The sequence below is a fragment of the Dokdonella immobilis genome, assembly GCF_900115085.1.
Lineage (GTDB): Bacteria > Pseudomonadota > Gammaproteobacteria > Xanthomonadales > Rhodanobacteraceae > Dokdonella > Dokdonella immobilis.
On the sequence record NZ_FOVF01000004.1, the window covers coordinates 1 to 57671 of the forward strand.

At 63.0% G+C, this 57671-nt stretch carries 45 protein-coding genes (1 of these 45 running past the window's edge); 16 read left to right on the forward strand and 29 right to left on the reverse strand.

All coding sequences use genetic code 11. The annotated features are described in order from the left end of the window. Positions 1-257: 257 nt before the first annotated feature. Positions 258-404, reverse strand: a complete 147-nt coding sequence (locus tag BM125_RS20135) for a hypothetical protein (protein ID WP_175497903.1) — start codon at positions 402-404, stop codon at positions 258-260. Between the two features lie 190 nt (positions 405-594). Further along, on the reverse strand, positions 595-780 hold the full coding sequence (locus tag BM125_RS04135) for a rubredoxin (protein WP_092405206.1): 186 nt from the start codon (positions 778-780) through the stop codon (positions 595-597). A 98-nt stretch (positions 781-878) separates the two neighbouring features. Here BM125_RS04135 and thiE point away from each other — a divergent pair, with 98 nt between their 5' ends. From thiE to BM125_RS04150, 3 genes are read left to right on the forward strand one after another with little or no spacing between them, the layout of a single operon-like run. Next, positions 879-1508 carry a thiamine phosphate synthase gene (thiE, locus tag BM125_RS04140; protein ID WP_092405208.1) on the forward strand — a complete coding sequence of 210 codons (630 nt, stop codon included), beginning with the start codon at positions 879-881 and terminating at the stop codon, positions 1506-1508. Beyond that, complete coding sequence (hemL, locus tag BM125_RS04145) at positions 1505-2794, forward strand: glutamate-1-semialdehyde 2,1-aminomutase (RefSeq protein ID WP_092405210.1); 1290 nt, start codon at positions 1505-1507, stop codon at positions 2792-2794. The genes thiE and hemL overlap by 4 nt, the downstream gene beginning before the upstream one ends. A 50-nt stretch (positions 2795-2844) precedes the next feature. Continuing rightward, positions 2845-3963, forward strand: a complete 1119-nt coding sequence (locus BM125_RS04150; protein WP_092405212.1) for a trans-sulfuration enzyme family protein — start codon at positions 2845-2847, stop codon at positions 3961-3963. 17 nt (positions 3964-3980) lie between these two features. Here BM125_RS04150 and BM125_RS04155 read toward each other — a convergent pair whose 3' ends face one another. The 8 genes from BM125_RS04155 to BM125_RS04190 all read right to left on the reverse strand — a co-directional run bounded on the left by BM125_RS04155 (position 3981) and on the right by BM125_RS04190 (position 11791). Further along, complete coding sequence (locus BM125_RS04155) at positions 3981-5216, reverse strand: aspartate aminotransferase family protein (protein ID WP_092405214.1); 1236 nt, start codon at positions 5214-5216, stop codon at positions 3981-3983. A gap of 63 nt (positions 5217-5279) precedes the next feature. Next, positions 5280-6854 carry a long-chain-fatty-acid--CoA ligase gene (locus BM125_RS04160; RefSeq protein WP_092405216.1) on the reverse strand — a complete coding sequence of 525 codons (1575 nt, stop codon included), beginning with the start codon at positions 6852-6854 and terminating at the stop codon, positions 5280-5282. Positions 6855-6888: 34 nt separating this feature from the next. Continuing rightward, a complete protein-coding gene (locus BM125_RS04165; RefSeq protein WP_092405218.1) occupies positions 6889-7551 on the reverse strand; it encodes a hypothetical protein in 663 nt (220 codons plus the stop codon). 116 nt (positions 7552-7667) lie between these two features. Further along, positions 7668-8486 (reverse strand): SDR family oxidoreductase, encoded by an 819-nt coding sequence (locus BM125_RS04170; protein ID WP_092405220.1) that lies wholly within the window; start codon positions 8484-8486, stop codon positions 7668-7670. A gap of 10 nt (positions 8487-8496) precedes the next feature. Next, positions 8497-9087 (reverse strand): LON peptidase substrate-binding domain-containing protein, encoded by a 591-nt coding sequence (locus tag BM125_RS04175; protein WP_092405222.1) that lies wholly within the window; start codon positions 9085-9087, stop codon positions 8497-8499. 144 nt (positions 9088-9231) lie between these two features. Then, positions 9232-10590 carry a UDP-N-acetylmuramate:L-alanyl-gamma-D-glutamyl-meso-diaminopimelate ligase gene (gene mpl / locus BM125_RS04180; protein ID WP_092405224.1) on the reverse strand — a complete coding sequence of 453 codons (1359 nt, stop codon included), beginning with the start codon at positions 10588-10590 and terminating at the stop codon, positions 9232-9234. Between the two features lie 17 nt (positions 10591-10607). Further along, positions 10608-11156, reverse strand: coding sequence for a hypothetical protein (locus BM125_RS04185; RefSeq protein WP_092405226.1), 549 nt, complete (start codon positions 11154-11156; stop codon positions 10608-10610). Between the two features lie 71 nt (positions 11157-11227). Beyond that, positions 11228-11791 (reverse strand): adenylate kinase, encoded by a 564-nt coding sequence (locus tag BM125_RS04190; protein WP_092405228.1) that lies wholly within the window; start codon positions 11789-11791, stop codon positions 11228-11230. A gap of 171 nt (positions 11792-11962) precedes the next feature. Here BM125_RS04190 and BM125_RS04195 point away from each other — a divergent pair, with 171 nt between their 5' ends. The 3 genes from BM125_RS04195 (at position 11963) to BM125_RS04205 (ending at position 16923) form a co-directional block, all read left to right on the forward strand. After that, positions 11963-13219 (forward strand): 6-phosphofructokinase, encoded by a 1257-nt coding sequence (locus BM125_RS04195; RefSeq protein ID WP_092405230.1) that lies wholly within the window; start codon positions 11963-11965, stop codon positions 13217-13219. Then, on the forward strand, positions 13209-14642 hold the full coding sequence (locus tag BM125_RS04200) for a hypothetical protein (RefSeq protein WP_139224845.1): 1434 nt from the start codon (positions 13209-13211) through the stop codon (positions 14640-14642). Before BM125_RS04195 ends, BM125_RS04200 begins: the two co-directional genes overlap by 11 nt. 211 nt (positions 14643-14853) lie before the next feature. Then, complete coding sequence (locus tag BM125_RS04205; RefSeq protein WP_092405234.1) at positions 14854-16923, forward strand: sodium-translocating pyrophosphatase; 2070 nt, start codon at positions 14854-14856, stop codon at positions 16921-16923. 136 nt (positions 16924-17059) lie between these two features. Here the strand turns inward: BM125_RS04205 and BM125_RS04210 are convergent, their stop codons facing one another. Beyond that, a complete protein-coding gene (locus tag BM125_RS04210; protein ID WP_139224846.1) occupies positions 17060-17905 on the reverse strand; it encodes a hypothetical protein in 846 nt (281 codons plus the stop codon). A gap of 528 nt (positions 17906-18433) precedes the next feature. Between BM125_RS04210 and BM125_RS04215 the strand changes: the two genes are divergently transcribed. From BM125_RS04215 to BM125_RS19685, 4 genes are all read left to right on the forward strand, one after another. Next, the gene (locus BM125_RS04215; RefSeq protein ID WP_092405572.1) at positions 18434-20386 is read left to right on the forward strand and encodes an acetoacetate--CoA ligase; all 1953 of its coding nucleotides are present in this window, start codon (positions 18434-18436) and stop codon (positions 20384-20386) included. Between the two features lie 104 nt (positions 20387-20490). After that, positions 20491-21441: an NAD-dependent epimerase/dehydratase family protein gene (locus BM125_RS04220; RefSeq protein WP_092405238.1), complete on the forward strand. Its 951-nt coding sequence runs from the start codon at positions 20491-20493 to the stop codon at positions 21439-21441. A gap of 34 nt (positions 21442-21475) precedes the next feature. Continuing rightward, a complete protein-coding gene (locus tag BM125_RS04225) occupies positions 21476-22450 on the forward strand; it encodes a glycosyltransferase family 2 protein (protein ID WP_175497904.1) in 975 nt (324 codons plus the stop codon). Further along, positions 22447-22875 (forward strand): GtrA family protein, encoded by a 429-nt coding sequence (locus BM125_RS19685; protein ID WP_139224847.1) that lies wholly within the window; start codon positions 22447-22449, stop codon positions 22873-22875. Before BM125_RS04225 ends, BM125_RS19685 begins: the two co-directional genes overlap by 4 nt. A 494-nt stretch (positions 22876-23369) precedes the next feature. Here BM125_RS19685 and BM125_RS04235 read toward each other — a convergent pair whose 3' ends face one another. The 8 genes from BM125_RS04235 to BM125_RS04270 all read right to left on the reverse strand — a co-directional run bounded on the left by BM125_RS04235 (position 23370) and on the right by BM125_RS04270 (position 35138). After that, on the reverse strand, positions 23370-25613 hold the full coding sequence (locus BM125_RS04235; protein WP_139224848.1) for a hypothetical protein: 2244 nt from the start codon (positions 25611-25613) through the stop codon (positions 23370-23372). Positions 25614-25801: 188 nt separating this feature from the next. Continuing rightward, positions 25802-26977 (reverse strand): trans-sulfuration enzyme family protein, encoded by a 1176-nt coding sequence (locus BM125_RS04240; RefSeq protein WP_092405244.1) that lies wholly within the window; start codon positions 26975-26977, stop codon positions 25802-25804. Positions 26978-27108: 131 nt separating this feature from the next. After that, the gene (locus BM125_RS04245) at positions 27109-28701 is read right to left on the reverse strand and encodes an FG-GAP repeat domain-containing protein (RefSeq protein ID WP_175497905.1); all 1593 of its coding nucleotides are present in this window, start codon (positions 28699-28701) and stop codon (positions 27109-27111) included. 578 nt (positions 28702-29279) lie between these two features. Continuing rightward, positions 29280-30269 carry an FkbM family methyltransferase gene (locus BM125_RS04250; protein ID WP_092405248.1) on the reverse strand — a complete coding sequence of 330 codons (990 nt, stop codon included), beginning with the start codon at positions 30267-30269 and terminating at the stop codon, positions 29280-29282. Between the two features lie 604 nt (positions 30270-30873). Further along, a complete protein-coding gene (locus BM125_RS04255) occupies positions 30874-32244 on the reverse strand; it encodes a pyridoxal-phosphate dependent enzyme (RefSeq protein WP_092405250.1) in 1371 nt (456 codons plus the stop codon). A 917-nt stretch (positions 32245-33161) separates the two neighbouring features. Continuing rightward, positions 33162-33395 (reverse strand): HP1242/YdcH family protein, encoded by a 234-nt coding sequence (locus BM125_RS04260; protein WP_092405252.1) that lies wholly within the window; start codon positions 33393-33395, stop codon positions 33162-33164. 385 nt (positions 33396-33780) lie between these two features. Continuing rightward, positions 33781-34719 carry an OmpA family protein gene (locus tag BM125_RS04265; RefSeq protein ID WP_139224850.1) on the reverse strand — a complete coding sequence of 313 codons (939 nt, stop codon included), beginning with the start codon at positions 34717-34719 and terminating at the stop codon, positions 33781-33783. A 26-nt stretch (positions 34720-34745) separates the two neighbouring features. After that, positions 34746-35138 carry a DUF4398 domain-containing protein gene (locus tag BM125_RS04270; RefSeq protein ID WP_092405256.1) on the reverse strand — a complete coding sequence of 131 codons (393 nt, stop codon included), beginning with the start codon at positions 35136-35138 and terminating at the stop codon, positions 34746-34748. A 103-nt stretch (positions 35139-35241) separates the two neighbouring features. On the opposite strand from BM125_RS04270, the gene BM125_RS04275 reads away from it, so the two are divergent. After that, on the forward strand, positions 35242-36345 hold the full coding sequence (locus BM125_RS04275) for a PilT/PilU family type 4a pilus ATPase (protein WP_092405258.1): 1104 nt from the start codon (positions 35242-35244) through the stop codon (positions 36343-36345). 229 nt (positions 36346-36574) lie between these two features. Continuing rightward, positions 36575-37246, forward strand: a complete 672-nt coding sequence (locus BM125_RS04280) for a Fe2+-dependent dioxygenase (RefSeq protein WP_175497906.1) — start codon at positions 36575-36577, stop codon at positions 37244-37246. 102 nt (positions 37247-37348) lie between these two features. On the opposite strand, the gene BM125_RS04285 is transcribed toward BM125_RS04280, so the two are convergent. The 7 genes from BM125_RS04285 to hslO all read right to left on the reverse strand — a co-directional run bounded on the left by BM125_RS04285 (position 37349) and on the right by hslO (position 48878). Further along, a complete protein-coding gene (locus BM125_RS04285) occupies positions 37349-38419 on the reverse strand; it encodes a hypothetical protein (protein ID WP_092405262.1) in 1071 nt (356 codons plus the stop codon). A 28-nt stretch (positions 38420-38447) separates the two neighbouring features. Beyond that, positions 38448-39065 carry a 2OG-Fe(II) oxygenase gene (locus BM125_RS04290; RefSeq protein ID WP_092405264.1) on the reverse strand — a complete coding sequence of 206 codons (618 nt, stop codon included), beginning with the start codon at positions 39063-39065 and terminating at the stop codon, positions 38448-38450. A 13-nt stretch (positions 39066-39078) separates the two neighbouring features. Continuing rightward, positions 39079-40902 carry a tetratricopeptide repeat-containing sulfotransferase family protein gene (locus BM125_RS04295; RefSeq protein WP_092405266.1) on the reverse strand — a complete coding sequence of 608 codons (1824 nt, stop codon included), beginning with the start codon at positions 40900-40902 and terminating at the stop codon, positions 39079-39081. Between the two features lie 90 nt (positions 40903-40992). Further along, complete coding sequence (locus BM125_RS04300) at positions 40993-42822, reverse strand: tetratricopeptide repeat-containing sulfotransferase family protein (protein WP_175497907.1); 1830 nt, start codon at positions 42820-42822, stop codon at positions 40993-40995. A gap of 300 nt (positions 42823-43122) precedes the next feature. Further along, the gene (locus BM125_RS04305; protein WP_245778785.1) at positions 43123-46194 is read right to left on the reverse strand and encodes a TonB-dependent receptor plug domain-containing protein; all 3072 of its coding nucleotides are present in this window, start codon (positions 46192-46194) and stop codon (positions 43123-43125) included. A 466-nt stretch (positions 46195-46660) separates the two neighbouring features. After that, entirely contained in the window at positions 46661-47701 is a 1041-nt protein-coding gene (locus BM125_RS04310) for a hypothetical protein (protein WP_092405272.1), read from the reverse strand. Between the two features lie 286 nt (positions 47702-47987). Continuing rightward, positions 47988-48878, reverse strand: coding sequence for an Hsp33 family molecular chaperone HslO (gene hslO / locus BM125_RS04315; protein ID WP_092405576.1), 891 nt, complete (start codon positions 48876-48878; stop codon positions 47988-47990). Between the two features lie 331 nt (positions 48879-49209). Here hslO and BM125_RS04320 point away from each other — a divergent pair, with 331 nt between their 5' ends. The 4 genes from BM125_RS04320 to BM125_RS04335 all read left to right on the forward strand — a co-directional run bounded on the left by BM125_RS04320 (position 49210) and on the right by BM125_RS04335 (position 54534). Beyond that, a complete protein-coding gene (locus BM125_RS04320; RefSeq protein ID WP_092405274.1) occupies positions 49210-52764 on the forward strand; it encodes a S8 family serine peptidase in 3555 nt (1184 codons plus the stop codon). 96 nt (positions 52765-52860) lie between these two features. Continuing rightward, positions 52861-53571 (forward strand): monofunctional biosynthetic peptidoglycan transglycosylase, encoded by a 711-nt coding sequence (mtgA, locus tag BM125_RS04325; RefSeq protein WP_092405276.1) that lies wholly within the window; start codon positions 52861-52863, stop codon positions 53569-53571. A gap of 103 nt (positions 53572-53674) precedes the next feature. Continuing rightward, the gene (locus tag BM125_RS04330; protein WP_092405278.1) at positions 53675-54103 is read left to right on the forward strand and encodes a CBS domain-containing protein; all 429 of its coding nucleotides are present in this window, start codon (positions 53675-53677) and stop codon (positions 54101-54103) included. A gap of 5 nt (positions 54104-54108) precedes the next feature. Next, positions 54109-54534, forward strand: coding sequence for a VOC family protein (locus tag BM125_RS04335; protein ID WP_092405280.1), 426 nt, complete (start codon positions 54109-54111; stop codon positions 54532-54534). 103 nt (positions 54535-54637) lie between these two features. On the opposite strand, the gene maiA is transcribed toward BM125_RS04335, so the two are convergent. The 3 genes from maiA to hmgA all read right to left on the reverse strand — a co-directional run. Next, positions 54638-55309 (reverse strand): maleylacetoacetate isomerase, encoded by a 672-nt coding sequence (gene maiA, locus BM125_RS04340; RefSeq protein ID WP_092405282.1) that lies wholly within the window; start codon positions 55307-55309, stop codon positions 54638-54640. 68 nt (positions 55310-55377) lie between these two features. Beyond that, positions 55378-56367 carry a fumarylacetoacetate hydrolase family protein gene (locus BM125_RS04345; RefSeq protein WP_092405284.1) on the reverse strand — a complete coding sequence of 330 codons (990 nt, stop codon included), beginning with the start codon at positions 56365-56367 and terminating at the stop codon, positions 55378-55380. 25 nt (positions 56368-56392) lie between these two features. Continuing rightward, positions 56393-57671, reverse strand: the 3' portion of a protein-coding gene (gene hmgA, locus BM125_RS04350) for a homogentisate 1,2-dioxygenase (RefSeq protein WP_092405286.1). The gene runs 29 nt beyond the window's last position; only the last 1279 of its 1308 coding nucleotides appear in the window; the start codon falls outside the window, past its right edge — the gene reads right to left on this strand; it ends in the stop codon at positions 56393-56395.

Consider the following 57671-nt stretch of genomic DNA (forward strand, 5'->3'; position numbering starts at 1 on the left):
CATCCCGCATCGCCACCGCCAGAACCCCGCACCCCGCAGGGCCGAGCCCACGACTTCCGGTACACCGGCCTTCGCGGGGCGCGCATCCTAACCGCCGCGAGGCCTGAGGGGAAGAGGAAAAGCAATATTTCTTCGAATCAGGGTTGTCTGGTCTTCCCGCGCGTCGATGGCGGCCCGGAAGATTTCACCATCCGGACCCGGCTCGGATGGCGCAGGTCATTGATCAACCGAATTATTATGGGCCTGGAGCATCCGGCTCAGCGCTTGCCCCCGGTTTCCGGATCAATCGACTCGAGGCGCCCGACGATACGCGTCGGGCCGGCCGCGCCGAATGGCAGTTCCGGCATTTCCCGCAGGGCGTGCTCGCAGGGCAAACCGCAACGATAGGGAATCAGCAAGGCCATCGACGTATCGACTGGTGCGTCTTCAATCGGAACAAAAACTCGCATCATTGCCACCTTCGCCATGTCGGCGTCCGTTTGCTGGACACCAGTTCATCATCACCGCGGGCGCTTGCGGCGATGTGACGGGGCAAAACAGGTTGGAATTCTGACCTGGCGATGACAGGTCCGATGCAGGGCCCGCAGTGGCCTGTCAGACCTCGATCATCTCGAAGTCGGACTTGGTCACGCCGCAATCGGGACAGGTCCAGGTTTCCGGCACGTCTTCCCAGCGCGTGCCGGGCGCGATCCCGTCATCCGGCCAGCCTTCCGCTTCGTTGTAGAGGAATCCGCAGACGACGCACATGAAGGTTCGGAACGGGATTTCGGCCTGGGTCATGGTTCTTTCGGTAGCGAGTTGGGAGCACGATGAGTGCAGCGCATATCATTGTGTCAGCTTGCGCAGCGTGCGCAAAGCGCAGTGGCATCGGAAACCGGATGTATTCAATCAGTGGGCTCTACGCGATTACCGACGGACCGAGGCAGGATTTCCGTGCGGCGGTCGAAGCGGCCCTGGCCGGCGGTACGTCCGTCCTGCAGTACCGCGACAAGACCGGTGACCATGCACGCAGGCTGTCGGAAGCCCGATGGCTGTCCGAAGTGTGTGCTGCGCGCGGCGTGCCGATGATCGTCAATGACGATATCGGACTCGCTGTCGCTTGCGGGGCCGCGGGCGTGCATCTTGGCGCCGACGACCAGTCTCTGGCACTGGCCAGGGAGCGCCTCGGCGCGCAGGCCATCATTGGTATTTCCTGCTATGACTCGATCGAGCGCGCCCGCCTGGCCGTCGCCGAAGGCGCCAGCTACGTCGCCTTCGGCGCGTTCTTCAGTTCACCGACCAAGCCATCGGCCCGCAGCGCCAGCATCGGCTTGCTGCATCAGTCCGCCGACCTCGGCGTGCCAAGGGTGGCTATCGGTGGCATCACGCCCGACAATGCGCCTCTCCTGATCGAAGCCGGCGCCGATTCCGTGGCTGTGATTTCCGCCGTTTTCGGCAGTACCGATATCCGGGCCAGCGCGGAACGCTTCAGCGGCCTTTTTCCCCGTTCCAGTCGAGATACCCCATGAGCAGCAACCACGAACTCTTCCAACGCGCCCTGACCCTGATGCCGGGCGGCGTGAACTCGCCCGTGCGCGCCTTCAAGTCGGTCGGCGGCGAACCGTTTTTCACGGAGCGCGCCGATGGCCCCTACCTCTGGGACGTCGAGGGAAAGCGCTACATCGACCTGATCGGTTCGTGGGGACCGATGATCGTCGGACACAATCATCCGTCCGTGCGCGGCGCGGTGGAGAAGGCCATCGGCAAAGGGCTATCGTTCGGCACCCCGTGTCCGGCCGAAATCACCATGGCCGAGACGATCTCCAAGCTGGTGCCGTCGATCGAAGTCTCGCGCATGGTGAATTCGGGCACCGAGGCAACCATGTCGGCGATCCGGCTGGCACGCGGCTTCACCGGGCGATCCCGCATCGTCAAGTTCGAGGGTTGCTATCACGGCCATGCCGATGCGTTCCTGGTCAAGGCGGGATCCGGCGCGCTCACGTTCGGCGCACCAAACTCGCCGGGGGTGCCGACGGCGCTGGCGGACCTCACCCTGACCCTGCCCTTCAACGACTTCGATGCCGCCACGCACCTGTTCGATGAACTCGGCAGCGACATCGCCGGCCTGATCGTCGAACCGGTGCCGGGCAACATGAACTGCATACCGCCGCGCGATGGCTATCTGCAGCATTTGCGCGACCTCTGCAGCCGGCACGGGGCCCTGCTCATCTTCGATGAGGTGATGACCGGATTCCGCGTCGCCCTCGGCGGCGCCCAGGCCCACTATGGAGTCACGCCCGACCTGACCACGCTCGGCAAGATCATCGGTGGCGGCATGCCGGTAGGGGCGTACGGCGGTCGGCGCGACATCATGAACCAGATCGCACCCGCCGGGCCGATCTACCAGGCCGGTACCCTGAGCGGCAATCCGGTCGCCATGGCGGCTGGGCTGGCGATGCTCGAACTGATCCAGGCGCCCGGGTTCCATGCCGAACTGTCGCGGCGCACGCAACTGCTGACCGATGGCCTGCAGGCGCTGGCGGACGGCGCGGGCATTGCGTTCAGCACCACCCGCGTCGGCGCCATGTTCGGCCTCTTCTTCACTGCCCAGAAGGTCGAAACCTACGCCCAGGCCACGGCCAGCGATCTCGCGCGCTTCAACCGCTTTTTCACAGCCATGCTCGAGCGCGGTGTCTATCTGGCTCCATCCGCCTACGAAGCTGGTTTCCTCTCGATGGCGCATGATGAAGCGGTGATTGCCGAAATCCTGCGCGCAGCCCGCGACAGCTTCGAACTTCTCGCTTCGGCCGGTTGACCGCAGCGCAAGCCCCGCAACTCCACTCCACCGACACCTGGCAGACGTACATGCGAATCGAAACCCTGGCGGTACACGCGGGCGGCGAAAGCGATTCCGAAACCGGCGCGGTTTCACCACCGATCCATCTGGCCACGACGTTTCGTCACGGTCCCGCCGCCGAGCGCGTCGGAGGTTATGAGTACCAGCGCGAAGGCAATCCGACCAATGACCGGCTCTGTGCCGCCATTGCCGCGCTAGAGGGTGGCGCCCAGGCGCTTACGTTCGCATCGGGCATGGCCGCGATCAGCACCCTGCTCGAGTCGCTTGCGCCCGGTTCACGCATCGTCATTCCGGACGACTGCTACACCGGCCTGCGCGTGCTTTGCGCCGAGTTCCTGCCGCAACGCGGAATCGAGGTCCTCACGGTCGACATGGCCCAGCTCGAAGCCGTGCAGGCGGCCTGCGCCGACGGCATCGACCTGGTCTGGGCCGAGACGCCATCGAATCCGCGCATGAAGGTCAGTGATATCGGCGCGCTGGCGCGGATCGCTCACGCCCAGGGTGCCTTGCTGGTCTGCGACAACACCTTCGCCTCGCCGGTTTTGCAACAGCCGCTGGCACTCGGCGCCGACATCGTCATGCATTCGACCACGAAATATTTCGGCGGGCACAGCGACGTGCTCGGCGGTGCGCTGGTTTTTGCCAGGGCAGACGATGTCCACGCGCGCGTCGCCCACCGGCTGCACATTGCCGGCGCCACGCTGGCTCCATTCAGCGCCTGGCTGACCTTGCGCGGCTGTCGCTCCTTGCCCGCGCGCATGGCCATGCACTGCGCCAACGCGAAGGCGGTGGCGCACTTCCTCTCCAGCCATGCGGCCATCGAGCGGGTCAATTATCCCGGGCTGCCATCGCATCCGGGCCATGAAATCGCCAGTCGCCAGATGCGCGATTTCGGCGGAATGCTCAGCATCGAATTGCGCGGCGGCAAGACCGCGGCGCTCGAGGCGGCCGGGCGACTACGCCTGTTCACGAACGCCACCTCGCTGGGCGGCTGCGAATCGCTGGTAGAGCATCGCGCATCGGTCGAGGGCGCCAATCCGGTCTCCCCGGTCAACCTGTTGCGCTTGTCGGTAGGCCTCGAGCACGTCGACGACCTGATCGCCGATCTCAGGGCTGCACTCGCCTAGCGCGGCCAGGGCTGCGCTCAGTCGAGCTGGCGCAGTACCCGGCCGAGTCGCGCCAGGCCCTCGCTGATGTCGACCCCACCGATGGTCAGAGCCGGCACGAAACGCAAAACGCCGGATCCGGCCTGCAGCAGGAGCAGCCCCTCGTGCGCGGCAGCGTCGAGGATTTCCCCCGCGCGCCCGGAATAGGCAGGCGCCAGCACGGCACCGAGCATCAGGCCGTTGCCCCTGACCGTATCGATGACGCCGGTTTCGGCGCCAAGCTGCTCGAGTCCGCGGCGCAGCACTGCCGACTGCGTCTGCACGTTGGCCAGCAGTTCGACCGAGGAAAGCTTGCGCAAGGCGACGCGGCCGATGGCCGCTGCCAGCGGATTGCCGCCGAATGTCGTTCCATGCGAACCGAACTGCATGGCCTGCGCAGCCGCCGCACCGACCAGCATCGCGCCAATCGGAAAACCACAGCCCAGCGCCTTGGCCAGCGTCATGACGTCCGGCACGACCTGGGGCCACTGATGGGCCCAGAGTCGGCCGGTGCGGCCCATGCCGCACTGGATCTCGTCGAAGACCAGCAACGCGCCTGACGCGCTGCAGCGCTGGCGAAGTTCGCGCAGAAATGCCGGCTCGGCCGAGACCACACCGCCCTCGCCCTGGATGGGTTCGACCAGCACGCCGGCGACATCGTCGGTGAAGGCCTGGTCGAGGGCGCCGATATCGTTGAAGGCCGAGTAGCGGAAGCCGGGCGGCAGCGGTTCGAATCCTTGATGGTACTTCGGTTGTGCCGTGGCGGTGACCGTTGCCAGGGTGCGGCCATGAAACGCGCCCTCGAAACTCAGGATCACGCGCCTTTCGGGCGGCCTGCCGCCTTCCGCAGCGTGCTTGCGGATGAGCTTGATCGCCGCTTCGTTCGCCTCCGCGCCGGAGTTGCAGAAGAAGACCCGCTCGGCGAAGCCGCTGGCCGCCACGAGTTCCTCGGCCAGGCGGATCGGTGGTTCGGAATAGAAGACGTTGCTGGTGTGCCAGAGTCTTGCGGCCTGCTCGTGCAGGGCGGCAAGGATCTCCGGATCGCCGTGTCCGAGCGCAGTGACCGCTATTCCGGCGGCGAAATCGACATATTCGCGACCTTCCCGGTCCCAGACGCGTGAGCCGAGGCCGCGTTCGAGGACCATTTCGCGTTGTCTGTAGATCGGTAGCAGGGTGCGCTGCGCGGTGGCGATCAGTGGCTCGGTGGTATTCACATTCGGTCCGTCCCGGGGCATGCAAACCATGTTCGCACAGCTCGCCGGCCGGGATGCGGCGACATGGCGTTGCCGGGGTTCCGCTCAGGTCTTCGCCGCAGCCTCGTCGGCAAGGAGCTGACGCTTGAGGATCTTGCCCGATGCGGTCATCGGCAGGGACTGGCGAAACTCGATGCTGCGCGGGTACTTGTAGGCGGCGATGCGTTCGCGCGTCCAGTCGATCAGTTCACGCTCGCTGATTTCCGCACCTGCGGCGCGTATGACGAACGCCTTGATCTCCTCGCCGTATTCCCCGTTCGGGACGCCGACCACGGCGACCAGGGAAACCGCCGGGTGGGTGATCATCAATTCTTCGACTTCGCGCGGATACACGTTGAAACCGCCGCGAATGATCATGTCCTTGCTGCGATCGACGATGCGGTAGGTACCGTCCGCATCGCGACGAGCGAGATCGCCGGTACGGAACCAGCCGTCTCGCATGCATGCCGCGGTCGCCTCGGGGTTGTTGAAGTACCCCTTCATGATGTTGTGGCCGCGAATGGCGATTTCGCCGACCGAATCGGCACCTTCAGTTTCGCTCCAGTCGGGATCGATCAGTTTCACTTCGACGCCCCAGATCGGAACGCCGATGGAACCGATCTTGACCGGCATGTCAGGCCGCGAAAACGTGGCGACCGGCGAGGTCTCGGACAATCCGTAGCCCTCGAGGATCTGGACGCCGAATCGTCGTTTGAATTCGCTCTGGATCTCCGCCGGCAGCGCCGCGCCACCGGATACCGCCCGGCGCAGACGGCTGGTGATCGCGTTCACGTCGACGCTGTCGTCGAGCGCATTGAGCAGGCCCCAGTACATGGTCGGCACCCCGGCGAAGCAGGTCACCCGCTCGGTCTGCATCGCGTTCAGCGCAGCACGCGGCTCGAACCTCGGCAGGAACACCAGGGTCGCCGCCTGCAGGAAACCGAGGACCATCTGCACGGTCTGGCCGAAGGTATGGAACAGCGGCAGGACGACCAGGATGATGTCATGGCCCTGCGGATGCTCGCCAAACAGCCGCATCAGGGCAAAGGCATTGAGCAGGATGTTGGCATGCGTCAGTTCGGCGCCCTTGGGGCGCCCGGTCGTGCCGCTCGTGTACAGGATCACGGCGGTGTCGTCGGGCGAGGTCTGGCAGGTGTCGAACTGGACAGGCCGACCTGCGATTGCCGAGGCCAGGGTTTGAGCGCCAGCCATCGGTGAAGCGGCGGTCGCATCCGCGGTGATCATGAAGAAATGTTCGCAGTCGGCAGCCTTGCCGAAGGCGGTCCAGCCCTCGGCACCCATCGGCAGGTCCGCCGTGCCTTCGAAACAGAAGAATGCGCGGGCCCTGGCGTCTTCGAGGTGGTAGGCAATCTCGTCGTGCTTGAGCAGCACGTTGAGCGGAACCACGATGGCTCCGGCCTTGAGGATGCCGAAATAGACGATCGGAAACCAGGGCAGGTTCGGACAGCTCAGGGCAATGCGATCGCCGCGTTCAATGCCCCTCGCGACGAGCAGATGGGCGACCTGGTTGGCGGCCGCATCGATCGCTGCATAGCTGAGGCGCTTGGCGCCAATGACCACGGAATCACGGACCGGATAAGCGCGCGCACTGCCCTCGAGGACGGCGGCAAGATTCAGCATGCGGGTCGCCCGACGGACGGACGGCGGGTAGCGATCATGGCGCCGACAGCGGACAGACCGCGTGCTTCAGCGTATTGGCCCGCAGGCCGGGTTCGATGGCACCAGCGGCGGCCGCTTCGGCCTGGCCGATGGCCTGGGGCACGTATGCGGTGATCAGCCCGGCGAGAACGGGATTGCAGTTGTTGCTGGTCGAATAGGAGGTGATGGCCACTGCCGGGGCGAGCATGTCCAGGGTGTACACGCCATCGGTGCCATCGGTCTGCACGAGGTAGTCGAGTGTGTAACCGAGAGTGATGCCGGTCAGATTGACATTGCACGAACCGAGCACGGTCGTCGAAATCGGCACGACGATGTCGCTGGCCGTGCCCGGGCCGACGAAGTGTCCGCTCACGAAGTCACCCGAAAACACGCCGGCCTGCATGGCCACCGGACAACCCGCAACGCCGATCCCGCAACCGTTCGCGTTGCCACACACGGTGTAATCGATACCTGACTGGCTGCCGGACTGGGGGGGAATGCAGGCACTGGTTCCGTCGATGCTTGATCGTATCGATTCGAGAAACTGGGCCCTGGTCTGCGCCGTGACCCAGCAGGTTTCGAAGCCGTCGTGGATCAGGAGGTCGGCGCCCTGCACCGCCGTCGCGCCCGCCAGCAGTACCGCCCCTGCGAATATCTGCCAAATCGAACCTCTGGCCATGCTGTCCTCCCCGGTTGAACCCCGATGCTAAGCGAGACGGGCCTCGTTCGCCACGCCTGTTTGACGGCCTGGTCGGAGGCGATGCGAATCAGCAGGGTCAATCCGACGTGCGGACGTCAGTCGAGGAAAAGGTCCGGCAGCAACGATTCGCCGGGAGCAACCGCGTAGCGATCGAAGTCGGTGATGCCTTGGCCGGCCAGCACGGCCTCGTCGATCAAGAACTGCCCGGTTCGCTCGCGGCTCGGTGTGGTCAGGACCGCATGTGCGGCGTCGGCGACGATCTCGGGTTTGCGCGCATTTCGCGTGTCCACGCCGGGAATCATGTTGAGCGCGTCGGTCGCCACGACCGTGCGTGGCCACAACGCGTTCACGGCGATGCCGATCGATCGGAATTCCTCGGCCATGCCGAGCACGCACAGGCTCATGCCGTACTTTGCGATCGTGTAGGCGACGTGCGGCGCGAACCATTTCGGGTCGAGGTTCGGTGGCGGCGACAGCGTCAGGATGTGCGGATTGGCGGCCTTCTTCAGGTGTGGCAGACAGGCCTGCGAACAGAGAAAGGTACCGCGCGTATTGACCTGGTGCATCAGGTCGAATCGCTTCATCGGCGTTTCCGCGGTACCGCGCAGCCAGATCGCGCTGGCATTGTTGACGAGGATGTCGATGCCACCGAAGCGCCCGACCGCCTCAGCCACCGCGGCGAGGACGCTCTCTTCGCTGCGGATATCGACCATCAGCGGCAGCGCGTGCCCGCCTGCAGCCTCGATTTCGGCCGCCGCGGTGTAGATGGTGCCGGGCAACTTCGGATTGGCGACCGCGCTCTTCGCCGCGATGACGATGTTCGCACCGTCCCGGGCGGCCCGCTTCGCGATGGCCAGCCCGATGCCGCGTGAGGCACCGGTGATGAAAAGCGTCTTGTCTTTCAGGCTGTGCATGGTGGATTCCTCAGGCACGCTGGAAGCGTGGCAAATGGTGCATCAGTTGGCCAAGGCGCTCGATCGGGTCGTTGATCTGCAGCAGCTGCTGGCGTTCGGGAAGTTCGAGCGGAAGCACCTCGGCCAGCCGGTAACCGACCCAGCCGGCATCATCGTAGCGGGCGCGGTCGACGAGCGAGATGTCTCCGCCCAATTGCTCGTGCACACGCTCGAGGATGGTCGCCAACAGCCCGCAATCGGCTGGCACCGCAACGACTTCCTCGGCATCGAAAAACTCGACGTCTCCGAGAATGAGCCCATTGTCGCGCACGCGCGTGTTGAGGACGTGGAAGCGCTCAGCGCCGCGGGCATGGATGCCGAGCAATCCGTCGGGCAAGGTGTGGAAATCGGTGATGCGCGCGAGCGTGCCCACGGCCGCCGGTACTGCCGGTTGACCCGCCTCCTGGCCATCGAGAATCAGGCAGACGCCAAATCCGCTGTCGCTGCGCGCGCAGTCGCGCACCAGGTCCAGGTAACGCGGCTCAAAAATGCGCAGGCTCAGGTTGCCTTCTGGAAACAGCACCGAGGAAAGCGGAAACAGGGGCAGGCTCGATGTCGTCATGCGTTCCAGTCTAACGCCGTGTGGCGACCGGGCGAAATCCGCTGCGGCAAGCGCGCAGGCAACGATTCGGCAGGCACAGGAAGCTATCGGGCGGCCTGTGCGCCGCACTTTCCGGCGAGGCTTTCGCTGGTGACGAGGGTCCGGTCAAGGGCCGCGCAGGCGCGCCGCAAAGCGATGCGGGGCCGCCTCGAATCCACCGTTTGACATGAACACAACGTGGTCGCCGGCGCGAACCACGGCGGCGAGTTCGGAGAGCAAGGCATCGACATCCGCCGCGGTCGTGGCCCGACCGGCGAGCGCCGCAGTGACCTTACCGGCATCCCAGGGCAGTTCGGGTCGCTGCAGGAATACCACGCGGTCGGCATCGGCCAGGGCCGGCGCCAGTTGGTCCGCATGCGCGCCGAGCCGCATCGAATTCGATCGCGGCTCGAGCGCGACCACGATGCGCGCCTCGCCGACCCGCGCGCGCAGGCCGGCCAGCGTGGTCGCGATGGCGGTCGGGTGATGGGCGAAATCATCGTAGACGACGACGCCGGCGTGGTCGGCGATCCGTTCCATGCGCCGACGCACGCTGCCGAAGCCGGCAAAGACAGGCAGCAGCGCGGCAGGGTCAGCTCCCGCGGCGCTGGCGGCGGCGAGCGCGGCCAGCGCATTCATCACGTTGTGCCGGCCAAGCAGGGTCCAGTCGACCATGCCGATCAAGCGGTCGCAGTGACGAACCTCGAAGGCCGAGCCATCCGCTTCGAGCAGCCGCGCGCGCCAGTCGCCCGCATCGATGCCGAAGGTTTCCACCGGCGACCAGCAACCCATGGCCAGCACCTCGGCCAGGTTGCGGTCCTCGGCATTGACGATCAGCCGCCCGTTGCCCGGCACGATACGGATCAGATGGTGGAACTGGCGCTGGATCGCGGCGACATCGGGAAAGATGTCGGCGTGATCGAATTCGAGGTTGTTGAGGATCGCGATGCTGGGCCGGTAGTGCACGAACTTCGAACGCTTGTCGAAGAACGCGGTGTCGTATTCGTCGGCCTCGAGCACGAACGGTGCGCCCGAACCGAGCCGGGCCGAGACCGGAAAATTACCGGGCACGCCGCCGATCAGGAAGCCGGGTGCGAGGCCGGCCGATTCGAGCAGCCAGGCCAGCAGCGAAGTCGTGGTCGTTTTTCCGTGGGTGCCGGCGACGGCCAGTACCTGACGCGTGCCGAGCAACTGCTCACCGAGCCATTGCGGCCCGGAAATGAAGGGGAGGCGCTCATTGAGCACATGTTCGACAGCCGCATTGCCGCGCGACAGGGCATTGCCGATCACGACGAGATCCGGACGCGGCTGCAGGTTCCCGGCCGAATAGCCCGGGCGCAGGGCGATGCCGAGCGCTTCGAGCTGGGTGCTCATCGGCGGATAGACATTGGTGTCGCTGCCCTCGACCTCATGACCGAGTTCGCGCGCCAGCGCGGCGATGCCGCCCATGAAGGTTCCGCAGATACCGAGGATGTGAAGTTTCATCGAAGCAGGGTACGCGATCAGGAGCCGTCGCTGAAAATCACCCGGGCCAGGGCGAAGTCGGCGATCACCCAGGACAGGGCGAGCAGGAATCCGAGCCAATAGGGCGCCTCGATCGCCTGGCGCACGATATGTGCGTCGATCGAGATCTTCCAGACCAGGGTGCCCAGGCCCAGCCAGACGATCAGCATCTGCACCGGCGTCGGCGCGACGCCGGCAGCGGGCGCCGTACCGAAACTGAGGGCCAAGGGCAGAATCAGCAGGGAGAAGGCGATCGAACAGGCGACCAATGCGCTCGCCGTCTGCAGGTACCGATGGCCGAGCCGGCGAATCGCAAGCGCCACCCAGCTCAGGCCAAGCAGCACCAGGCTCGACAGCAGACTGCGCGCCAGCACCGGCTCTTTCAGTTCCAGCGCATTAGCGGTAGCCAGGTCGAGGGCGAGACCGGCAACCAGCAGGGCGACCAGCAGGCCCTGGGAATGCGGCAGCTCCTGCGGCCCGCTGCGGAACCGGCACAGATCGAGGACGACGCCAAGCAGTCGACCGAGGCTGTAGGGTGTTTCACTCATGCGCTCAGGATCGGGATGTCCGCGAGGCAGGGTGGACGATGCGGGGCCAGGAAGTCGGATCGACCCGGGAATCAGGCGGGCAACGCAGCAACGATACGGTCGAAGACTTCGTCCAGCTCGCCGACACCATCGACCGTGACCAGCTTGCCGATTGCCGCGAAGTGATCGGCCACCGGCGCGGTCTGCTCGGCGTACACGCGCAGGCGGGCGCGCACCGTTTCCGGCGTATCGTCGACCCGCCCTTCGGCCGCGGCGCGGCCAGCAATGCGCTCGACGATCAGGTCGTTGGGTACTTCGAGCTTGATCGCGACATCGAGCGGCTGTTCGAGGCGATCGAGCAGGGCTTCGAGCGCGGCGCACTGGGCGAGGTTGCGCGGATAGCCGTCGAGGATGAAGCCGCCCTTGGCGTCCGGCTGAGACACGCGGTCTTCGAGCATGCCGAGCACGATCTCGTCGGAAACCAGGTGTCCGGCATCCATGACCGCCTTGGCCTTGAGGCCGAGCGGCGTACCCGCCTTGACCGCGGCACGCAGGAGGTCCCCGGTCGACACGTGTGGAATACCCAGTTTGTTCTTGAGCGAGGCCGCCTGAGTGCCTTTTCCCGATCCGGGGGCGCCGAGTAGCACGAGTCGCATACTGTTCCTTGCGTGACGCGCGCGTGCGGATTTGCCACGACGCTGCGCTAGACTTTGAGCGGGTAAACGCGGCGTTAAGCTATCCGCTGCGGCCAGCGCAGTCAAACAGGCTGGCCCGCCCCGGCCCGGGGCGCATCGCCGAACCCATTCCATCACCAAGGAGCCTCATCGATGCAAGGCAATCTGCTCTACGCGCAGTCCGGGGGCGTCACCGCCGTCATCAACGCCAGCGCCTGTGCCGTAATCGAGACCGCGCGCAAGCACAAGGTCCGCGTGCTTGCGGCGCGCAACGGCATCATCGGCGCCCTGCGCGAGGAGCTGATCGATACCTCGAAGGAGTCGGCCAGTGCCATTGCGGCATTGCGTCACACCCCCGGCGGTGCGTTCGGTTCGTGCCGGTTCAAGCTCAAGTCGATCGAGCAGAACCGTGCCCAGTACGAACGCCTGATTGATGTCTTCAGGGCCCACGACATCCGCTGGTTCCTCTACAACGGCGGCAACGACTCGGCCGATACGGCCAACAAGATCTCGCAGATCGGCAAGGCCCTGGGCCATGACGTAACCGTGGTCGGCGTGCCGAAGACGGTCGACAACGACCTCGCGGTGACCGATTGCTGCCCGGGCTTCGGCTCGGTGGCCAAGTACACCGCCGTTTCGGTGCTGGAAGCGAGCCTTGATGTCGCCTCGATGGCCGAATCCTCGACCAAGGTCTTTGTCATGGAAGTGATGGGCCGTCATGCCGGCTGGATCGCGGCGGCCGCCGGCCTCGCCGGCAAATCCGCCGACGAGGCGCCGCACATCATCCTGTTCCCGGAAATCCCGTTCGACGAAGCGGGCTTCCTGGCCCGCGTCAAGGCCACCGTGGAACGTGTCGGTTGGTGCACGGTGGTCGTCTCCGAAGGCGTGCGCAACAAGGAAGGCAGGTTCCTCTCCGAAGTCGGCACGCGCGACGCCTTTGGTCATGCCCAGCTCGGTGGCGTGGCGCCGCTGCTGGCCGACCTGGTCAAGCGCAACCTCGGCTACAAGTACCACTGGGCCCTGCCCGACTACCTGCAGCGATCGGCCCGCCACATCGCGTCGAAAACCGACGTGGAACATGCCTACGCGGTCGGCAAAGCCGGTGTCGAATACGCCCTGGCCGGGAAAAACGCCGTGATGCCGGTGATCGTGCGCACCGGCGATGCCCCGTATCGCTGGAAGATCGAGGCCGCCCCGCTGGGCAAGGTCGCCAACCATGAGAAGACCCTGCCGAAGAGCTTCATCCGCCGAGACGGCTACGGCATCACCGAGGCCGCAAGACGCTATCTGGAACCCCTGATCCGCGGCGAGGAAGCGCCGCCGTCCGGCAAGGACGGCCTGCCGAAGTACGTTCGCCTGAAGAATGTTGCCGTGAAGAAGAAGCTGCCGGCTTACGCGATTGACGGCTGAGACAACCGGGCTTTCGGCAGACCCCACGGTCAAAGCGCCTGCGCGAGCATCGACCGCGGGCGCCTCTCGAATCGGCGTTGCACTCGCTGCCGTCGTGGGCTTCGCCTGCGCGCTGACCGTGCTGTACCCGGGGCAGTATCCCTTCGATTCCGCCTATCAGCTGTGGCAGGCGCGCCACGGCATCTATTCAAACATCACGCCCGTGCCGATGATCGGGTTGTGGTCGCTGCTTCTGCATGTCTTCGGCAATCCTGCCAGCTTGTTGTGCCTGAATCTGGCCCTGTTCTGGGCTGGCCTCGGCTTGTGCTTCCAGGCCCTGCCGGCCCGAGCCTGGGTCAAGGTGTCGGGTGTACTCCTCACCGGTTTGAATCCACTGGCCCTGGTGCAGATGGCGCATCTACTCTCGGATGCCCACATGACCGCCCTGCTCGCGCTTGGCGCCGGCCTGCTGGTGCAGAGCTTGCGCACGGGCTCGCGCATGGCAATCCTTGCAGCCTGTCTTCTGCTCGTCTACGCCGGAACGATTCGCCAGAACGCCCTGGTCGCGATCGTTCCCTTTGGCCCGCTTGTCCTCATGGCGCTGAAGCCGCGGTGGCGCATGGGAACGGCTGCAGTATTGGTCTCGATGATCATCGCTGGCACCGTGACGCTGGCCACCGGCATGACGCTGGATCGCATGCTCGCAACCGAGCGACGCGATCTCTGGCCGATGCTTGCGTTGTGGGATCTCGCAGCGATCTCGGTCGCTACAGGCGAACTCCTGCTTCCTCCGTTCACCCATGGGGCGGGTCTTGATGTCGAAGAGCTCCGCGAAACCGGCGCGTTCAACCCCGTTTCGGTGACCAGTCTTTTCTCGAGTTCGAGATCGGGCGTGAACAATGGATTCATCGAGCCCTACTCCGCGGAGCAACGGTGGACAATTGCCAAGGCCTGGTGGAAGGCGATCGCGGATCATCCATTCGCCTATCTCTCTCATCGCGGGCGAACGGCGAGCCTGCTATTCGGAAGGCAGTCAGGGCAGGCACCGCATGGCATTGCCTACTATCAGGCGCGAACGGACTATCGGGACAACCCGCCACTGCCTGCAGCGTGGTTTGCCAATGCGCAGGGACGCCTTTACCGGCTTGCCGACCAGCTCTCCTCAACGTGGTTGTTCAGCGCTTTACCGCTCGTTCTCCTGAACGCCGGGGCCTTCTGGCTGGCGTGGCGCAGGCGCGGCGGAGCGGAGGGAGCCTTCGCCGCCGGCATCTCTGCCAGTGCACTTCTCTACGCAGCCAGCTTCCTGCCGCTCGCGCCCAGCGCCGAATTGCGTTATCTGACCTGGCCGATCATCGCGGCCCTTCCCGCGGTCGTATTTGCGTTCTCTGCGCGATCCGGCAAGCACGGCGAAGCGAGCACGCCGCTGACGTCCCACGCGCCTTGAGCCTCGCAACCTTTATTCGACTGCAGCAAGGAATTCCAGACAATTCGCACCCGGCAGGGCAATTTCACGATACAGCTTTGAACGAAGCCGCTTGAGGAAAGGGCCGATGCTGCACTGCACGAATGTTAAGGCCGGCAAGGCACGGCTATACTCGGTCGGTTCGTGGGGTCTCCTGTTAATCCTTGACTTGCCTGCTCCCTGGGAGGGATAGATGTTGCAGCAACATGGTTTACTGTTTTCACTCGGCTGTGCGGTCCTGGCCATCCTTTACGGCGTCTGGTCGATCCGCTGGATCCTGGCCAAGCCCGCGGGCAACGAACGCATGCAGGAAATCGCCGCGGCGATCCAGCTCGGCGCGCGTGCCTACCTGAACCGCCAGTACATGACGATCTCGATCGTCGGCGTCGTCCTGTTCGTCGCGATCGGCTTCGCCCTGAACTGGCTGACCGCGATCGGCTTCGCGATCGGTGCGATCCTCTCGGGTCTGGCCGGCTATATCGGCATGAACGTCTCGGTCCGCGCCAACGTGCGCACCGCCGAGGCCGCGCGCAGCGGCATCGCCGCGGCCCTCGCGGTGGCCTTCCGCGGCGGCGCGATCACCGGCATGCTCGTCGTCGGCCTCGGCCTGCTCGGCGTCGCCGGCTACTTCGAACTGCTCGGCCGCATGGGCCATTCGCCCGAGGAATCGCTGCACGCCCTGATCGGCCTGGCCTTCGGTTCCTCGTTGATCTCGATCTTCGCCCGGCTCGGTGGCGGCATCTTCACCAAGGGCGCCGACGTCGGCGCCGACCTGGTCGGCAAGGTCGAAGCCGGCATCCCCGAGGACGATCCGCGCAATCCGGCGGTGATCGCGGACAATGTCGGCGACAACGTCGGCGATTGCGCCGGCATGGCCGCCGACCTGTTCGAAACCTACGCGGTGACCCTGATCGCGACGATGCTGCTCGGCGGCGTCATGTTCGCCGGCAACCCGAATGCGGTGCTGTATCCGATCGTGCTCGGCGGCGTCTCGATCATCGCCTCGATCATCGGCACCTTCTTCGTCAAGACCAGCTCGGGCGGCAAGATCATGAATGCCCTGTACAAGGGCGTGATCGTCTCGGCGGTGCTCTCGGCGATCGCATTCTGGTTCGTCACCCACCAGTTGTTCCCGACCGGACTCGATGTCGGCAATGGCATCAGCATCTCCTCGAACAGCATCTTCTATTGCGGCCTGATCGGCCTGATCCTGACCGGCGCCATGGTCGTCATCACCGAGTACTACACGGCGACCGAATTCGGCCCGGTGCGCCATGTCGCCCAAGCCTCGACGACCGGCCACGCGACCAACATCATCGCCGGCATCGGCATCTCGATGAAGTCGACCGCCCTGCCCGTGCTCTCGGTCTGCGCGGCGATCTGGGCCGCGTACAACTTCGGCGGCCTCTACGGCATCGCCGTGGCCGCCACGGCCATGCTGTCGATGACCGGCATGATCGTGGCCCTCGACGCCTACGGCCCGATCACCGACAACGCCGGCGGCATCGCCGAAATGGCCGAACTGCCTTCCGAAGTCCGCGCCGTGACCGACCCGCTCGATGCGGTCGGCAACACGACCAAGGCCGTGACCAAGGGCTATGCGATCGGATCGGCCGGCCTGGCCGCACTGGTCCTGTTCGCCGACTACACGCACAAGCTCGGCGTCGAGCATCCGGACAACATCTACACCTTCGACATCTCCAACCACTACGTGATCATCGGCCTGCTGATCGGCGGCCTGATTCCGTACCTGTTCGGCGCGATGGCGATGGAAGCGGTGGGTCGCGCGGCCGGCTCGGTGGTCGAGGAAGTCCGCCGCCAGTTCCGCGAGATCAAGGGCATCATGGAAGGCACGACCAAGCCGGACTACTCGCGTGCGGTCGACCTGCTGACCCGATCGGCGATCAAGGAAATGATGGTTCCCTCGCTGCTTCCGGTGCTCGTGCCGATCATCGTCGGCTTCGGCTTCGGCTGGATCGGCGGCCCGATGGCCGGTGCCCAGGCGCTCGGCGGCCTGCTGATCGGCACGATCGTGACCGGCCTGTTCGTGGCGATCTCGATGACCACCGGCGGCGGCGCCTGGGACAACGCCAAGAAGTACATCGAGGACGGCAACTTCGGCGGCAAGGGTTCCGAGGCGCACAAGGCCGCGGTCACCGGCGACACCGTCGGCGACCCGTACAAGGACACGGCCGGACCGGCCGTCAATCCGCTGATCAAGATCATCAACATCGTCGCCCTGCTGCTGGTGCCGTTGCTCTGATCGATCCGATGGGCGGGCGGCGACGCCCGCTCCAGCGCCACGCCCGCGTCATCACGGCGCGGGCGTGCAATGAAAAACCCCGGCATGCCGGGGTTTTTTCATTGCGCCGTGCGGATTGCCGAAACCCGGCGGGGACTCAGGGTTTACGTGCGACCAGGCCGCGCAACTTGCCCATGGCATCGCCGATCCTGTTGAAGCGCGCACCGATGCCATATTCGCGTTTCAGCATCGCGATTTCCTCCTGCTGGCGCGCGGTGATCCGGGATTCCCAGCGTCGCTTGATCTCCTGCTGCTGGACCCGCGCGCGCAGCTGGCTTCGATAATCCTCCGACAGGGTTTCGCGCATCAGCTGCTGGTTCGGATCGCGCATCAGGTAACGACCGATCTCGTCATACAGCGCCACACCCACCTGTTCGGGCGGAACGCTCTTGCTGGCCGTCGCCAGGTCGTCGAAATTGGTGAAGCTCATGCGCAACTGGCCGGTTGCGGTGTCCGCGGAAAAGACCGCCGTGAGCGCAATGCGGCCCTTGGCCTTGAAGGTGGCCGCAACGACTTCGCCCGAGGCATCCTTGGCCGGCGCCAGTGGCGCGCCCAGCCGATGGCGCTGGAAAAGCGCCGAAACCGCGCGCACGCGGTTGGCGCCCTCGATCTGCGCCGTGGGGCACTCGGAGGTCGAAACGCCGCAGAAATACGACAGGGTGATTTCCTTCGACGATGGATGCCGGTTTTCGTGGATCTCGTACTCGTGCTCGACATAGCCGATCACGTCGCCATAGCCTGGCAAGGTATGCCTGACCTGGATTTTCGGCTGCAGGACCTTGAGCTTGGCAACCAGTTCGTTCAGATAGGCGAGCAGGTCGGCCATGGCGGGCTCGAGCGTGGTCCGATAGGCGGTCTCACGCGCCGCCTTGAGCGCAATGGCGCTGTCCTCTTCGGCCTTGCGCCGTTGCGCCTCGTTTTCGAGATCGTCAAGCAGACCCACGCTCATCCCCCTTGTACGGACGCGCCCTATCTGGCCTGCCCGCTTCGTTGCCTACCCGATCCAGTCCATGCCCTGGCCAATCCGGCCGGCAAGCGGACCATAATCCCCTGCGCGTGATCAAGCAAGAATGCTGCCATTCACATATTTTCGACGACGAGTTGGCGTTCTGGTGGAAGCTGCAAAGAGCACTGCAATCCCATGGACCTCAGCATGCTTCCGCGAGGGCCGATGGCGAAGCTTCCGCCCGGCGCATGGGATCCTGCGACAACGCTGGCAAACTCCGCATTTCACTGAATCTCCTCGCGCTACCCTGCGGCGGTATTTCCCTGGCTCTGGCCGGAGCGGCAACGCCGAACCGCCGCCAAGGTCGTCTACCCTGCTCCCCGACGGAGACGCCCTGATGATGGCCTTATCCAGCAGCGCTGGAGGCATGACGACACCACATTGCTTATTGGCACGATGATCCTGCTAAGTTAGCGGCGGGGACTGGCAATGGAGAAGTCCATCCATGAAGGGAATGCAAACGACATGAACACGCCGATCTGGGAACCCGGGGAGGAGCGCATCGACCGCGCCAACCTGAGCCGCTTCATGCGCTACGTGCGCGAGCAGACCGGCAATTCCGACATCCGCCGCTACGCGCCGTTGCACGATTTCTCGATTCGCCAGCCGGCGCGGTTCTGGTCGCTGTTCTGGGAGTTCTGCGGAATCCGGGCTGGCGGCAGTTTCGAACCGGCCCTGGTCGATGGCGACAGGATGCCCGGTGCGCAATGGTTTCCGGGCGTGCGCCTGAATTTTGCCCAGAACCTGCTGCGCTACAAGGACGAGCGGACTGCCATCGTCTTCCGCAACGAATGGGGCCAGCGCCGCCAACTGACTTATGCGGAACTCCATGTCGAAGTCGCCCGCGTCGCCGATGGCCTGAAGCGCGCTGGAGTCGGCACCGGCGATCGGGTTGCCGGGTTCCTGCCGAATATCCCCGAGACCATCATCGCCATGCTCGCCACCACCTCGCTGGGCGCGATCTGGTCTTCGTGTTCCCCGGACTTCGGCATCGACGGCGTGGTCGACCGGATCGGTCAGATCAAGCCCCGGCTCCTGTTCACCGCCGATGCCTATCCCTATGGCGGCAAGCGCTTCGACTGCCTCGAGAAGGTTGGCGCCATGGTCGAGCGCGTGTCGAGCATCGAGCACGTCGTTGTCGTTCCCTACAGCCAGGATGCCGTGGACCTGTCCCGGATCAAAGGGGCCGTGAGCTGGGCTGACTTCGCCGGGGACGGGCAGCCGGCGCTGGGCTTCGAACAGTTTCCGTTCGACCATCCGCTCTACGTGCTTTATTCATCGGGCACCACCGGCGCGCCCAAATGCATCGTGCACGGCGCCGGCGGCACCCTGCTCCAGCACCTGAAGGAGCTGATGCTGCACACCGACCTGAAGCGCGAGGACCGCTTCTTCTTCTACACGACCTGCGGCTGGATGATGTGGAACTGGATGGTCTCCAGCCTCGCCATCGGCTCGACCCTGGTCCTCTACGACGGCTCGCCGAACTACCCGGATGGCAATGTGCTCTGGGACCTGGCGGACGAGGTCGGCATCAGCGTGTACGGCACCAGCGCGCGATGGCTCGCGACCATCGAGAAGGCCGGCCTCGTGCCGGCGAAGTCGCACAAGCTCAGCGCACTGCGCACGATCCTTTCGACCGGCTCGGCGCTGGCGCCGGAAAGTTACGACTATGTCTATCGCGACATCAAGGCCGATGTGCTTCTGGCTTCGATCTCCGGCGGCACCGACATCATCTCCTGTTTCGCACTCGGCAACCCGCTGATGCCGGTGTACCGCGGCGAACTGCAGTGCCGTGGCCTCGGCATGGACGTCGAGATCCTGGATTCAGCGGGCCAACCGGTCGTCGGGCAGGTTGGCGAACTGGCCTGCATGGCCCCGTTTCCGTCCATGCCGATCGGCTTCTGGGACGATGCCGAGGGTGAAAGGTACCGCGATGCCTATTTCTCACGCTTTCCCGGTGTCTGGTGTCACGGCGACCTGGCTCTGCTGACCGAGCATGACGGCATCATCATCCTGGGGCGCTCCGACTCCACCCTGAATCCCGGCGGCGTGCGCATCGGTACGGCCGAAATCTACCGGCAGGTCGAGCAACTTCCCGAGATCCTCGAGTGCGTGGCCGTCGGTCAGCGCTGGCAGGACGACGAACGCATCATCCTGTTCGTCCGCCTGCGCAATGGCTTGGCCCTCGATGCGACGCTGCGCGACCGGATAAGGATGCAGATACGCACCAACACCAGCCCGCGCCATGTACCGGCAAAGATCATCGCGGTCGACGATATTCCGCGCACCCTGACCGGCAAACCCAGCGAAACCGCCATTCGCGACGCCATCCACGGCAGGGCTGTGGCCAATATCGATGCGCTGGCCAATCCGCAATCGATCGAACTCTATGCGAGGATGGCCGAGTTGCAGGCGTGAAGCGATGCCGGTCCCCGTGCGAACGCGGCGCGCCCCCCTCCTCTATTCAGCCAGTGAAACGGCAATGCGCTGGCCATCCTCGTGGCGACACCATGGAATGATGCATGAGTGAAACGGAAAAACCGATTCTGGTTCTGGGCTCGGCCGGCTTCATCGGCAGCGCACTCTGCCGGCGACTCGATACGATGGGCCGGCCGGTATACGCCCTCGGACGCGCGGAACGCACGGGCGTCGACGGGCAAGTCACCCATGTGCGCGGCTCGATCGAGGATCGCCAGCTCATTCGCGACGCCCTGGCCCGTTGCCAGACGGTGGTGTACGCAGCCAGCATCACGACGCCGGCGACATCCAGCGGCGACCCGGCACTCGAGGTGCTCGGCAACCTGCTGCCGCTGTCACGGCTGCTCGAGTGCGCCGGCGAATTTCCCGAGCGCCGGATCATCTACCTCTCCTCCGGCGGAACGATCTACGGAGACGCCGGCGAGCGGGCGACCGAATCCACCCCGCTGCGGCCGCGCTCCTACTACGGCGCCGGCAAGGTGGCGGCCGAGGCAATGCTGCACGCCTGCGCCTGCACCACCGACTGGTCGATCATTTCGCTGAGACCCAGCAACCTGTATGGCCCCGGTCAGCGCGTGACCAAGGGCTTCGCGATCGTGCCGACCCTGTTCGACCGGGCCAACGACGGCCAGACCTTCGAAATCTGGGGCGACGGATCGATCGTTCGTGACTACTGCTACATCGACGATCTGGTCGAGGCCATCATCCTGGCGATCGAGGCGGAAGCCTCCGAGACGTTCCGCGTCTACAATGTCGCCAGTGGCGCCACGGCATCGATCCTGCAGCTGGTCGAAGCCTGCATCCAAGCGAGCGGCAAACCCATCCGCACGGCATTCAGGCCGGCACGCGGCGTCGATGTCGCCCGCGTCTCGCCGCGTCCGCAACGTATCGCTGACGAATTGGGCTGGAAGGCCCGGGTCGACCTGGCGACAGGCCTGCAGCGGACATGGTCGTGGCATCAACAAGGCAATCAACAAAACAAGGGACGCGGCTGAACCGCAAGGCCCGACGGCTCATGGAATCTGCTTGATGAAACCCGAACCCGACAACGCGGATATCCAGGTCTCCGTCGTCGTCCCCGTCTATGGCGGCGCCTCGGCACTGGCCGAATTGCATGCGCGCCTGGCGAAGTGCATGCAAGAGGCCGGACTGCGCCATGAACTGATCCTCGTCGACGATCGCGGTCAGACGGAATCCTGGCCGATCATCCGCGAACTGGCACGCAAGGACGAAAGAATCATAGGCCTGCGCCTGAGCCGCAATTTCGGCCAGCACGCGGCGACGATCTGCGGCATCGAGCATGCGCGCGGCGACTGGATCGTCACCCTCGACGACGATCTCGAACATCCGCCCGAGGCAATTCCGTCCCTCCTTGCCGCGGGCAGCGAGGAATGTCCGCTGGTATACGGCAAGTTTCCCCGGCGTACGCACGCCACCTATCGCAACTGGAGTTCCGAGCTGATGCGCTGGACCCTCAAGCGCGCGTTCCCGGACCTCAACGAGGACTATTCGTCGTTCCGCGCCATGCACGCCTCGCTTGGCCGGCAACTGGCCGGATTCCGATTGAGCAAACCCTATATCGACGGCATGCTGTCCTGGATGACCTCCTCGGTTGCAACGGTCGAAGTGCCGCACGGCGAACGCGAACACGGCGAGAGTACTTACACCCTGCGCAAGCTCGCCTCGCACGCCGTCAACATCTTCGTGACCTTTTCACAGCTACCCTTGCGCATCGCCAGCTACGGCGGCGCGGCCCTCGCCCTGGCCAGCTTCGCCTACATGATGTTCGTCGTGTTCGGTTACTTCACGGGCCGCATCACCAACCCAGGCTACACCTCGCTGATGTCGGTGATCCTGTTCGCCTGCGGCGTGCAGTTGCTCATACTTGGGGTACTCGGCGAGTACGTCGGGCGCCTGATGGGAGCCGCTTACCGCAAGCCGGTGTATCTCGTAGAGATCAAGACGCAGGTGCGGTCGGCCAGCGACACGTACGCCAGGCGATGAGCGGGAAGCGCGCTCGGGACTGCGCCCAGGACGAAAGTCCCTGCGCGCCCCTGCATCGGCGGCTGGCCGGAGAGTTTCTGCGATTCCTCATCGTCGGAGGTATCAACACACTCGTCGCGTACGCCATCTATCTTGCCCTGCTGGGGCTTATGCGCTACGAATTTGCGTACGCAATTGGATACGCCGTTGGAATTGTCATCGCCTATCTGATGAGTGCCGCGTTCGTATTCCGAAAACCGATGCGCAAGAGATCGGCATTTCGCTTTCCATTGATTTACGCCGTCCAATTCCTGGTCAGCCTCGCTGTTCTGCGCCTCGCCGTGGAAATTTTCCACGTGCCACAGTGGTTCGCCTTCGGCTTTGCCGTCTGCCTGACAATACCTATAACGTTTGTACTGTCGCGATGGGTCATGCATTCCACATAGGTCGCATCACTATTTCACCAAGCAAACACCACGGGCGACACGCGCACGTCTATCAGTCCTAACCTTGTCGAGTGAATGCATCGGCAAATCCCACTGATGCGTTCTCCGGCTCTGTCGCATCAAGGAGGGTCCGATCGAGTAGCAAAGTCGTCCTGGCGTCTAGAAGGCCTTCCACATGTGCCGCGTGACCAATGAAGTCTGGCTGCCTAGAGGAGGCGCGCGATCCATGAGGCCAGCCTTATGGGCGTCAGCCTTCTGGGCGCCACCTTTCCAGCATCCAATCAATCAGTTTGCGACGCCTGGCTCAGCGCAGATCCTTGTTGCGCCGACTTGAAGGACGGCCAGTCTGTCAGCATCGACGCGTCGCGCTTTGCACGCAGGCAGGCGTCGCGACGGCATTGCTACTTGGTCAGACGCAATTTAACGGTCCTGTTCGGCAAATTTGGCCAACCCGACCTCCTGGAGCATGCCTCCAGCCAGAGCCGAGCGCGGCATCAATTTCCGATGCCGCCGTCGCGCATGCGCAATCCAACCGACATAAGCCGGAGAGAACCGCGAGAATCAGCGGCTCCTTCAGTGGAAACAATCGGCTCACAACGCAGATGCAGAGCCGACAACCCGCTGTGCGCTACGAACGGAAAAACAAATTCCTGCGGACTATTGGCCGGCAGCCCCACTCTCATCTTCTGATTGCCATCATCGCTGGCAATTTCAACATATTGCGGATAGCTGGAAATAATTTTGCCGACAATATCGAAGCGCTGCTGATCGCGGTCCAGGTTCTTGAGCCAAAGGGTTGAATCGCATTCCGCTCGGGTCCAGTCATAGGACTGGGCGCCGCCCTGATCACCAATGTGTTCGTCCATTGAAATCTCTACAGGGGCCTCTGCCGGCGGGAGAGTCCGTGGAAAGTCTACGGAGACTGACGTCACATCGAAAGGCCGCGAAGTCGCAACCTCCAAGACCTCCACGCCATTCTCATCGACCACGGATGTCGCCGATACCGAGAATGTCTTGTTGAAGATGGTCGGCAGAGCTTTCCCGTCGACACTGATGGAAGAACTGCAGTCGGAACCTTCGCATACGAACGTTCCGCTGATGTGAACTTTCTGATTCAAGGAGTTCGGGAAAACCCAGACACGTCTCGAACTAACGATCCAAGGATTCGACATCGGCTCAAATCCCGAGCCAAATACCCTTGTCGAGGATGATGGAGCCAGCATCGTATTTGTCAGGAATGGTGCAACAAGCACGTATTGATTTTCGGATCGCGGTTCGTCGTACAGGTATAGATAGCTGCCCCCTCCCGATGAGGATTGTGCCAGCCGCAGATCACTCGTGACGTGAACGTCTTTTCCGGTACGTGCCTTGGCGACATACTGCCAGTAGACCGCATCATCCTTCTCGGATCCGGAAACGCTCGCGTCGCGAAACCAGAAACTCGAATCCCTCGGCAAGGATTCGAATAGATCTGATTCGAAAAACCCCAGCATTGAATCCCAGCGTCTTCCCATCTGCCGTTGCTCGCTGTTCACATTGAAATTCAATGCGTCTGTCAAAATTGAACCCAACGAGAGTATCGATGCGGTCATTATCGCGAAGTACCTGGATTTGAACCTCAGGAACAGGGCGGATAGCCACAAGCAAAGTAGTGCGATCCACGCATAATAGGAAAAGTGACTATATAGGTATGCGTGACTCCCCAGTCGCATCCACTCCTGGTACTTTGGGGTGAGACCGATCACCATGTTGGGGGCAAACGCAAGAAAGGTCAGTACAAGACTCAATCCCAAATAGTTTCGCCAAGGAATTGGCCTACTCCTGAGCCTCACGTAATTCGCAACACCTATGGCTCCGAAGAACACCGCCGCCGCCTTGATGACCGACAGGGTGCCAAGACTCTGGCGAATGACCTCGATCGAAAGGCTCGCGCCGCCATACAGAAATGTCGCGAATGGCACTCCGCCGAACGTGTAGTTTGCCGTGGTCCGCAGGATTACAGAAAATGGCTCATCAAGGGCGAGTTGGGAGCCTTCATAGAGTGAAGTGTGAGACGCCCGCCAAAGTAGCCAAGTCGCCAACCAGATCGACAAACCAAGGAAATACGGAACCAGGAAATTCCAGGATTTCCTCCCTAGGCGCCAATAGGTGTAGGCAACAACGAGATGGACCGCCGTCTGAGGAAGAAATCCTTCCTGCAGGCCCGTCAGCCATATTATTGCTCCCCAACAGGCGAGGGCCATTGAACCCCGCTCTATAGCAGCAATCAGCCCGAATACACCGATCATCCAGCACAGCCAAGAGAATTCCCATGCAAATGGATAGGCGACGAACAGGTTGTGCTCATTGCTATTTTGGGCAAATGCGAAGAAGAGGATCACGAACGACGCGGCCAACCCAGGGCGGTCGGTCACTTTCTCCAACAATCTTCCCGCAATCCATGCGCCACCCAGAATGGTAAGCAGCCTCAGTGCGCCCTGAAGAACGGCGCTGTCGGTTAGATAAGGCAGAAACTGCAGAAACGACGTCAGTTTTGGAAATCGCCCCTGCTCAGCAGCGATCTGCAGCGCTGTGGGTATCCAGGTATTGTGCCAGGCCCAGGCTGCATACCATCGATCATCGAGAGTTACGAACCGAATTCCGGCTACTGAACCCAGGAAGGCAATTGCAACTATCGCCGCTGAAAAATTCACCGACCTGCCGACTGCAATCGCCTCCCCCGTCTTGTCCTCGCTCACTTGGTCATCCTTGGCAGAAGGCAAGTTGTTTACCATCCATCCTACAAAAGTTTCGCGGGTGATACGGGCACAATTACTGCATGCCTGTGGGAGCGCCAGCCACTTGGCTCGCGGGCATCTGCCGGAGTTCGTTGCCTACACCAATGCGCCAAGACTCGACTCGCTTCAGAGTGGCAAACCAAGGCACTTTACGTCGCCAGCGCCATCTCGAGCTCGGACTTCAGGTCGGAAAGGTCCTCTACGCCTATCGAGAGACGAATCAGCGCATCGCTTATGCCAAGGCGCTTGCGATTGGCTGGCGGTACAGACGCATGCGTCATGATTGCGGGGTGCTCGATGAGGCTTTCCACTCCACCCAGCGATTCGGCGAGCGCAAACAACTTGCAACGTTCAAGCATTCGCCGCGCCTTGCGCAATCCCCCCTTGATTTCGATCGAGATGATGCCGCCGAAGCCGTCCATCTGGCGCTTCGCGAGCGCATGTTGCGGGTGCGATTTCAGGCCCGGGTAGATCACCCGGTCGACGGCCGGATGCTTTGCCAGCCATTGGGCAATGGCCAGCGCACTTTCACAATGCGCGCGCATGCGCAAATGCAGGGTCTTCAGGCCGCGCATGGCAAGGAAGGAATCGAACGGACTGGCCACCGCACCTACCGAGTTCTGCAGGAAGGCCATCTGTTCCGCAAGTTCTGCATTTTCGCCGGCAACAACGATTCCACCAACCATGTCGGAATGGCCATTCAGGTACTTGGTCGCCGAATGCAGCACCAGGTCCGCGCCGAACTCGAGTGGGCGCTGCAGCATCGGCGAACAGAAGGTGTTGTCGACGACGAGGATCAATCCGTGCTTGCGCGCGAAGGCACCGACCTTGGCCAAATCGACCAGCTTGAGCATCGGATTGGTCGGCGTCTCCGCCCAGATCATCCGGGTATTCGGCTTGAGCGCTGCTTTCAGCGCCTGACTATCGTTTAGGTCGAGGAACGTGAAGTCGAGACCCGCCGAACGGCGTCTTACACGCTCGAAGAGACGGTAGGTGCCGCCATACAGATCATCCATCGCGATGACATGACTGCCGCTGTCCAGCAGATCGAGTACGGTACTTGCGGCGGCAAGACCTGACGCGAAGGCGTAACCCTGGCGCCCACCTTCGAGATCGGCAACACAGCGCTCGTAGGCCATGCGTGTCGGGTTCTGCGATCGCGAATACTCGTAGCCCTTGTGGACGCCGGGGCTTTCCTGGACATAGGTCGAGGTGGCATAGATCGGCACCATGATGGCGCCGGTCGACGGATCGGGAGACTGACCGGCGTGGATCGCTCGCGTTCCAAGCCCCATCGGATCTTGATTTTTGCTGGACTTGCCCATGTTCTCGACGTTCCGGGGAATTAGGGGAGGTGTCACACAAAGGTTCTTACAAGCGCACCCAAGCGCTTGTCGGCAGCCATTGTACCGATCCGCAGGTTCCGTTTGTTGCGGCCTGTTTTCGACCGGTAGCCTCAGGGGCTGGTCTCGAACCCGTTGGCAAAGATTACTTCGGCGCGGTACACCCCGCTATTGATCGCGTCTCTGCGAAACATGGGCCAATCGACAAGACGAGGATCTGCGATGCTTGAGTTGAAGGTCCAGGCATAGACGGTTACGTAAGAGCCCGTGTGACCAGGGACATTGCTGTTGGTACCGGCACCGATGACCTCAAGCTTTCCGTTCCGATCGATATCGGCAACTGCCGGCGTATTGAAGAATGCGTCGCTTCCCGACCACAACGACAGTTTCCCGGCGGGAATCGGGCATCCTGTCGATGCAGTCAGCTGCACGCCTGCCCTGCTCCAGATAACGAACTCATTGGCTGCATTGAGTATGATTTCGGGATCAGAGTCCCCCAGCAAATTGGCGATGACCGGTGATCCTTGCGTCCCCCAATGCAATGAATTTCCTGCGCAGTCCGCAGGGATACTGGGCTGCAGGGGCCAACCCGGTAGTTCGGCGCCGTCAGGCTTGATGGCGTGCACGACGCCGTTGACATCATCATTGCGCAAGTTATTCACGACCGACACGAGCCCGGTGATCCCGGAAAACTTGCCGAGTGCGGGAGACGCAACACGCGAAGCCTCAGCCGGTGTCGAGACTGGCCACCCCGGAAGATCCTGTCCATTGGACTGCACGCCGAGCATCTGCTTCGTCACCGGGTGAACGACAGCGCAACTGGCAAGGTCCCAGCATCGACCGCTTCCTATCGAAATCGCCGTTTCCCCAATTCCTCGTATATCTCCAATAGCAGGAGATGAATAGATGACATCGTCGTACATTCGCGGGAATCCGGGAAGATCACCCGAGCCGTCTCCGCGCATTGCACGGAGCAACCCTCCGTCGGGCAATGTGATTCCCGGCAACTGGTGAAAGTTGCTATCCGCACCCACGACGATATCCAGTGAGCCATCACCATTCAGGTCTACGATCGAAGGAGAGGACCAAATCGTATCCACTACGTACTCTTGAACGCCGTGCTCCCACCAAACCGAGCAATCATGCCGTAGCACACGAAACCGGAAATCGAAGCTCGCGACCGCAATCTGCATCTTGTCCGGCATGCTTGGATCGAGGTGGCCCACGGCTGGTGAGCTGTACATGCCCTGTGGATGGACCGGGTTCAAGGCCGTGAAGGAACATTGCAACTGTCCTGTCGCGCTGAGAACGTAGATCCCGCCCCCGTTCACGGCACCCGAACCGGCCCCCACGACGACCTCCAGCTGGCCGTCGCCATCGATATCCGCAACGGCAGGCTTGCTGCCAATGGGAACGCTCCCGGTATCGTACGACCACATCAAGGTACCGTTGGAGCGAACCGCAACAACGCGTCCACCCTCGGTACCGAACACCATTTCGGGGTCACCGGTGCCGTCGAGGTTAACGACAGTCGGGCTTGAATAAAGTACGCGGTCGTTGCCGAGCTCAACCAGGGCAGACGGAAATCCTGCCTGGCAAGGCGGGTCATTCGGAACCCCAGGGTTGCTCCTGGTAGGACAGGTAAGCGTCACCGCAGCAGATGCGGAACCAGCCAGCAGAAATACAGCGATACCGACGATCTGCAATGGACACCGCATGTCCACCTCGAATGAACCCTGATCGGATTTACTCTACTCCATGACAGGCACCCGAGTCATTGATCGAACGCACAACCGACTCCAGACGTTGCTCAACGGTCAACACGCGCTCTCGATCAGATCAATTTGCGTCGAGAGCCAGTCGCGGCCTGGGCCAGAGTCTTCCCTTGATTGAATGCCAATGGCGAACAACGGCGGGCCAGACAGACCGTCGCAACTCAAGAAGCGAGAACATCAGCCGACACCGACCTGCCTGTTGCGGGCCATACCACTCGACGCAGTCCTGAGGCCAAGGCAAACATCCGGCTGAATGACCCACGACGCATGCTGGGGCGGATGTGGCATCCAATCGAGCAGACTGACAGATCGCCTTGGTAGGGTCTGATCAGGTAGCAAAGTCGTCACCGCGCCTGGCAGATTGATTGGATGCTGAAAAGGTGGGGGCGAGAAGGCTCTCCACATGCACCGCGCGCCTCGTCAAGGCAACCAGCCTTCACATCGCCACGTGGCACATGTGGAAAACCTTCTAAAAACAATGACGACATTGCTGCCTGATCAGACCCTCCCTAGCCACGTGGGCGCAAAAACAGATCCAGATGCGATGTCCCGTTGGCTCCATGTCGTTGGTCGGACTTTTCCCACTGCACCATGACCTGACCTGGTTCGGTGCACGGAATGACCTCCTGCGGCGAGACCACCACCTGAACGCACTCGGCGTATTCGAACATCATCGATAGGTAGTCGTTGTAGTCCAGCCCCGAGTTTGCCCTCAGTGCGTGCGGATGGAATTCGGTAGCAATCCTTGGTTTGTGTTTCGCGAATAGCCGCGCTGCGCCCTGCCAGGCAAAAACCTCGTGTCCCTCGATGTCCATTTTCACGAAGTCGAGCGCATCCAGATCTCGACACATCCAGTCGAGACTTTGAACTGGCGCGAAATTCGATGGTGATGAGGACTTAGGCGCGCTTTGCACCAGCGCATTGGAAGTATTTGGATCTGTAACGATTGAAACGATACCGCTCTGTTTCGAGGCGCCGAACGGCATAACCTGGACATGCTCGAAGGCATTCTTCTTGATGCCCAGATAGATAAGCTGGAGATTCTTGTCCATCGGTTCGACAGCGATTACCCGCCCGGCCGCACCAACCAGTTTGGCCCCCAGCATCGTGAAATAGCCGATGTTGGCTCCGACATCAAGGAATGTATTTCCCTCGTGAAGCTCGCGCCGGAGCAATGCCGTCACATGGGGTTCGTAGGAAACTCCTCTGGAAATGGCGCTACCGATATCGCGATCGGACTTTCGAACGAAAATGCTGTATCCATCAAGCTCGATCTCGATGGGCTCGTGCGTTCCGTTGCCCTTTGTCCTGAACTCTTCCGAACCGATCAGTAGCTTCGCGATATCGTGTGCATCAAGACTCTGAGATCTCGCAAGCGAAGCGAAATAGGATAGCCCTGAAGGGTCTGGCATGCGCCCGAGAATGAGCTGATACGCCAGCGAGACATCGTCTGGAGTTGCGACAGCGGAAATGCCTGGTTTGCCTGGCTTCTGGTTCATGTGGGCTCAAAGGAGTTCTGAATAAAGATCGAATAGGGAAACTGAATTGTCTGAAACCTAGCGATTTCCTGCTTGAATCAGCACGTCAAGGTGCAATTCTCCACTGAGCTTCTTTAGCCTGTATGTGTCTCTCCATTCGTTCATGACTTCCTCACAAATCGATCATCAAATGCTTCGACCTTCGCGTGCAAGCACCGCTATGGACTCGGTCACAACCTCAAACAGGCCTTTGATACAAGAAACCGCGGCCCATTCGACTCATGTACCGCGTCCGGCGAGATGTGATCTCAATTCAAGGCGTTGCCTTGCCAAGGCAACAGGGTCACTCCATCTACCGCGACTTCACGCAACATCGAACTCGTCGAACCTCGTGCCGAGTGTTTATCGGACAACATGAACACACGGGCAAGATCGATTGGATTGATGGAGCTTCTCCGAACATAGTCGGCGTGGTGCACAACTCCGTCAACGTCTGATTCTTGACCAAGAAGCAGTCTGTAGGGATACCGCACACCTCCAGGTGCCGCTTCCGTTGGTACCATCACGCCCCCTCCGTGAACCGGAAGTACTACAGAACGGTGTTCGACGTACGCGTGAAGGTGGACTATTGAACGCGCCGACGCAGATAGTTGAGCAGGTCGATCCGTGTGATCAGGCCCAGGAACTTCTCGCCGTCCATCACGATAGCCACGTGCCCCGCGTCGAAAACCGGGAGCAGTGCTTCTATCGGCGCCGTCACGTCAAGTTTCTCGAGGCGGCTGATCATCGCGGTCGATACCGGGTCACGGAACTTGGTCTCGTCGCCGTAGACGTGCATGAGGACGTCGGACTCGTCGAGGATGCCGACGATGGCGTCGCCTTCCATCACTGGCAGCTGCGAGACGTCGTAGAGCTTCATGCGATTGTAGGCGGTGATCAGCAGGTCTTTCGGCGACACGATCACGGTGTCGCGTTGCGAATACGGGCGCAGGATCAGGTCGCGCAGGTCGCCGTGGCGCTCACGCTCGAGGAAGCCGTTGTCGAGCATCCAGTAGTCGTTGTACATCTTCGACAGGTACTTGTTGCCGGTATCGCAGACGAACACGACGACACGCTTGGGTTCGACCTGTTCCCGGCAATATTTCAGGGCCGCCGCAACCAGGGTTCCGGTCGACGAGCCGCCGAGGATGCCTTCCTTTGACAACAGCTCGCGCGCGGTCAGGAAGCTTTCCTTGTCGGGAATGGCGTAGGCCTTTTCCACCCGCGAAAAATCGCTGATGTCGGGCAGGAAGTCCTCGCCGATACCTTCGACCATCCAGCTCGCCGACTTGTCCGAGAGGATGCCGTCGTTGATGTATTCCGCAAGGATCGATCCGACCGGATCGGCGAGGATGAACGCGGTCTCGGGCGAGTGCTCGGCGAAGTACTGCGACAGGCCGGTCATCGTGCCCGATGATCCGCAACCGAACACGATCGCGTCGACGCGCCCCTCCATCTGCTCGAGGATTTCGGGGCCGGTGGTCTGCTTGTGTGCGAGCGGATTGTCGGGATTGCCGAACTGGTTGATGAAATAGGCGCCCGGGGTTTCGCTGGCGATCCGTGCGGCCAGGTCCTGGTAGTAGTCCGGGTGGCCCTTGGCCACGTCCGATCGGGTCAGGATGACTTCGGCGCCCATGGCCTTGAGGTTGAAGATCTTCTCGCGGCTCATCTTGTCCGGAACGACCAGGATCAGGCGGTAACCCTTCTGCTGGGCGACCAGGGCCAGGCCGATGCCGGTGTTGCCGGCCGTGCCCTCGACCAGGGTGTCGCCGGGCTTGATGCGCCCGTCGCGCTCGGCGGCGTCGATCATGCTGAGGCCGATGCGATCCTTGATCGACCCCCCCGGATTGTTGCATTCGAGCTTGAAGAACAGCTCGCAGCTACCGGTGTCGAGGCGCTGGGCCTGGATGATCGGCGTGTTGCCGATCAGTTCGAGGACGCTTTGATGGATCGGCATGCGGGCTCCGCGCAAATTCGGACAATGGGCGGAATGATAACCCAGGGCGTGGATTGGACCGTCCCTTGTCGATATGGCGGATCCAATGCTTTTCACACGGCGCGGGGAAGAGCATCGCGGCGGAGGCAACAACGCAGCGGTAACGCGCCAGCCGCCATCGAAGTCCAGATCCCCATTCGCCCGCACATCGTGCCCTCCGTAGGAGAGGCCTTCGGGCGCGATGTTTTTGGCCACGATGCGATGAGGAGCATCGCGGCTGAAGCCGCTTCCTACAACGGAGCGGGGACGCGGCACCGGTGACCGAAACCCGCGCCGCCTGTCGCTCTCTTCGTAGGAGCGCCTTCAGGCGCGATTTTTTTGGGCACGATGCGGGAAGGAGCATCGCGGCTGAAGCGACAACGAAGCGGTAACGCGCCAGCCGCCATCGAAGTCCAGATCCCCATTCGCCGGCGCATCGTGCCCTTCGTAGGAGAGGCCTTCGGGCGCGATGTTTTTGGCCACGATGCGATGAGGAGCATCGCGGCTGAAGCCGCTTCCTACAACGGAGCGGGGACGCGGCACCGGTGACCGAAACCCGCGCCGCCTGTCGCGCTCTTCGTAGGAGAGGCCTTCAGGCGCGACGCTTTTGGCCACGGTGCGGGAAGGAGCATCGCGGCTGAAGCAACAACGAAGCGGTGACGCGACAGCCGCCATCGAAGTCCAGATCCCCATTCGCCCGCACATCGTGCCCTTCGTAGGAGAGGCCTTCAGGCGCGATGCTTTTGGGCACGTTGCGAGAAAGAGCATCGCGGCTGAAGCAGTTTCCTGCAACGACGCGGAAGTCTGCGGGAAAGCGGGGAATCTTGCTTGGGCGGGAAGGCCCGGCGCGCGGCGCCGAGGGCCCATGCGGGCCTCAGCGGCGCGCGGGGCGGAGAAAGTCAGTGTGAGGCGGAGGTGTGGTGCAGGTGCTCCCACATGTGGGTGAGCTTGTCCTTCGCGAGCAGCTTCTGCTTCTTGAGGGTATGCAGGGTGACTACATCCATTGGCAGTACGCCCAGTTCGGCGTCGCGGACCTTGTCGTCGAGTTCCCGGTGCTTGTGATACAGCTGGCGGAACTCGGTATTGCCATGCATCAAGGATTCCAGATCTTCACGTTCAGCGTTTTCGAACATCAGGCTGCCTCCTCTCGAGTTGGAAACGCAGACACCATGACGCGACACCCGGGTGGGCGTCGCGTCATGGGTTGCAGGGACGATGGAACAGACACGCTATGGCCTGAAGTCAGGCCGCCTGAGCCTTTGGGTCCAGCACTCGGGTCGCGATTGCCAGCTTGCGACACGGGCGGGCGCCACTGCCAGGCACTCGACCGTGCGTGTCGGACCTGTTGAGCCGACGGCGCTGGGTGAACGGTCTTCTGTGCTGAACTCATGGGCTAGGCATATCCCATGCGGGTTCCAGAGAAACACCGGGTCGCATGGGATTTAGAAACTACTCCTTTGCCGGAGCCTTGGCAACCGCTTTCAGGCACAGTTTCAGCAATCGCTGAAAAATCTTAACTTATTGTTTATCCTGAAGAATTACATCAACCCGGCGATTCCTGGCGCGCCCTTCGGCAGTATCATTGGGAGCCACGGGCCGCTCCGCTCCGAGGCCCACCACGGTCATCCGGGCCGGGTCTATGCCGGCAGCGACCAGGGCATCGCGGACCGCCTCGGCGCGCCGCTGGGAGAGCACCTGGTTGGCGTTGGCGCTACCCGTGGAATCGGTATGTCCCTCGATGCGGATCTGCTTGTCGGGTTCCTGACGCACGAATTCGACCAGCTTGGCCAGCGGCTCCTTCGCTTCCGGCAGCAGTTTCGACTGTCCGGAGGCAAAAGCGACGTCGTCGAGGGTCATCTGCATGCCCTGAGCGCCCCGTGTTGCACGCAGGTTGTTCAGGCGCGCGCGCAGGGCATCGGCGGCGGCGCCGGCCAGCTCGGCTTCCTTGCGCGCGAGGGCAGCCTCCTGGGCCTGCGCATCGGCCAGGCGCCGAGCCTGCTCGGCCTCCTCGCGCGCCGCAGCGGTTTGCTGCTCGCCCTGCAGGCGCGCTTCCTCGGCGGCGCGTTCGGCTTCCTCGGCACGGATCTGCGCCAGCAGACGCTGCTGGTCGAGTTCGCGCCGGGCCTGCTCGGCCTCCTTGCGCGCGGCGGCCAGTTGCAGCCGGCTGTGTTCCTGCCTCAGATTGGCCAGCTGGTTCTCGAAGTCCGCGACCTGGGCCGTTGCCCAGGCGATGTCGACGCGTCGCTCGGCCAGGTACAGCAGATGCGCACGCTTCTTGCCGCGGCCGCTTTCCTTCAGCACATCGAGGGCCGCTTGGGCCCGGGCGATCTCGGCGGCCGCATAGGTACCGAGTTTCGCGTCCGACGCGAGCTGGGCCAGGCTGCGCGACAGGCGCTCGTGATCGACATCGAGACTGGCGGCAGGAGCAGACCCGCTGGCCAGGACGGTCAGTGCCATGAACATGGCCAACAACCCCGAGCGCATCATGGCGCACCGCCATCAGTGGGCTCGGTTGAACCGATTACACGCGAGATTTCGGCATTCTCCTGCTTCAGCGTATCCACCGATTCGCGCAACTTGCCGAGACGGGCCTTGATCGCCGCCAATTCGCTGTTGACCGAGGATTCCTCGGCGAGGTTGGCGGCCAGCGTGTAGTCGCGATCGACCATGGCGGCCCGGGCCTGGTCGAGACGTTCCTCGGCAAAACGCAGTTCCATGGGGGCGTAGGTCGGCGCGCCGGCGCTGCGGGCGCTGGAAAGGCGCTGCTGTGCGCCTCCGAGCAGATCCGGCGGTGGCTTGGTCGGACCGCAGGCGGCCAGCAGCAAGGCCATTGAAACGACGAATGGAGCATGGATTTTCGTACCGCTTGGTGTCATAAGTGTTCTCTGCGCCCGGGGCTTTCTCCTATTGTGGGAAGGCCGCCTGGCATTCGCAATGATCTTGGCGGATACAGAGTGACGTTCCAGGGGGATTGATCAGATGGATATCGGGTATTTCCTCAAACTGATGACCGAAAAGGGTGCGTCGGACATGTTCCTGACGACCGGCGCCCCGGTGAACATCAAGGTCGAGGGCAAGCTGTATCCACTCGGCAACACCGGACTGCCCGGCGGCATGGTGAAGAAGATCGCCTACTCGCTGATGGACGAGGGCCAGGTTCCGCAGTTCGAGAAGAACCTTGAGCTGAACATGGCGATCGCCGTGAAGGATGCCGGCCGCTTCCGCATCAACGTCTTCAAGCAGCGCGGCGAAGTCGGCATGGTCATCCGCGCGATCAAGAGCGAGATCCCGACCATCGAGCAATTGCGCCTGCCACAGTTGTTCAAGGACCTGATCATGGAGCCGCGCGGCCTGATCCTCGTGGTCGGCGCAACCGGCTCGGGCAAGTCGACCACGCTGGCGGCGATGATCGATCATCGCAACAGCAACACCTCGGGCCATATCCTGACCGTCGAGGATCCGATCGAGTACCTGTACCGGCACAAGAAGTCAGTGGTCAACCAGCGCGAGGTCGGCCTCGATACGCACAGCTATCACGAGGCCCTGAAGAACGCGATGCGCGAGGCGCCGGATGTCATCCTGATCGGCGAAATCCGGGACGCGGAGACCATGGAAGCGGCGATTTCATTCTCGGAAACGGGTCACCTGTGCCTGGCCACCCTGCACTCGAACAACGCCGACCAGACCCTCGAACGCATCCTCAACTTCTTCCCGGAATCCGCGCACCGCAACATCCTGATGAACCTGGCGCTGAACCTGCGCTCGGTCATTTCCCAGCGTCTGGTCATGGGCAAGGACGGACGGCGCCTGCCGGCGGTCGAGGTGCTGCTGAACACGCCGCTGATCCGCGACATGATCCGGCGCGGGCAGATCCATGAAATGAAGGAAGCCATGGACCGCAGCCTGCAGGAAGGCATGTGCACGTTCGATCAGGCCCTGTACGCCTTGTACAAGGATGGCCGCATCGAACTCGAAGAGGCCCTGGCCAAGGCCGATTCGCGCGATGGCCTGGCCCTCAAGATCCGCCTCGCCGAGGGCGGCGAATCGCCGATGGACGAAGGCTTCGAAGACGCCCATTTCTAGTCGCTGGGCGACTTCGACAATGCCTGCGGCATTGCGTCGATCCTTCGATTGGCTCTCGGGCTGTCGAAGGGTGAACGCCAACTTCCCGGCAGTCGTTCGCCCTCAGCGTATCGAAGGTTGAACTCGCTCCCAACCGTTACAGATGCTGGCACGGACCGATGGAACCGTTTCAACGCTGCGATCGCGCAATGCGATAATGTCGGCCTCACTTCGACCGGACCGATCCTCGATGATTCACCACCTGCGCAACGTCCTCAAGCCCGATGAACTCGCGCGATTGCGCGCCATCGCGGAAAGTAGCCAATTTGTCGATGGCAGGATCAGCAACCCCAACCATCCGACCAAGCGCAACCAGCAGATCCCGCAGAACGATCCTTCCGCGGTCGAGCCAGGCAGGGTGCTTCGCGATGCCCTGTTCCGGCACGCTGAACTGCGCAATGCCGCGCATGCCCGAAGCATGGCTAATCCGACGATCTCCCGCTACGAGCCCGGCATGAGTTACGGCTGGCACATGGACGAAGCGCTGTTTCCGTCACAGCCGTCAATGCGTTCGGATGTGTCCTGCACGGTCTTCCTGAGTGACCCTCAGGACTACGACGGCGGAGAACTCATGATTACGCTGGGCCAGCACGTCTTGCCGATCAAGCTGCCGGCGGGCGACGCCGTGCTCTACCCTTCTACGACGATCCACCAGGTCGCGCCGATCACACGCGGCGTTCGCCTTGTCGGCATCACCTGGATCCAGAGTTACATTCCGGATGTCGCGCAGCGCGAATTGCTGCAGCAGGTTGAAGAAGCGCGGGCAATCGAAATGGCGCGTGGTGACAAAGCGGAAATGCGCATGCTTCTGTTACTCGGCTCGCTGCGCAACAACCTGTTCAGGATGTGGTCGGACGTCTGATCCTTCTGCCCAGACGGGATCCGCCCGATGCACACTCCGATGCGAGTGCACCGCGACGCCGATCGCATCGGCCCGCGGAGCGCTCGCGGGGGCCATCGTGTCTCAGTGCAGCAGGGCTCGCAGGGATTCGCAGCGTGAATGGGTGGCGAGCAGGCTCTCGGCCCAGCGCATGCCTCCCGCGATCTCGCGGCCGAACTTGCGTCGCGAAAGATTGATGTCGTGTGCCCGGTCTGCCGGCGAATAGGCATGGCCCGGGCTCTTGGCATAGGCGCGCATCACCGGTGACTGCATCAGGGCCGCGTTGTCGATCGGCGTCGAGTCGAGACCGAGGTGCGTTCTGACAGCGTCGAGATGCGCGGCGGGGTTCTCCAGCAGCTCCTCGAAATCGAGCAGCAGGATGCGCCGTCCGGCTACCGTGGCCGTTTCGATCTGCCGAAACCGCAAGAGCTCGGCTACCCAGCTCATAGCCACGGTTTCTGCGGCATCGAGGTGATGCAGGCGAATCGAATCGTCGGCCAGCGCATGGTGCAGGTATTGCAGTCGCGCCGGCGCCCCACTGAGAATATCGAGTCCACCGCCGGGAGCCTTCATCAGGGTGGCCAGGTAGCTTTCGAGCGGCAGGTACATCAACACGATTCGAACTTGGTCGTCCAGCGTCAGCAGCGGTTCGACCAGGTTGTTGCAGCTGCTCGTGGCCTTGATGACGATTTGCTGGCCTGCGGAAAACGGACGCCCGAGCAGGGCCAGGCTGTCGGCGAACAGGCTTCGCCAACGCTCGCGCGCAAGCCGTGCCACCGGCGTATCGAGTTCGCGCTCCGCGGCCGCCAGTTCCCGCAGCACCATCGGCTCGCGCAAGCCGAGGACGCCGGGATCCTGATCGAGCAGGCGGCTGAGCAGGGTCGAACCGCAGTGACCGATATGGAATATGCACCCCGCTGTCGCCGTCGGCTGCCCGATCGCCGAGGCGAGTTCGCTGAGTCCCTGCAACGGCACCCAGAGTCCTTCGCGCCCCTGCAGGCCCAGTCGTTCGTCGAGAAACGACGCGGCACGCAGATCGGACTGCGAAATCCGGACGAAGAGCGCACGACGCTGGAGCAGGTCCATCTGCTGCAGGAAGCTACCGGCATCGATCGCCATGGCTCTCGCGACGGCAGGCTCGAGGGCCGAGTTCATTGCGGCGTTGCCCGGTAGGCCAGGAGGTTCATGCCTCGGGCCGCGTGACGGCGGAATCGACGACCGGATTCCTGGCGAACAGCAGGTAGGTCGACAGGATGTATTTGTCGTTCGACCGCGGCGGCATGCCCGCATGTTGGTACATCCAGTACGGCGGGAACATCAGCAGGCGACCGGCACGGGCCTGTACGTTGAGGTCGAGATCGGTAAAGCGCGTTTCCCCGCCCTCTTGCACATCGTTGAGGTACCAGAGGAACACGAGATAGCGATGGCAGCGATCGAAGATCGCGTCGAAGTGCGGTTGAAAGCCTTCCTCGCCTCCGGCCGCGTAGCGCTTGATGATCAGATCGGCGGTCAGGTTGGATCCCGGTATGGGCAATCCGACACCGATGTCCACGTTGTAGCGGGCCAGATAGTGGTCGATCTGACTCATGAAAAATGCCTTCATGCCGGCGTCGGCGTATCGGCTCACGTTCAGCTCGGTCCACTTGCTGTCATCAAGTCCGGCGCGAACGCCGCGACCGTTGACTTCCTGGGCATCGCGCATCTGCTCGAAGCCCTTGACGAGGCCCTCGCAAAACTCCCGCGGCAATGCATCGTCATACCATCGGACGTAGTGGCGCAGAAGGTCGAGAGGCTTTTCCATGGGCGCAATCCGGTCAGGCCGCGTAACCCCAATGATCCATGATCGGAGCGAGCACTGGCAATGCGGGCTCAAGGTAGCTGCGGTAGCGTTTCCAACGGCCTACGGCATCGGCATTGAGACCCTGCACGACCTGGGCGTAGCTCGGAGTTCCGATGAAGCCGCGCGCGCGCGCATGCGTGCTGAAGTCGAGCATCGACGTGGAGTCCTCGATGCCAAGGAAGTCTGCGATCCTGCGCAAGTGGGCTTCGGCATCCGCGATAAGGTCCTCGTGCCGGCTGACCAGCAGCCTGCCCGGATACAGCTGCGAATCTCGGATCCAGCGCTGTCCCAGCCGCAGATAGAGGTCGGCGAGACGTTCGATGCTTGCGCATTCCGCCGCCAGGCGTGGATCACGGAAATTCTGCATGTAACTGCTCAGAAGCGAGTCACACGGGTGTCGCACGCAAAAAATCAGCGGCGCCTCGGGAAATATTCGCCGGATCAACGGCAAGGCAAGGAAATTCAACGGGTGCTTGTCGATCAAGCGGACGCCGTCGGAACGCTGGACTGTCTTCGCCGCTTCCTGCCAGTAGATGTCCCGCAGCGTCGCGCACTGGCCTGCGCCCAACTGGGCCAGAGCGGCCGGATAGTCCAAGCCCTGCTGGCGCAAGTGCTCGAGCATGCGTTGAACCATCGGCCGTTCGTCGGCCGACATGAACGCCGGGTGCGCCGACAGCATTTGCTCGAGCAGAGTTGTGCCGGATCGCGGAAAGCCAACGACGAAAACTGGCGACTCTCTCTCTTCGGGCGCACCGGCGCAGGCCTGGACGGACTCCGGGTCGCTTTCGAATTTCGGATCGAGCAAACTCAGCAGGCCGGTCCCTTCGAGGCGCGACTTCTCCTCGGAAGCATGCTCGACGATGACATCCGCATGCGCCTGTTTCAGCGCATCCATGGCCGCTGCCGGGTCATCCAGCCGGTCGCAAACCTTGGCCAGGCCGAAATACAGATTCTGCTTGTAGCGAGGCGGTGCTTCAAGCTGCAATGCAGACTCGTAGTGATGCCTTGCAATTGCGAGCTCGCCATTTCGCGCTGCGATCAAGGCCAGGGCATGCAGGGTCTCCATCTTGGCCTGCAGATCGACCATGCCTGTCGGATCGCTCATTCTCGCGGTGAGCTCGGCCGCTTCCTTCACTAGATTCAGGCGCTCGCGGGCAAGTACGCGTCGGGCCAGCGCGCGCATGCGCACTTTGGAATCCTGGAACTCGGTGGAGAGGATCGCTTCACCCGATCGGGTGTCGCCGAGCTGGAAGAGCAACCAGCCGAGCTCGAGCATCGCCTCCTCGCTGGATCCCGTGCTCCACTGGGGCCAGCCATGGACCAATTGCAACGCCGAATCGTCGTCGGCGCAAGCATGGCAGGCCACGGCGGCCCAGATGCGCATGCCGGGTTCCGCGCCGTGCATGACGCTGGCGGCGCAGAGCTGATCGCGCGCTTGCGCGAACTCACCGAGATTCAGGTGCAGCAAGCCGAGATTGGCACGCAGGCGCGGACTGTCCTGGTGAAGCGCCAGTGCCCGCTGGTAGGCCTCGCCGGCCGAATTGAAGTCACCGAGCAGTCGCTGCACGTTGCCGAGATTGTTCCAGTGCTGCCACGTGCCCGGATGGTCGCGGGTCAGGCCGAGCAGGAGATTGCGCGCGGTTCGCATGTCGCCAGCGTTCTGCTCGCCGAGCGCGAGCATCGACAAGGCGCCCTCGTCGTTCGGAAAGGACTGGACGAGAGTGCGCGACATGCTGAGGGCGTCGGCATGGCGACCGGCTTTCATGGCAGCCACGATGTTGTCGATCAGCTCTTGCACATTGAGTCCCTATTGAGTGTAGAGGGGCATGAGCAGTGGCTTGCGCGGATGTCCCAAGGCGTGATTTGAGTGGATCCGAGCCCGGTGGCCTCAGGCCTCGTAGTTCCACTGTTTCATGAAGGGTTCGAGCGTCGGCAATACCGGCTCGAGGTGTTGGCGATAGCGCTGCCAGCGCCCAACCGCCTTCTTATTGAGCGGTTCGACGACCTGCGAATAGCTGGGAGTGCTGATGAACCCCTTGGCGCGTGCGCGCTCCTGGAATTTCTCGAGCGCGGCGGCGTCGGTCAGACCGAGATGCTCGGAGATGCGTCTGGTCTGGGCGGCGACATCATCAAGCAGGTCTTCGTAGCGCAAGTCGAGAATCGCAGGGCTGAACACCCTGGCATGATGGTTCCAGAAATTCATCGCGTTGGAATAGCCGCGGGCCAGTCGCTGCAGCGAGGAACACAGGACCTGGTACTCCGGCGCGCGGAAGCTCTGCATGTAGTTACTTAGGATGACGTCGCAGGGGTGGCGCAGGGCCAGCACGATCCGAGCGTTCGGAAAGATGCGGTGGATGATCGGCAAGCGCAGGATATTCAGCGGGTTCTTGTCGACCAGTCGCTCGCCGGTCTCCAGCTGCACGACGTCCTTCACGCACTCCCAATAGACGCCTCGGAGTTGTTCGAGTTCACCCGGCTCCAGCCGGTCCAAGTCGTCGGGGTACAGCTTGCCGTCGACCCCCTGCATGCGCTTGATGACGTTTTGCAGGAAAGCGCGTTCATCCATCGAGCGCACGCCCGGATGCGCATCGAGCATCTGTTCGAGCAGGGTCGTACCCGAGCGTGGAAATCCGACGATGAAGATGGGTGAGGCGTGCGAATCCGGCGCTCCGGGATCTGCTTTCCAGCGCCCGAAACCTTCGGCGTCGACCTTGTACTCGGTAATGCTGAGCGGGTTCGAATCCGGCTCCATGAGCCTCGGCACGAGTCGCGCTGCCTGCTTCATCTGCAGCGAATGCGCCTTTTCGAGAGCTTGCATGGCGCCGGTCGTGTCCTTGGCCGAATCGCAGGCCTTGGCTAGGGAAAACCATTGCGGCGCCTTGGTTATGTCGTCGGAATTGGTCTTCAGCGAAGCTCGGTAGAAGCCAATGGCATCGTCGAATTTTCCGCGACGGACGGCCAACGTCCCGCGAACGCTCAACTCCTCGTCCTTGTCCAGTTCGCTGAGTTGCGCGCCCTCCAACATCGATTCGGCTTCATCGAGCCGGTTCAGGCGTTCGAGCAAGCCTGCCAGGCGAAGGCGCACGAGTTGAGCGGCTTCAGGGCGCTCGATGGCCGAACGCAGTCGGCGTTCTGCTTCTTCGGAACGTGCCAGTTGCATCAGCAAGGTGGCCAGATCCGACTCGAGCACGGGGCCGAGATAGGGCCATTTTTCGCAATCAGCGACGAGGCGCTCGGCCCCCTGGGTGTCGGAACATTCATGGCAGGCAAGTCCGCCGTAGATGCGCGGTTCGGGCAGACTCGGATCAAGCTGGGTTGCCAGCAGCATTATGTCGCGTGTATCAACTGCATCGCCCTGCTGCCAGCGCAACGTGCCGAGATTGGCCAGCGTCGACGCATTGGACGCATCGATCGACAACGCTGCGCGGTAGGCCTGTTCGGCACCGGCCAGGTCACCAATTTCACGCAGGGCGGTGCCGAGGTTGTTGTGATGGGTCGCCTCGGTCGGTTCGAGCGCAATCAGCTGCCGATACAGCTCGGCGACTTCGGCATTTCGATCGAGCATGCTGAGGGCTATGGCCAGCAGAACCATGGACTGGGTGTCGCCCATGTCAATGGACAGGCGCGCCCGTGAGAGACGTTCGACCTTCAGGGCATCGCCGGATTTCAGCGCGGCAACGATCTCGGGTATCGAACTGGCGGCCGATAGTGCGCTCATTTGATTTCTCTGCATCTATTGCGCGTCGCTGCCCGCGGCGTGCTGCCGGGAGGGCGTCGATGGCGCCGGATCGCGTCGCTCGAGTTGTCGATTCGAATGCGCCGCGGGTTGTAGTCAGCCGGCGACGTTAGCACGAATCGCCACCCTACCAAAGCGCCTGGTGGCGGCGGCCCGCCGTTCCAACTCGAAGGCGCAGGGATCGGCCGCGGCTTGGCCCCTACTCGGAAGTAAGCAGATTTCGGGCAAAAAAAAGCCGCGCGGCGAGTGGCCGCGCGGCGAGATGTCACGTGAAACGGTGTATCAGAACTTCACAGTTGCGCGTGCCCAGTAGTAGCGGCCAACGGTGTCGTAGGTACGGACATCGGTGTTCGCATTGGTCACGTTGTTCTGGAAGTAGATCGGCGGCTTCTTGTCGAACGCATTGTCGATACCGATCTGGAACTGCGTATTGATCGGCTCAGCAGTGTAGCCGAACTGGAAGTTGTGATACGTCTGTGCGCCGAAGTTGCGCGCAACGCCCGGGATGCCGCCGTCGATCGACAGACCCTGAGACAGATCTTCGCTGCCAACTCGGGTGTTGCCGATGTAACGGACCCGCCAACCGGCTTCAAACGGACCCATGGCCCAATCAAGACTGCCAAGGGCGCGAACGCGCGGGAAGTTTCCGAACTGGGCGGTGTACAGACCCGCGTTGGAGATACGCGGCACGTTCGCGTCACCCGGAACCGGCGTGTTGTCGAACTCGTCAATGTAGGTGCCGTTGAAACCAACCGTGAAGCGACCGATGCTGCGACCGAACATGTCGAACTCGGGGATCCGGTAGCTGACACCGAAGTCATAGCCCGACGTGTCCAGGCGACCGAGGTTTACGACCGGCTCCAGGATCTGGTTGATATCGCCATTTGCAAAGCGCGAGATGAACGGGCAGAACGGGCTGTTTGCATCCTGGTAGCAGAGGTTCAGCACATTCTGGGCATTGATCAAGGTGATCGTGTCGTTCAGGTAGATGCGGTAAGCATCGAGGCTGAGTGACAGGCCCTCGATCCAGCTCGGATCATAGACCACGCCGAAGTCGAAGCTCTTGCCGCTTTCCGGAGCGAGCGAGAAGCCCGCCGCGACGGCACCGGACTGGATACCGTTGACCTGGCCATTCGGCTGAGGCGGGATACCCGTCGCAGGAATGTCGGTAGCACCGGTCGAGGGTCCGCAGGCATTGATGCCCTGCTGCTGACCCGGCAGATAGCCATTGCAAGGATCCTGGGCGGTCGGGGCGTCGCTGTTGGCGCCGGCGAAGAGCTCGCTGATGCTCGGCGCACGGAACACTTCGGAGACCGTTCCACGCAGGAGCAGATCCTCGATTGGACGCCATTCGACGGCCAGCTTCGAGTTGGTGGTGTTGCCGGCCAGGTTGAACTTTGAATAGCGCGTGCCGATGTCGATGTTCAAGCTATGCGCGAATGGCATGTCCTTGAGCACCGGGATGAAGATTTCGGCGAAGGCTTCCTTGGTGGTCAGGTTGCCGCTCAGCTCAGACGTGCAGGCCGTGCCGAGATCGCAGGTGCCCGTGGTCGGATTCAGGATGATGGTGGAATCGGCCTTGTTGCGCTGGTAGTCCTTGCGGTGCAGGACACCCACCGCGAGGCTGACCGGCCCGGCAGGCAGATCGAACAACTCGCCATTGACGTTCGCCGTGAACTCACGCGACGTCAACAAGACGTTCTGGAACGGAGCCGACTGTGCCGCGAGGAACTGCTGAACGGAGGCCGGATTGTCCTGCTCGAAAATGTTGAGCGGTGTGCACCCGTCAATCACGTTTCCGCCGAGGGCATCCACGCAGACCGGAACGCCATTGCGAATCTCGGATGGACCGAGTGCATCGGCAAGCTGGGTGAAGTTGAGGTAACCCGTGGTGTACTGGTCACGAGTGAAATGGCCATAGTTGGCATTCACGTCCCAACGCCAGGATGTGTCGCCGATATTGCCTCGCAGACCACCAATAAACTGGGCCGTCTGGCTATCGAACTGGCTGACGCGCTGACCCACGCCGGTCAGGCGCTCGAGAACATTGTTCGCGGTGCCGAAACCCATATCCTCGCCGAACGGGTTGTAGATGCTGTCACCCGAGATCGTCACACCATTGCCGCGCGCGTCAAACGGATACGGCGCGATCAACGAGGAGGATGAGGTGCGGTTGACGAAGGTCTTGAGGTACGCCTCGACGCTATCGGTCAACTTGTAGTTGGCCAACGCGAACACGTTGGTGCGCTCCTGCGGAACCAGGATCACGTTGAGCGGCTGGTAGTTGTAGGAGTCGCTGCCGTCAGTTCTGAAGCAACGGTAGTTGTCGAGCGAAGTTCCGCTGGTACCTTCGATACGCGTAACGGATCCGCAGCCAAACTCCGCAGCAAGACCAGCGGGCAAGGTGATGCGGCCGGTCGGGGTGCGGCTGGAGCCGCCCGCGAACGAGGAACCGTAATACAGATAGAGCGCCTGGGACGAGAAGTCGCGCTTGCCGGCGTCGATTGCGTCGGCCTTGTTGTAGCCGATACCGGCAACGACGCTGCCACGATCGGTCGACTGACCGAAGGTGAACTGGGCGCCCTTGCGCTCGCCATCGTCCCTATCGGAGATGCCGTAATCGAACGAGAACTCTGCGCCCTGGTAGTCCTTGCGCATGATGAAGTTGACGACGCCCGCGATTGCATCCGAACCGTAAATGGAGGACGCGCCGTCAAGCAGGACTTCAATACGCTCGACCACGTTGGCCGGAATCGCGTTGATGTCGTTGTTGATGATGCGCTGACCGTCGATCAGGATCAGGGTGCGGTTTGATCCAAGGCCACGCAGCGAAACCGAAGCCGCGCCGGTGCCGCCACCGTTGTTGACCTGCGGGTTTGTCGCGTTACCAGCGATCGACGGCAGTTCCTGGACCAGGTCGCCGACCGTGAGCTTGCCGCTCTTCTGGATGGCGGCGCGGTCAATCGTGATGACCGGGTTGGACGTTTCGATGTCGACGCGGCGGATCGCAGATCCGGTCACGACGATCGTGTCGAGCCGCTCGCCGGTGTCTTCGTTCTGGGCAAAGGCTGCGGTGGCGCTCAGTCCGACTACTGCCGTCGTACCCGCATACAAAGCGAGTCGAACGGCTTTCAGAAGCTCATTGTTCGTTAATCTCATTACGCTCTCCAACGTTTTTAGAGTGGTGTCACTGGTGACGCGGATTCGGGACAAGACGCAGATCGGGAATGTTTGGAGTCCTTTCCCTGCTACACAAATAGCCGAAATCAGCCCAGGGGGCCGACGGCAGTGACGGGATACTAACAACATTCTCACGCTATGGGAATCCCCGATCGCGCTCTTAACAACAGCCAAAACTGGATCAGAAAATCCATTCTATTCAATGGCTTACAGGGATGGCCGGAAAGAGGCGTCCGAGCCCGGCCGAAGCAGGTACGAAAGCCACGGTCGATGTGGTCATCACCAACGAAATCGACGTGGGGAATGGCGCGCGCGGGCGGGGGGCTGAGCAGGAGTGGCGTCTTTGCCAGGACAGTCGAACGCCCCAAGCACAGCATGTCAAGGTGACGGCACCTTCCGATTAAGCCCATCCGGATCGGAACGGGGCCCCTTTTCGACACCCCCGCTCCGAGGATATCTGCGCGTTCCAGTATGCCCGGCCGCAGGCAGCGGCGTGTGCCTCGGCTCCTAACGGACAAATGGGTGCAGGAGGGCGGAAATGCAGGACTCCAGCCTCGACAGCCTGTTTGCCTGCTCCGGCGCGCGGCGATACGCAAGGACCCTGGCGCCATGAGGGCCGCGCTGCGTGACCGGACCTGGGTTAGAGATCCTGGCGATACTGCACGTAGGGAACCCGCGCCTGGGCGGTGTCCTTTTCACCCGCGGAAGAAGATTCGAGCGGCGCCGACCAGAGGTTCTGGGCGCCGACCGTCAACTCGCCACGCCACGGCGTACGCCAGGAAACACCGAGGTCGAGCCCGCCCCAGCGGCGCGTGCCGATGACGCCGGGGTCCTCGAGGCTGCTGATGCGCCCGACGATGCTGCCGCGCAAGGAGCCGCTGGCGAGGCCGAGGCCCAGTGACGCCTGGTTCAGATCGAGACTCGGGCCGGGCAAACCGTACCAGACCGGCGCAAGTTCGGCCCGCGTCAGGGCCGCGGTGAGGTCGAGAATGGGTCCATGGCCGAGCTGCCAGATTCCACGGGCGCTGAGTCGGCGTCCGCTGGCAAGGCTATACGGCATGCCTTCTGAGCCATCGACCAGAGTCAGGTCGATGGGACTGCCGGGGAGCGCGCCGTCGGCGAGCACGGGCAGGTCCGAGCGCCGTCCATCGAGCCATGAAAGTCCAAACGACAGATCGAGGCCGGATGCGAATGGCGCACTCCAACCGAGGCCGATCGCCGCATTCGCAATGCCCTCGGCAGGCTGCGGTCCGAGGCCAGCCGCGCAACCCGCACAGGCCCCGTCGATGTGATAGGGAAGGCGCGAGCCAAATTCGCTACCAACGGTCAGATCGGCGCGCAAGCCCTCGCCGAGACGCAGTCGAAGGCCGGCCGAAAACAGATCGGTCGCATCGACGATGCGAAGGTCGGACACCCCTCCAAAGGTCGGCGACGGCGGCAATGTCGGCGCGCCACTGGCGCGCGAGAGCGCAACGATGGCGAGCAGGCGGCCATCGGGACTGGCCCACAGCGGCACGACCTGATTGCCACTTCCGGCCGGACCATTGCCGACTTCGACCGACAACAGGCGATCGAACAACGGACGCTCGGCCTCTGCCAGCGTCGCTGGCGCAGCGCGCTGTGCCACCGCCGCAAGCGGGAGCAGGACAGTCAGCAAAACTGTGGCGAAACGCAGCAACATCGGCAAACCCGTCGGTACAGTGCAATGGACTTCCGCCAGCCGTCCTAGTTCCCGGCGATCAAGCCGGTGGCCCGGTATAGCCACGACGTCCACAGCTGAAAGGATAGCGCTCTTTACGGAAAATAAACAGTCAAGCGCGTCTCATGTTTGTCGCACAAGCGACTGAATTCAGTCGCTTTAGCCGCCGCGGCGGCGGGGACCCAAGCTGGCCTCGCCGGCGGAGGCCGATGGCGACCCGGGCCGGAGTGACGCGATCGGCGGCATTTCGCGACCCCGATATCCGCCACTACTGCGTCGACATGCTTCCCGGCGCGCTCGGATTGCTCGCGAATACGGCGGCGAGGTCGACGCGATCCACGTCGTAGGTCCGGTTGCAGAATTCACAGGTGATGCGCGCGTTTCCATGCGCATCGAGCGCCGCGGTCGCCTCCGCCCTGCCCAGGGCTCGAATCATCCCGAGCACGCGCTCACGCGAACAGCTGCATTGGAAGCGCAACGGACGCTGCGGCTGAAGCACGACGCCCTCCTCGTGGAAGAGCCGAAGCAGCAGGGTTTCGACCGGCAATTCGAGCAATTCGCGCTCGCTCAGGGTGGCCAGCAGATGCCCGACCCGGTTCCAGGCGTCCGCATCGGACGACCCGGAATCCTCGTTGGCGTCGGCAATCTTTTGCACCATGATTCCGGCGCAACCGGCGGGGCCCGCAGCGAGCATGATGTGTGTCGGCAATTGCTCGGAGCGTTCGAAATACCCCTCGAAGGCACGTGCGAGGCTATCGGACTCGACCGCCACCAGCCCCTGGTATCGGGTCTCGGTGCGCGAATTCTCGATCGTGATGGCCAGACGCGCCCCGGCATCCCGCAGATCCACCGCTCCGTGCGCGGCCTCTTCGTCCATGCGCGCAATGCCGCGCAGACGTCCGTCGTGCGTGCATTCGGCGAACATCAAGCGCAGGGCACCCGCGTTGCGCAGATGGATCGACAGGCTCCCCTCGAAGCGCAGCGCGCCGGAAAATAGGGCGCTGGCCGTCAGCGACTCGCCGAGCCTTTGCGCTACGGGGTCGGGCAGGCTTGCCTGCGAACGGATCTCCCTCCACGTCTCGTCGAGATGCACGACCGTGCCGCGAACGCCGGCGCGCTGCAGATGGAACGTGGAGAGGGCATCGAAGGAATCGCTCATTGGCTCGACCTTGCCGGGCGGCCCCATCAGGTGCGGTCGATGACACCCGATTCAAGTCACCAGGCAGCCCCCGGGGACGATCCCCCGGCTCCCGATTCGCGCGCGAGCGCCCGGCATCGGCGAGCGAAACGGACCACCGGGACCTCCGCCGTCGAGCGGAGTCGACCTCCTGCCCGATTCTCTGGCACGGTCCGGGCGGCTGGCGCAACATCGGGGGCTGGAGACTGGGTCCTCGTGCCGTACACCTTGGCACCGTTTTTCAGGGAAGGCGTCAACCGGCCCGTCATGCCACGCATCGTTTGTAAATCGACAGCAATTCCTGGGGATCCTGATGAACTCGAAATATCTTGCGCGCACCGTGTTGACCGCTTCGATCACGCTTGCACTGGGCAACCTGCAGGCTGCTCCCAATCACCCGAACCTGGTTTCTCCCCAGGCTGTTTCGCCAGAACAGCTCAGCGACACGCGGGCCTCCAATCCCCAGCTGCTGCTGCTGCGCTCCGGACTCATCGACCCGACCGTTTCGCGTGTGGACTATTCCGCGACGGGCGCGGCAAGCGACTCCGCCTCGGGACGCTACGCGATCGTCCAGTTCCATGATCACCCGGCCAGCGCTCGCGCGCGGCTCGAAAAGCGCGGCGTGACTTTCCTCGGCTATGTGCCCAACAACGCCTACCAGGTCCGCCTCGAGGGCAATTCGCTGCGCGAACTCGAAAAGGACGCCGCGGTGCGCTGGGTGGGCGTCTACCAGCCGGGCCAGAAGCTCGACCCCGCGCTCTGGGTCGACGCGCGCTCGAATCTCAAGCTGGCTCCGGACGGAGGCATCGAACTGGACGTATTCGGATTCCCGGGTGAGTCCGCCGCCCGGATCGGCGGCGCGCTGGCAAAGCACGCCGGCGTATCGGTGATCTCCCGCGTCGAGAGCGACTCGTTGCCTTACATCCGCGTGCGCGTCGAGGAGACTGCGCTCGACCGGATCGTCCGCGCTGCGACCGCCGAAGACAGCGTGGCCTGGGTCTCCCCACATATCCAGGAATACGTGAACAATGCAGCCGGCATCGGCACCATCCAGGGCAATTCCACGACGACCGGAACCGCGGGCTCGGGCGGCGTCGAAGCCGGACGTGAGCCGCTCTGGGACCATGGACTGTTCGGAACGGGTCAGATCATCAGCATCTCCGACTCCGGCCTGGATGCCAATGAGGCCTGGTTCACGACGCTCAACAAGGGCAGCGGCGACCACACCGAAATCACGAACTCCGATACCCCGGTGCCGCCAGCGCTGGGCGCCACGCATCCCGACAACAAGATCTACGCCTACTGGGTGCAGCCGGGCGCAACGGCCTATGACAACAATACGGCGTGCCCGGGCGGATCGCCGACCAGCTACCACGGCACCCACACCAGTGGAACCATTGCCGGCGATGCCGGTGGCAGCGTCGGCGCAACCAACTACACCGCGTCGACGCCCACGTCCTCGGGTCATGAGTTGGCCGACGGCATGGCGCCAAACGCGCAGCTTCTGTTCCAGGATATCGGCAATGACACGTCGGGCTGCCTGTCGATCACCGACCTCGGCGGCACGCTGCACCAGGCCCACGATGCCGGCGCCGGCATCCATAGCGCGAGCTGGGGCAGCTCAAGCGCCGGCGCCTACAGCGGCAGCGATCGTGTCGTCGACAATTCGCTCTCGATGATCGAAGACCTGATCTTCGTCGTCTCGGCGGGCAATGACGGCAGCGGAGCGACGACCACCGGCTCGCCGGGCAACGCCAAGAACGCGATCACGGTCGGCGCGCTCGGGCACGCGGGCAGTCGCTTGGTTGCCGGATTCTCGAGTCGAGGACCGACCCTCGATGGCCGCATCAAACCCGACATCATGGCACCGGGCTCGAGCACCATTTCCGCCTCCGGCGATGCCAGTACTACTGCAACCATCGAGTTGGCCGTCTCGAAATCGTTGTCGGGCACGTCGATGGCTGCACCGACGATCGCCGGCAATGCCGGATTGGTTCGTCAGTACTTCATGGACGGATTCTATCCGCGTGGCGCGAAGACCGCGGCAGACACCTACACCCCGAGCGGCATGGCCCTGAAGGCGGTTCTGCTGAACGGCACGAATCCCGTTCTCGGCAGCAACACGACGCCGACCGACCAGTTCTTCACCGGCAACTACGGTTGGGGACGGGGCTGGACCGACTCGAACCTGTGGTTCTCGACCACGCCGAGCGCGTTCGGAGACGACAATCGCCGCCTGCGCATTTTCGAGCGCACCAATATCGCCGGGCTGGCGACCGGGGATGTCCAGGAATACACGATCGCCAACGTCCAGGCCGGCCAGGAACTGCGTGCCACGCTGACCTGGTACGACCCCGAGGCGACCGGCGGTGCCGCACTCAGCCTGGTCAACAATCTCGATCTCGAGGTCGAAGGACCTGGCGCGACGCTCTACCGGGGCAATGTCTTCAGTTCGGGCGTTTCGATTCCCGGAGGTAGCGCCGACATTCGCAACACGGTCGAACAGGTTCGTCTCACGGCGCCGGCAGCGGGAACCTACACGTTCCGGGTCCGCGGCACGGCCGTGCCCGGCGGCAGCCGGCCGAACACCAATCGCCAGGGCTATGCGCTGGCCGTGTCCGGATCGTTCGGTCTTCCGGACACCGCTCCATTGGCAGCGCCGACCGGCCTCAGCGTGTCTGCGACAGCGGGCGGCGCCTCGATCGCATTCACCGCGCCTGGCGGCGCCCAGGGCTTCCAGCTCTATCGAGCCGCCGGAACCTGTGCCTCGGCCGCGGCGGGAGATTTCCGCCTGGTCGGCACGAGTGCTGCGAGTCCGATCCTGGACTCGTCCAGCGAGGGTGGTTTCAGCTACGCCTACAAGATCCGTGGCGTCAGCAATGACGTCGAGGGTGATGTTTCGGCCTGCGTCGAGACCGCATTCAGTGGAGCCTGCAACCTGCAACCCGCCTTCGATGGCGGCAGCGTGGTCGGAGGCGCTTCGCTGAATTCAACCTGCAAGATCCCGCTGACCTGGTCGGCCGCAACGTCGAATTGCCCGGCATCGCCGACCGTGACCTATTCGGTGCAGCGCTCGAGCGATCCATACTTCTCCTCGCCGACCACCATCGCGACCAACGTGGCGACCGCGGGCTACGAGGACTTCGACGTTCTCCCGGATGCGCCTTACTACTACAAGGTGGTCGCAACCGACGGCGAAGGCAATTCGGCCCCGATCAGCCAGACCGTCGGTGGCACGGCGATCGGGCCGGCCGGTATCGACGGCAACAACTATCTGGACGACGGCGATACCCATGTCTACGTCAATCTGGAGTCGCCGTGGCAGGTGACCAATACGGCGGCGACGGCAGGCACGCTGAGTTATCACGGCGGTGCCGACGGAGCCACCTACCCGGCCAGCACCTGCGCGGCAATGACGACCCCGCCCATCGTCGTGCAGGCGGGCGCCACGCTCGGCTTCAAGATGAAGTACAACATCGAAACCGGCTGGGACGCCCTGCTCCTCGAGGTATCGACGAATGGCGGAGCCACCTGGACGGACTTGCCGCCCAACGGCGGTTATCCGGCATCCGGCACGATCACCAATGCAGGCAATGCCTGTGGTTACCCGGTCGGCAAGGCCGCGTTTGCCGGTTCGACATCGGCGACGCCGAGCGACGACTCCGCACCTGCTTCGTTCCAGGATTTCTCGGCGAGTCTGGCCGCTTTCGCCGGGCAGACGATCCAGCTGCGCTGGCGGTTCTCCTCGGACGGCGGTTATGAGGTGGGTGGTGCCTACGTCGATGAGATCCGCCTGCTCGGAGGCGATACCATCTTCAGCGACGGGTTTGAGCCCTCAGCTTCGCCGTTCACCTGCACCCCGCTCTGACCTGAAGGCCAACCTGGGTTCGATTCAAACGGGCGCCGGAATGGCGCCCGTTTTTTTGCTGCCAGTGGCTTCGCCCGGGATGGCACAATCAAGCCCATGCGTGCTCGCCGATCATTTTTCCATCGCCTCCTTCGCTGGACCGCGGGGCTGGTCCTTGGCTGGATTGCGTTGACTCTCCTGATGGTGGCCACGCTCCGCTTCGTGCCACCGCTGAGCTCGGCCGTCATGCTGGGCCGGCAACTCGATGCGCGGCTTGATGGCCAGAAGGATTTCCGGCTTCGCTATCACTGGACGCCGATTTCGAAGGTGTCGGCCAACCTGCCGATCGCGCTGGTGGCGGCCGAGGACCAGAAATTCCCGAGCCACCACGGCTTCGACGTCGATGCGATCCAGGACGCACTGGCCGACGCCGACGACGGCGCACGCTTGCGCGGGGCCAGCACGATCAGCCAGCAGGTAGCGAAGAACCTGTTCCTGTGGAATGGGCGCAGTTTCGTGCGCAAGGGGCTCGAAGCCTACTTCACCGTGCTGATCGAACTGCTCTGGCCGAAGCAGCGGATCATCGAGGTCTACCTCAACATCGCCGAATTCGGTGATGGCACCTATGGCGCCGCCGCCGCGAGTGAGCGATTCTTCCGAGTCGCCCCTGCACAACTGAATTCGCACCAGGCCGCCCTGCTCGCCGCCGTACTGCCGAGTCCGCGAAAACTGCACGTGGACAGGCCCTCGCCCTACGTGCAGCGCCGGGCCGACTGGATCGAACGCCAGGTCCGCCAGCTCGGCGGCTCCGCCTACCTGGGATTGTGAACGCATGGTCCCCTCGCGCCTCGACTACGCGATCGGGCGCCGTCGGCGCTAGACTGGGACACCCGGGATGATCGGGCGGATTGCGGACCCATGGGAGGCAGCCATGCTTCAAGCGAGACATCTACTTGCAGAAAAAGGTCACGAGGTCTATTCCATCGGCCCGGATTCGCCCGTGCTTGCGGCACTGACCCTGATGGCGGAACGTTCGGTCGGCGCGCTTCTGGTGATGGATGGAGAAAGTCTGGTCGGCATCGTCTCGGAACGCGACTATGCCCGCAACATCGTGCTCAAGGGCCGCTCCTCGGCGACCACTGCGGTCAATGAAATCATGACCCGGGAGATGATCACGGTGGGACCCGACGAAACCGTCGAGCAGTGCATGCGTCTTTGCACCAACCGGCGCGTCAGGCACTTGCCCGTGGTCGAGGACGGCAAGACCGTTGGCGTGCTCTCGATCGGCGACCTGGTCAAGGCCGTGATCAGCGAGCAGACCGAACAGATCGAGCAGCTGCAGCGTTATATCGCCGGCTAGGAAACATGAAAGCCCTGCGAGATACGGGCGCCGTCCTCTTCGCCTGCAACCTGTCGAAGGTCGCGGATTTCTATGCGGCAATCGTTCCGATGAGGATCAGTCGCCCGGAACCCGGATTGATCGTGCTCGAGGCCGATGGCTTCGAGTTGATAATCCACGGCATACCGGAGCAGATCGCACAGTCCATCTCGATCGCCTCGCCGCCTGCACGCCGAACGGACACCCCCCTGAAACTGGCGCTTCCGGTCGCGAGCCTCGCCGAGGCGCGTTCAAAGGCATCCGGCCTGGGCGGCGCCCTGGATCCGGTAGACAGGGAATTCGAATGGCGCGGATTTCGTGCCTGCGACGGTCACGATCCGGAAGGCAATGTCGTTCAGTTCCGTGAGCGTCTGGCTGCCACGAGGCGGCCCCTGGGTGTTGCGATTCGATAGGTTGTACATCCGGCTGTGGTGAGGGAAGCTGAGGTCGTCGAGACTTCAGTACCAGCATCAGGGAGCCGGATGAACAACGTATCGAATCGCAACAGCTGGAGGACTAGGCCGGTCGATTCGGTGCGTCGGGCTGATTTTCAGGCCGGGCCAGGTCGAATGCCTGCAGTTCGAGGCATTGCTGCTCGATGCGGACCATGGTCGGGAACGGGGTCAGGTCGACTTCAAAGCGGCGCGCGTTGTAGACCTGCGGCACCATGCAGATGTCGGCCAGGGTCGGCGTGTCGCCATCACAATAAAGGCCGGTCGAGGCATTGTCTTCGAGCATCGCTTCGAAGGCACGGAATCCTTCCACGATCCAGTGCCGGGTCCAGCGATCGCGCTCGACCTGCGGCGAACTGAACTCGCGCTCAAGAAAGCGCATCACGCGCAGATTGTTGAGCGGATGGATGTCGCAGGCGACGACCTGGGCCAGGGCGCGAACCCGGGCCCGTTCACGCGCCGTCGACGGCAGCAGGGCCATGGTTCCGGGATAGGCCTCATCGAGGTACTCGATGATCGCCATGGACTGGCGGAATACGCGCGCGCCATCGAGCAGGGTCGGCACCGTGCCTTGCGGATTCAGTTCGAGATACTCCGCCCGGTGCTGCTCGCCGCCGTTGTTGACGAGATGCACCGGAACGATTTCATAGGGCAGCGACTTCAGATTCAGCGCGATGCGCACGCGATAGGCGGCGCTGGATCGCCAATAGCTGTAAAGCTTGATTGTCTCGGACATCTGCCCTGCTCCCCTGGTCCCCGGCAACGGCCCGTCGACGGTGGCGCCGACAGGCTTCTGGAAGGCCCTCAGGCCGGGGAGTATCGCTCCACGACCTGCTCGATGGCACCGAAGATCGAATGCCCATCCTTGTCCGTGACCTCGATGCGAACGCGATCGCCGAACCTCAGGAACGGCGTGGTTGGCTTGCCATCGCGCAGCGTCTCCACCGTACGCTGCTCGGCCAGACACGAGGCCCCCTTCGCGGTGTCTTCGTTGGCAATCGTACCCGATCCGACCAGGGTACCGGCAGACACCGGCCGGGATTTGGCCACATGGGCAATCAGTTCGGCGAAACTGAACTGCATGTCGACGCCGGCCTCGGCCTCGCCGAACCACTGGCCGTTGATCCAGGTGCGCATCGGCAGGTGCAGTTTGGAATCCCTCCAGGCGTCCCCGAGTTCGTCCCGGGTCACGAACACCGGTGACAGCGCCGAACGCGGCTTCGACTGCAGGAATCCGAAACCCTTCGCCAGCTCGGCCGGGATCAGCGCGCGCAGGGATACGTCGTTGACCAGGCCGATCAGCTGGATATGGTCGGCGGCCTGGGCCGGCGTCACGCCCATCGCGACATCGTCGGTGACCACGACCACTTCGGCCTCGAGGTCGATGCCCCAGTCTTCGCTGGCGGCGAGGATGGGATCGCGGGGAGCAAGAAAACCGGAGCTGGTTGCCTGGTACATCAGCGGATCGGTGTAGAAGCTTTCAGGCACCTCGGCGCCGCGCGCGCGCCGCACGCGCGCGACATGCGGCAGGTAGGCGCTGCCATCGACGAATTCGTATGCACGTGGCAGCGGTGAGGCGAGGCGATCGATGTCAAGATCGAATGCATCGGCTACCTTGCCCGCCTGCAAGCCTTCGTACAATGCATTCAATCGCGGCGCGATGTTGCTCCAGTCCTCGAGCGCGGCCTGCAGGGTCGGCGCAACGCCGGATGCGCGCACGGCGCGGGTCAGATCCCGGTTGACCACGATCAGGGTACCGTCGCGGCCACCTTCCTTGAGACTTGCGAGTTTCATGTCGATTCGGTTTCCTGGGGGTTGGTCAGCGCTGGCTGGGATCGAAGTGTTTGCGCAGGCCCTGCCAGCATTCCAGATAGCCCTGCTGCAACTGCGGCGATTCGAGTGCCTGGCGGGTCGGATGGATAACCGCCCGGGTCTCGAACATGAAGGCCATCGTATCGACGATATGGTCCGGTTGCGAGGTATCGGACCGGCTGGCCTTCTCGAAGCTGGCCGCATCGGGTCCATGCCCGGTCATGCAATTGTGCAGGCTGCCACCGCCCGGTACGAAGCCGCCGGCCTTGGCGTCGTAGGCGCCATGGATCAGGCCCATGTATTCGCTGGCGACATTGCGGTGGAACCAGGGTGGCCGGAAGGTGTCTTCGGCGCAAAGCCAGCGCGGCGGAAAGATGACGAAATCCAGATTCGCGGTACCCGGGGTCTCACTGGCCGAGGTCAGGACCGTGAAGATCGACGGATCCGGATGGTCGTAGCTGATCGACCCGATCGTGTTGAAGCGGCGCAGGTCGTAGCGGTACGGCACGTGGTTGCCATGCCAGGCGACGACATCGAGGGGCGAATGGCCGATGGCCGCGCGCCAGAGCCGCCCCTGGAACTTGGCGATCAGCTCGAACTCGCCCTCGAAATCCTCGTAGCGCGCGACCGGGGTCTCGAAATCGCGCGGATTGGCCAGGCCATTCGAGCCGATCGGACCGAGTTCGGGCAGGCGCAATGCGCTGCCGAAATTCTCGGCGACATAGCCACGCGCATCGCCATCGGGGAGATCGACGCGAAAACGGATGCCGCGCGGAATCACCGCGATCTGCTGCGGCTCGATCTCGAGCACGCCAAGTTCGGTGTGAATGACCAAGCGGCCGAGCTGCGGAACAATCAGCAGTTCGCCGTCGGCGTCGTAGAAGTAGCGTCCCTGCATCGAACGGTTGGCCGCATACAGGTGGATGCCGATGCCCGATTGTGCCGCGGGGCCGCCATTGCCAGCCATCGACACGAGGCCATCAATGAAATCCGTCGGTCTTTCCGGCACCGGCAGCGGGTCCCAGCGCAGCTGGTTGGGATTGGTCGGAACCTCGTCGAACCGGTTGTGCAGGGACGAGTCATCGATCGCAATGAACGGCTTGTGCATCGCCGCGGGACGGATCCGGTACAACCAGCTGCGCCGGTTGTACGAGCGCGGCGCGGTGAATGCCGTGCCCGATATCTGCTCGGCATAGAGCCCGTAGGCGACCCGTTGTGGCGAATTGCGCCCTTCCGGCAGTGCGCCGGCAAGTGCTTCGCTGGCGAATTCGTTGCCGAAGCCGGAT

Bases quoted from the DNA above. Each gene is read 5' to 3' on its own strand.
- BM125_RS04175 (WP_092405222.1), bottom strand. From the start codon at position 9,087: ATGACGACATCGAGCCTGCCCCTGTTTCCGCTTTCCTCGGTGCTGTTT.
- BM125_RS04160 (WP_092405216.1), bottom strand. From the start codon at position 6,854: ATGCTGAATCTTGCCGCCGTCCTCGAGGGCAGTGCGCGCGCTTATCCG.
- BM125_RS04320 (WP_092405274.1), top strand. From the start codon at position 49,210: ATGAACTCGAAATATCTTGCGCGCACCGTGTTGACCGCTTCGATCACG.
- BM125_RS04195 (WP_092405230.1), top strand. From the start codon at position 11,963: ATGCAAGGCAATCTGCTCTACGCGCAGTCCGGGGGCGTCACCGCCGTC.
- BM125_RS04150 (WP_092405212.1), top strand. From the start codon at position 2,845: ATGCGAATCGAAACCCTGGCGGTACACGCGGGCGGCGAAAGCGATTCC.
- BM125_RS04265 (WP_139224850.1), bottom strand. From the start codon at position 34,719: ATGGCACTGACCGTCCTGGCCAGCGGGTCTGCTCCTGCCGCCAGTCTC.
- BM125_RS04335 (WP_092405280.1), top strand. From the start codon at position 54,109: ATGAAAGCCCTGCGAGATACGGGCGCCGTCCTCTTCGCCTGCAACCTG.
- thiE (WP_092405208.1), top strand. From the start codon at position 879: ATGTATTCAATCAGTGGGCTCTACGCGATTACCGACGGACCGAGGCAG.
- BM125_RS04260 (WP_092405252.1), bottom strand. From the start codon at position 33,395: ATGTTCGAAAACGCTGAACGTGAAGATCTGGAATCCTTGATGCATGGC.
- BM125_RS04290 (WP_092405264.1), bottom strand. From the start codon at position 39,065: ATGGAAAAGCCTCTCGACCTTCTGCGCCACTACGTCCGATGGTATGAC.
- BM125_RS04240 (WP_092405244.1), bottom strand. From the start codon at position 26,977: ATGGGCAAGTCCAGCAAAAATCAAGATCCGATGGGGCTTGGAACGCGA.
- mtgA (WP_092405276.1), top strand. From the start codon at position 52,861: ATGCGTGCTCGCCGATCATTTTTCCATCGCCTCCTTCGCTGGACCGCG.
- BM125_RS04300 (WP_175497907.1), bottom strand. From the start codon at position 42,822: ATGAGCGCACTATCGGCCGCCAGTTCGATACCCGAGATCGTTGCCGCG.
- BM125_RS04275 (WP_092405258.1), top strand. From the start codon at position 35,242: ATGGATATCGGGTATTTCCTCAAACTGATGACCGAAAAGGGTGCGTCG.
- BM125_RS04310 (WP_092405272.1), bottom strand. From the start codon at position 47,701: ATGTTGCTGCGTTTCGCCACAGTTTTGCTGACTGTCCTGCTCCCGCTT.
- BM125_RS04185 (WP_092405226.1), bottom strand. From the start codon at position 11,156: ATGAGTGAAACACCCTACAGCCTCGGTCGACTGCTTGGCGTCGTCCTC.
- mpl (WP_092405224.1), bottom strand. From the start codon at position 10,590: ATGAAACTTCACATCCTCGGTATCTGCGGAACCTTCATGGGCGGCATC.
- maiA (WP_092405282.1), bottom strand. From the start codon at position 55,309: ATGTCCGAGACAATCAAGCTTTACAGCTATTGGCGATCCAGCGCCGCC.
- BM125_RS04285 (WP_092405262.1), bottom strand. From the start codon at position 38,419: ATGAACTCGGCCCTCGAGCCTGCCGTCGCGAGAGCCATGGCGATCGAT.
- BM125_RS04255 (WP_092405250.1), bottom strand. From the start codon at position 32,244: ATGCCGATCCATCAAAGCGTCCTCGAACTGATCGGCAACACGCCGATC.
- BM125_RS04135 (WP_092405206.1), bottom strand. From the start codon at position 780: ATGACCCAGGCCGAAATCCCGTTCCGAACCTTCATGTGCGTCGTCTGC.
- BM125_RS04225 (WP_175497904.1), top strand. From the start codon at position 21,476: ATGAAACCCGAACCCGACAACGCGGATATCCAGGTCTCCGTCGTCGTC.
- hslO (WP_092405576.1), bottom strand. From the start codon at position 48,878: ATGAGCGATTCCTTCGATGCCCTCTCCACGTTCCATCTGCAGCGCGCC.
- BM125_RS04345 (WP_092405284.1), bottom strand. From the start codon at position 56,367: ATGAAACTCGCAAGTCTCAAGGAAGGTGGCCGCGACGGTACCCTGATC.
- BM125_RS04280 (WP_175497906.1), top strand. From the start codon at position 36,575: ATGATTCACCACCTGCGCAACGTCCTCAAGCCCGATGAACTCGCGCGA.
- BM125_RS04270 (WP_092405256.1), bottom strand. From the start codon at position 35,138: ATGACACCAAGCGGTACGAAAATCCATGCTCCATTCGTCGTTTCAATG.
- BM125_RS04155 (WP_092405214.1), bottom strand. From the start codon at position 5,216: ATGCCCCGGGACGGACCGAATGTGAATACCACCGAGCCACTGATCGCC.
- BM125_RS04330 (WP_092405278.1), top strand. From the start codon at position 53,675: ATGCTTCAAGCGAGACATCTACTTGCAGAAAAAGGTCACGAGGTCTAT.
- hemL (WP_092405210.1), top strand. From the start codon at position 1,505: ATGAGCAGCAACCACGAACTCTTCCAACGCGCCCTGACCCTGATGCCG.
- BM125_RS04250 (WP_092405248.1), bottom strand. From the start codon at position 30,269: ATGAACCAGAAGCCAGGCAAACCAGGCATTTCCGCTGTCGCAACTCCA.
- BM125_RS04215 (WP_092405572.1), top strand. From the start codon at position 18,434: ATGAACACGCCGATCTGGGAACCCGGGGAGGAGCGCATCGACCGCGCC.
- BM125_RS04205 (WP_092405234.1), top strand. From the start codon at position 14,854: ATGTTGCAGCAACATGGTTTACTGTTTTCACTCGGCTGTGCGGTCCTG.
- BM125_RS19685 (WP_139224847.1), top strand. From the start codon at position 22,447: ATGAGCGGGAAGCGCGCTCGGGACTGCGCCCAGGACGAAAGTCCCTGC.
- BM125_RS20135 (WP_175497903.1), bottom strand. From the start codon at position 404: ATGGCCTTGCTGATTCCCTATCGTTGCGGTTTGCCCTGCGAGCACGCC.
- BM125_RS04165 (WP_092405218.1), bottom strand. From the start codon at position 7,551: ATGGCCAGAGGTTCGATTTGGCAGATATTCGCAGGGGCGGTACTGCTG.
- BM125_RS04170 (WP_092405220.1), bottom strand. From the start codon at position 8,486: ATGCACAGCCTGAAAGACAAGACGCTTTTCATCACCGGTGCCTCACGC.
- BM125_RS04190 (WP_092405228.1), bottom strand. From the start codon at position 11,791: ATGCGACTCGTGCTACTCGGCGCCCCCGGATCGGGAAAAGGCACTCAG.
- BM125_RS04220 (WP_092405238.1), top strand. From the start codon at position 20,491: ATGAGTGAAACGGAAAAACCGATTCTGGTTCTGGGCTCGGCCGGCTTC.